Below are 50471 nucleotides of genomic sequence, written 5' to 3'. Positions count from 1 at the left end.
TACCCTCTGTGCCTTGGCAGTCTCAGGCGTCGTCATTGCAGACCCACCACCGTGTTCAGGAACTCCTTAATTAACGGCGTAATGGATTTAACGAGCTCCTCCTCCTCAATCGTCAACTTATCCAGGAAATCCCTTGAATCAGCGATACTCGGGTTAACGGCAAGGAGCATGAGTATCTTCCTAAGCCTCAACTGAGCCAACTCACGCAACTGCTGGGCAAACAACCTAACACTCCTCTGGTCACCACCAACCATGCTAAGCCTAGCCCTCACATAGAAATCCCTGGGCAACTCACGCAACTCACTCGGAGCCCTATTCTCAAGCCAAACCCTCTTAAGAATCTCCTCACTACCAACCTATCCTCATCAAGCAGCGAGGCAACCCCACGCTTAATGAGGACCTCAAGCACGCTGGGCGGCGCATTAATCACCGTACCAGCTTGGCAGGGGCAATACTGATTATGCCCAGGTCAACACCATCCACATCCCTCGTAAGCACAGCCCTGGCGCTGGACATTAGGTAGGAATAACCCATCAATAGTAATTACCACAGGCCAATTAAAAAGCCACTACAGAATGGAATAGGTATTACTAATGGAATAGGTGGATGGTAATATTCACGGCACAACCTTGATGCCCCTCTTAACAGCCCTCTTTGCCAAATCTCTATCAAAGGTGGCTAATGCAGCACCCTCATTTATTGCTGTTGATAAAATTATGTAATCATTCATCTCCGCAGCAGATGCGCCATCCTCAATCATCATTTTAAACGCCCTCTCGTAGATACCCAAGTCCTCAAGTAAGTATTTAACACGCGGATCTTCCAAGTATTCCCGAAGTTTCATTGATATAAGGTTAAGATTTACGCTAAACGCCTAGCCAATATCCACACATATTCATGAACCACTATTGAGGGTATCACTAACTCAGTCGCATTATCAATAATGGCGCTAGCATTACTGTGATACTCGCTATCCTCAATAGTATCGTACACCAACACGTTAGTATCAACGAGTACTCTCATCCATCACCTCTTCAATACTCTTCTCAATCTCCTCAACGGTTATCCTCCTACCAAGCCTAATCGTAATCCTACTCCTCTTAACCGGGACTATCTTAACGACACCTTCACTCTCATCATAAATAACTCTAACTAAATCACCAATCCTTATCCCAAGCCTCTCCCTGACGCTCGCGGGTATCGTGACCTGGTAATTCCTAGTAACCTTAACCAGTACCTCAACCACAATTATTAAAGTACAATCAACTATTTAAGCATTACTTACTAGATAATAATAAATTACTAACCCAGCAACTGGGACTTAGTCACGTCCATGTAATCAACCTCAACCACATCCCTAGGACTAACATTAAGGGCGTTACTAAGGTAACCAAGCACCTCCCTAGCATAGGCCGCACTAGCCCCATAATCACCAAAACTCAAAGCCTTAAGACCAGAATGTGCAATAATCCTAACCTCAGTCTCGGAACCACGCTCAATGACCAGGGTAACGCAGGAAATATACTGACCAACCCTAAAGAAGTACTTCTGGCCATACGCAACGGCAACCCTAGGGCTAGTATTCAAAACCGTGAAGTAGATGTTGGACGCCTCATCATAACCCCTAACGGCATTAGCAACGGCATCAAAGCTTGCTGAGAAGACAGCCTAATCCCATGAGCCAAAACCCTACCACTCATTGGGTAATGCAGGGATCCATTGCATTTTTAAATATGGTACTTATGTCATTACCGTGCTTATTAAGTGCGTCTTTAATGGCGCCTCTTAGGCCTTCTTCATCATTAATATGTCCATACCTAGAAAGGAAGTCCTCCAATGATGGTACCACAAATATTAAATTGAAGGTAAACCTCACCATCGCGGTATCTCAGAACGCATCTATAAAGCGTAAATGAACCAACAATAATCCTTTGCCCACAAGCCATTTGAGGTTCATGCTTAGGAAATCTATTTCTATTCTTAAGAAAATTCCTAATACCATGCCCTAACTCGTTAAACACCGCACCTACGTCATTAGAGTCAGAATCCCGAAGAATCAGCACCTTGATAAAGGATCTAGAGATAGAACGCAACTTACTGATGAAGACCTTAACATTACCATCAAGCACATCTTTACCACCCTCAACAATAACTGGTACGTAGGAAGGCAATATACCCTCATAAACACGCCTAATCAAAATGTCCTTATCATCAGGAAAATGCTCCCTAACCCGAACATTAGGGAATAACGTCATGAATGTCTCTCTGATAAATTCGTAATCATGCTTGCCCTCACAGAGGACTATCAATACACATTTAGGGACCCTGAGGTCTGACCTAAGCTTATATCTCTCGTCATACGCCTCATCACCGCTCAACTGCTCATAATCAATATCACCATCGGGTAATAAATAAAGCCTAATCAATCTAATCCTATTAAGCATATTACGTTCCTTGGCAGCATTAAGCAAATAATCAAGGAACTCAAGGGATTGAGTAGCCATGACAAACTGAACCTTATCAAGGAACCTAGGCTCAACCATGTACTTGGTAATTACCTCCATGAAGCCAGGATGAAGGTGGGTCTCAGGCTCATCAATAATCGCAACATCAACACCACCAACAATGAGACCGAGCATCCTAACCAATGCCCTAAATCCGTCGCCCATTAAGGCGTAGGGTACGGAAACCTTACCACTATCAAAATTAAGAATAACCTGCCCACCCCTATAATCATAGAAGTAACGAACCTCACCCCTCAATAAGTCAATCAATTCTGACTGCTTATCTGGGGTCAAATCATCTATTAAGAATGAGTGTAATGATGCATGCTGAACGTTCACCGGCTTTATATCTATCTTTTTGCTAATATGGATGACGCGACCCTCCGAAACCCTACTTACCTGAATATCTAGTAATCTCCTGGCCTCACCACGACTTAGGCCTAGCCTTACTAACTTACCTACTACGTAATCATCAATTACCACAGCACTCATAGGCAGCAATGCGATGTTAAGTGGCTCACCATCAACGTAGGTACTTAGGAAGACGGCATCCGCCAATAGATTATTCACATAATCGTTAAGCACAGTAATCACACCATCCACAAACTCCCTAAACGCCTCAGAGACATTCCCAGTACCCCCACGCTCCTTCTGAACCCTACGAAATGCGTCCATGAGTATTTCCTGAGATCTTGGCGCTAACTCAACAATCGAATTCGCAACCTCACGCATCACGTCATTACGGAAATCGCCCAATCCATTAATGCCCCTAACCACCCTAACCATGACACTACGCCTAACTCCCTGGTGAATAACGTCTCCTGAAATAACGGCAATATTACTATTGCTTCGTAAATTAATTAAGTAATTAGCCCTAGAACTCAGTCTTGAAAGCATGGCAACACTCGTCTTAGGCGCATAAAGCATAAAGCCGTTGATTGATGACAGAAGTAAGGCTACAGCCTCAAGCGCCGTGCTCTTCCCAGTATTATTTCTCCCAACGAATACGGTAATGTCACCAAGGTCAATGTCTAGCTTGGTGAATGGTCCGTAATTCTCGAGGGTTAAATGCCTAAGTATAATAACCACAGGATAAAACCACGGCATTAAACTATAAAGTTTTCGGAAAGGCCTCGACATGCTTATGAGCCCAATAACATGCCCATACCTTAAAACGTCGAGGAAGGGTTAAATAAGGAGAGAGCAACGGCTAAATTTGGATGAGCTCCTCCCGTCCCCACTGACCAGGTGATGTAAACTGGGCCGGCGGTGATTATCTAACAATCCTTAACTATCACCAAACCCCGGCTAGACGCTCACTCGGCCTAGGATACGCCAATCACCATTAACTTAGTTTACAAATGCATCATTAATCTTGCTCAGGAATTTTTCAAAATAACTACGGCGATATATATATATATTAGTTAAAATAAGATCCCTTGATGAAAAGGCAAATTATTATATGGAGCATGATACTCCTCATAATAGCCCTAGGCATGGTAATGGCGATACTCCCAGCATACCGCGCACCACCGCCAAACCTAGGAGGTGGCACGTGGAGTAGCTACCCAATGACATCTATAAATCCTCTCTGCGGTCCTTTGCTATGGAGCCCACCGTGCTGGGCTATGTAATTTAATTTACTAATTAAATTTAAAAATAAAAACATAACTTTTATATGATGAAACGCTTTCTTTATTTATTGATTGGATTTGCCATAATAATCATGGGCGTCATTATTGCACTACTATTTTATCCATTCTTCCTCTCAATAAGTAATGGCGCCATATTTATAGTGGCTCTTTTAATCCCGCTGTTGTTTGGTATTGTGGGCATTGGCTGGGTCCTCGGTGGTTGGGTCGGCGTTGGTGCAGCGCTTGGTGAGTTGTGGTTTAGGTTTAGGGTTTGGCTCCTCGCGCACCTCCTATACGGTGATAGGGAGTTCCTTATCGACCTAATGCTCATTCAGCACGTGCTAATGACCGTGTATAAAATTCCATATGAGCTCGTGATAAACGGTAAAGAGGTCATCATCAGGGCGCCGCTGGGCAGGGACGCGGGTATTAGCTGATGAATTACCTAAACCAATATATGAATAAGTTAATAATCATAGACATAGAGCAACTAAGCCACTAACTGAGCAGTGGGTTATTACCGTGATTTTCATCCTGGACCACCTTTTTAATAACACCTTAGTTAAAATAGCTTTTTAACCCAGGAACCAGTTTTACTACCGGTGGAGCTTAAGGACGAATTCCTACAGTTACTGGAGCGTGATAGGGAGTTTAGGTATGCTGTGATGGGTTTGTTAGGCATCACCGATGTTCAATCAAGCCTTAAGCAATTGATTGATGCACTGAGTAAGGTGCTTAATGTCGTTGAGGGTCTCGCCAGGAATCAGGCAGTCATGATGGATGCATTGAATAAGGTTCTCGAGATTACTAACCAGCTAGCAAAAACAGAGGAAAGCCACTTAGGGATAACGAGAAGCATCCTAGAGATTAACCAAAGACACCTTGAAATAAGCCAGAAAATCCTTAAGAGCCAGGAGAGACTATGGCAAGAGGTCAGTGACATTAAACGTAGGCTTAATGATCTCTCTAGGAACTATGGCGGACTCTCCAGGAGCATTGGTTTACTGATTGAACGTGACGCTAGGTACCACCTACCCACCTGGATCAGGAAGAGACTCAACCTCAGTATTGATAGGCTTGAAAGACGTGTAATCGAGAATATAGGCGAGTTCGACGGTTATGCTGAGGTCGATAATAAGGTGGTTGTGACTGAGGTTAAGACCACACTTAGGCTCAGGGACGTGAAGAACTTCGTGGAGAAGGTCAACAAACTAAGGCAGGCCGTGGCGGGTAGGGAGGTCATTGCCATAATCGCCTACGTATTCAAGACCAAGGACTTCAGCAAAGCCATGGAACTAGCCAAGACAAACGGCATAAAAATCATCAGGCACATCCACGAAGAAGACTTCGAGGAAATAACGTAGATTCGACGTTAATGCAGTTTCACCGAGGTTACTCATTGCCATGGGTTACGTAGTTAAGGGTATTAGATCAGCTCGTGATGCGAATACCAGTGCTTATGTGTTAGGAGGGTTGAGTCTTGCGTTCTTAAGATTAGTTTAGGCGAGTATGTAATCCGTGAAGAGAGGAGCAAAGATAACACGAATAGTGATGCCGAAGTATCTTCGGGTCAATTTCTGTCGGTTCATGAAGTCTATGAGGTTAGGTGATCGTGAGTTGTTGGTGGTCCATAAGAGTGTTGTTAATTTGCATTCTTTGGCGTATGTTGTGGAGAGTGGGATAAGTCATCATGTCCATGTGGATTTATTGAATATTGAGGATTTTGATTCATATTGCCATCATTACTACTTTAATGATGAGTATGTGTTGATGTACCTGGGTGATTTAGATGGCTGTGAATTGGATACGGCATTGTGGAATACCCGTGATGCTGGTGTGTATTACGTAAATGTTTTGGTGGCGCCCCACCATGGAAATGCCAGGACGTCCCGTGTAAATGCCGTGTCACATTTGCACATCACATACATCCCGAGGTGCGACGAGCATGTCAACTCTAGTTGGAAAAAGAACCTAAACATGGCATGGTTAATAGGGGCCATCCCCGTAATATCGAATCACAATGGTTTGTTGAGGGTCTGGGTGCATTAGTGATGGTTTGTGGCGGGTCTTTACGTTGTGCTGCTCTACCTGGTCCTCGCCTTGGTGTTATGTTAACTCCTGCGTGAGCTCTCCAGGACTCTCCTAATGGCTTCCCTATGTATTGGTGTTTGCCATGCCACGTACTTGCCGATGCCCAGCTCTGGGTCTCGTTCTGGCGGTGGTGCGTCGATCCAGAACCATTGGTCCCTCTCGGGTAGGAAGTACATTATGAGGTTCTTCTCAATAAGTTCATCAATCAACTCCTCCGGCGCATTGTACCATAGGTAGTCTGGGTCGCTCACGGCCTCCCTGAGGTGACTCAACCACTTTCTAACAAAGTCATGAGTTAGCTCCTTTCTATTAATCAACTCGTCTATTACCGCATTCAGTTTCCACCTACTCTCGTAGAGTCTCTCGAGCATCCTTGGGTTTCCGCCCGTGAGCCTCCAGACCTCCTCGAAGTCTGGTTTATTCCCTGGCAATTGATCATATAATTGCTTGAAGCCCTCCTTGCTCATGTTCCATATTGGCCTTATGTCAGCCACTCATGCCTACCAATCTCACGCCTAGAAACACTCTCACTGGTTGCTGCAATCGCAATAACCCTCTCGTAGGCTCCGGCGGGTGTTCTAGAATGCCCAGTAGCCCCTTGACATAGATTGCGGCATTGTCAAGGCCGATGACCTGGAATGCATCGTCAATTATTATGGCTATTTTCCCACGCCCAAGCCTTATGGCCTCCCTAACGATGTCAATCACGGACCAGGTAACCCTAACCCAGGCCAGTTGTGAGGTTACTTCACGAGCCAGGCTGGTTAGTTTATCCTTAAGCCTTTGAATGCCGAGCTCAGCCATGAACTCCTTCTCGATTGGATTAACGTAGATCACGTCAAAACCCAACTCCCTGAGTAACTCGGCGGACTGCCTAAGCCAAGCCGTCTTCCCACAACCCTCCGGCCCATAAACGACCTGGGGAAACGCCACACCCCTACTAACCCACTCCTCAATACGCTTGAGGGCTTGCTCCCTATCCACGAACTCTACCTGTTGGTTGGCGAGGCTTAGCTTGATTCTTTTCATTGTGTTTGCCTTTTGCTTCATTATTTTTCCTTAATTTCCTTTTTGTGTTGTGGGTATTACTTAATAATGGGTCTTGGTTTGGTAAGTAGGTATTGATGGTTGGTTTGGGGATTTCCTGGTGCGGTAGGTATTTGAGTTGGTTGTTTATTGGGTGGTTGATCGCCGTTTTGCCCTGGGTTATCTTTATTGGCTTGCTTTTTGCGTGGTTTCCGTAATTGGGCCTGGTGGGGTGGTGTTGTGGGTGGTGTTATTTTTAGTGGTGCTGATGGTTCTGGTAAGTCCACCGTTGCCAGTGCCTTACGTGGTTATCTATTGTTTAGGGGCGTTGGTGTTTGCCTGCATTGGTTTAGAGGTAGTCACTTGTTTGTTTCCGTCCTCCTCCGCTTCCTATCGCATTTCCGCTCCTTCCGTGGTTTATGTAATCCCTACTACCTGGTTTGTATTCCCCGTTCACTAAGGCATGCCTGGGCTTTCCTGGAGTTCCTCGGCTTTCTACCTCACCTCCTTATTAGGCGTTTACTTGGCTTGCTTTGTTTCGTTGTTGGTGATAGGGGTGTCCTGGATTTCGTTGTTTGGATTGCGGTGACCCTCGATTACCCCGGCTTCCTCAATTCCATCATTGGCCGGTTCCTCCTCTTCTTCGCCCTGCGTGAGTTCGTTGTTTACCTCCATGCCGATGTTGATGTCCTCATTAGGAGGTGTGATGTGCCTAGGCCCTTCCTCCTCAGGGAACTTGCCTATTACAGGGTCCTCTCCAGGTACTATGCCGATTACACCATTGACACGGGCGCCCTAAGCTCTGCCCAGGTTGTTGCCAGGGTTTTAAGGCTTATTAATGCCCATTAATGTGCACGCCGTATGGTCACAGCCTCACTTAGGTTATTAGGTGCCATTGAGGGTTGGTACAGGCCCAGTGGCTTGGGTGAAGTCCTCGAGTTGGGTGGCTTAGCCAGGTTGAATAAGCTCTACCTACCCTTCCTCAGGGCAGTTGGTGCTGGGCTTGACGGTGAGTTGAGGCTTGAGGAGGCCAGGTTCTCGTGTACGTCACTAATGCTATCGACGTCGCCAGGGCCCTAAGTGGCTTGGATTATGCATTCTTCAAGTTTAGGAGGCCGGTTGACCACGTCTCCGTGGACCTGGACATCCTCATTAATTCCCGTGATGTGTCTGCGGCAGTCACTAGGCTTAGGAGCCTTGGCTTCAGCGTAATTGTTGGCGAGCCTACACCGTGACACTGTCCAGGAGGGGCTTCATAGTTGACCTGTACACGCACCCATCCTTTGCCTGGGTCGTCTACATGAACGGTGAGGACGTCTTGAGGGATTTCACGGAGGATTTCGAGGTTGGTGGTCACTTGGTTAAGGGCTTGAGTAGGGAGGCTGAGTTAGTGGTTTATGCAGTCCACGCCATCTATAAGGAGCACATAATCCTACTCATCGACTGCCTAACGCTCTGGAGGTGGTTCAGCGGGAGGGTCATCGACATAGCCAATACACTCGGCGTCAAGCACTCCCTAGACATACTGGCAAGCACCTGCGGCGAGGTACTCTGCGGCACCGAGACGCCCATGAGGCTTGGCATAGCCACGCTAGCCAGGGCCTACGCCGATAAGGCGTTGAGCGATCCCATCTTCAGGGGGACGCCCATAAACATTCTCAGGTACCTCCTCACCAGGCGTGATGCCGGTCGTGCCGTGCTCTCAAGATTAACAAGGAGAAGTTATTAATGGAACCCCATAAGGGTGTGGCCAGGGGCACTGCAGAGTCTGCAGTTAAAGGATAGCATCGTGCAAAATACCATGTCCATAAGGCCCATATGGCATTTGTCATGCTTTTAAAACCTCATGCGGCTCTAGCTCTCTACGTCCGCTCTATCGAAATCCTTATCAAACGACACCAACTTAAGGCCTAGCTTCTTGGCGTAATAGTAATGGAGCCCATCATCGAAGTCAAGCCCCACCCTAGACGCCAACTCCGCAGCCATAACCTCATCATCAATCCGTGAATCAATAATTGTTAAACCACGCCAAGTACTCACCTCGGATAGGAACTTACTCACAAGGTCTGGCTTGCCAAGTATTGCTGAGACCGCATGTATCGTGAAGTGAAGGGTATACGCTCTAATGGCGCCCTCCTTAACCCTATTTAGGAATTCATAACTTTCAACCCATTTATCCCTCTTATAAAGCACCTCGAGAAATACATTCGCATCAACCAGGTACATGGGCCCTCCTCCTCAATGCCTCAATGATGTCTTCACCATCCCATTGGTAATCAGATTGGAGTCCAAGTCCAACAATCGCATCTACACCACCTTTACCCTCGCTATAAAGGGCAAGTTCCCTGGCTATTAAGTCGGCAATAGCCCTCGATAGGGCACCCCTCCTAAGCCCATACCTCTCAGCAACGTATTTACGGAACTTCTCGGCTAGATCTCTAGGTAACTCGACCTTGATAACCTCAACATCCTTATTCTCCCTTTTACCTATGTTAGTCACTAAAGAACTTAGGTACAAAAGCACTTAAGAACCTTTTTCCATTAATAATTCATAAACAGCACCCATACTGATGGGACATTATTTATGGCGTGAATCCACAACGGCACTAGGTATTTATACCCTAGCAATAAGGTAATTACTTAGGGAATTGCCTTGGTTGATGTTGCAACGATAATCGCAGTGGTCGTGAGCGTAGCCACATCAACAGCCAGCCTAGCCTACTGGCTCGGCAAGAAATTCACTGAGATCGAGATAAGATTTAACGCGATTGAGAATAGGCTTGAGAAATTGGAAGAGAGGGTCGGTAGGCTTGAGAATGTGTTTGTCCAGTTCTCCGAGGTTCTCATAACGATGCTCGAGATGAAGAATTTACTCACGCAGACTGAGGCAATGACCTTGAGGAGCTTGGTTAGGACGATACTCCCCATCCCCAAGACTAAGTACTACACGTGGGAGGTTTATGAGAGGCTTAAGCAACTCCTCGACAAGGACCCAAACGACTACACGATGGCCGACATCGAGGAGATGAACCAGATAGCCGACCTCATCGAGAAGGAGGGCACGGAAACAAATAGGAAGGACCTAATTGACTACGCATGGAAATTAAGGTTCTACGCCATGATCGCTAAGGTCGTGTTCATATACCCGAAGCTGATTAAGCAACAGCAGCAACAACAGAAGTAACCCATACAGCCCTGCCGAATGCTTCATGCGATTATCTCATTCAACGTCTTCCTCAGGCCTACATCTAGCGGTGTTGGGTTCATGATAATCCTCGACCTCAACCTACCCACATAAGCATAACTATGCCTTACGTCCCCAGGTCTCTCCCTCTCGTGAATCACCTTGAGATTCTTCTTGCCAAGGACCTCCATTACTATCCTCGCCAACTCATTTATAGTCGTCGGCCTCCCAGTCCCTACGTTATAGGTGTTGTTGTCGAATAGTCCTCCCTCGATTATCCTTAGTACGATCTCCGCCACGTCACCCACGTATATGAAGTCCCTCGTCTGCTCACCATCACCGTAAATAACCAACGGCTCATTCCTCAGAGCCCTCTCAATGAAGCTTGCTATGACGCCGGCGTAGGCAGGGTTTTGCCCAGGTCCGTAGACGTTGAATAGCCTTAGTATTACGTACCTCAGTCCATACACCTCGCCGAAGTGCCTAATCACGAGCTCACCCAGGTACTTACTCAACCCATAGGGTGACTGTGGGTTTATTGGGTGGTCCTCGGGTATTGGTAGCTTCACTGGGTTCCCGTAGACGGCCGCCGAACTCAGGTAGATTAGCCCCGCGCCAACCTTACCACATTCATGGGCAATCCTTGCTGTGCTGATCACATTATTCTCCAGGTAATCAAGCGGTTTACTCATTGACTCGGGAACGCTTACGTATGCTGCCGCGTGGATCATCACGTCGAAGCCTTCACAGTCATTGAGCGTCTTAGCGTACCCTTGACGATGTGTATTCCATACCGCTTGAGCCTATTTACTGCGAATTCCGTGGACCTCTCAAGCTGTCCAGGGTAACTACGTCGAAGCCTTCTCGGCTAGGTTTATGGCTAGGTTGTGCCCTATGAAGCCCGCGCCGCCGGTTATTAAAACCCTCGTTCTCGGTCACCTCGGTCAATCCTTACGTAATTCCTCAATGGCCTTCCTGAGCCTGTACTCCATCCTCTTCATGTATATGGACATGGCCGCCATACCTAGGAATTGAAGTCCAATGAGTGTGAGCATTATGGCGATTAGGCCCTTCAGGTAGTACTTAATGCCGTAGAATATGTACCAATAACCAACGTAGCGCCAAGTGCCAGCCCTGGAATGAGGAGTAGCGAACCCAGTAGGAATAGGATGAGCATTGGGTTATACCTAGTGGTTAGTATCGCCATGTCCATGAATATCTTAGCTCCATCAAAGACGCTAAGCTTCTTCCTACCAACCCTGGGCCTATACTCGATGGGAACCTCCCTAACCGTCTTCCCAGTACTAACCATGTGGGCGACTATCTGGGCCTCAATACTGAAGTCCCCAACCTCCATTACGGCATCCCTAAGGGACTCAGTCCTTATAATGTACATGCCACTGAGTACATCGTGAAGCCTCGTACTGAATAGTAGGTTGAAGGCCCAGGTAAGTAGCCTATTCCCAAGCCTATAAACAAAGCCCTGACTACCCGGCTGCGGAACCCTAATGCCAATGACCTCATCAGCGCCCGTGGAGGTTATCTCCTCGATGAGAACCGGCACGTACTTGGCAGGGTATGAATAGTCCCCATCCATGACAAGCATGTAGGGCGTGTTAACATGCTTAAGCGCAGTCCAAATGGCGTCAGCCTTACCCCTACCCTCCTGCCTAACCACCCTAACACCATACCTCCTAACAACATCCACAGTACCATCAGTACTACCACCATCAACAACGAGAATCCTCTCCCTAGGCACACCAATCCCAAGCAACTCATCAAGAACGAGCCCAATGCCTTCAACTTCATTCAAGGTCGGAACGACCACAGTCACGCTATCTAACAACGTACTATCAACACCACATATTATGACCCAATAATTAAATAACATACAATTAAGCATTACCCAACAACACAGGCAGCGGAGATAGCTACCTAACTAACCATACGGTGAAGAAAGACTTAAAAAGCACGTAGGAATAATGACCACAGCGGGGTAGGGTAGCCTGGTAGCCTGCGGGGCTCATAACCCCGAGAACCCAGTCGGGTCGGGAAGTCCCCGGTTCAAATCCGGGCCCCGCTACCAATATATCTTTCAATACTTACCAATTATTTTGCAAAAGATTTCTAAATTAAGAAATACATCCATTGGTGATTATATGGTCTCATGACATAAGCATTATCAATACATGCGTCCATTAACTAAATCCTCAATGGCAAGCCTTACTTCGGCTGATGATCATGTTATCCCTCGGTAATTCATGATCGTTAAGTATCACCAACTTTACATATCATTCTACCCCCTCCTTAATCGGCAATCTCAAAAATCGCTAATGCGGAGGTTAGGCTTAGGTTTGATAAGCCTCGGCTGTGGTTTGTGATGAGACATTTTATCGCCTCTGTGGAAAATACTAGGTGGTTAGGGATGATGACAAGAGGATGAAGTAATTATGGCGTTTAATAAGCCGTGCATGCCGGGGAACCTATCCGTGCTTGTCCAGGTAGTACTTCACGACCTTCCTGAGCGCCTTACGTAATACTTCATCAAGTGTTGGTGTTGAAACGCCCAGCTTCTCAGCTAGTTGTGTTAGGGTTATTTTCCTATCATCGTCGAAGTAACCAAGCTTGTAGGCGAGCTTCAGTATTTCTATCTGCCTATCCGTCAACACTGCGTCAGTTACCTCGGATATGTTCAGTACCGTAACCTTAACACCACTCTTCACCAGGTTGGACAGGAGTTCCCTTAGTGATGTGCTATTGGGCACGAGCATCGTGTAGAGTATGGCGTTGTTGCCCACAACCTTCATGTTCTCGACAACGACATCGGAGGTGTAGAGGACCCTGCACACCGCGCAGCCGTTTGTCCTAACCCAAACCCTATTACTGGATATCTTCAGCACCTTCACAGCAACCTGCCTAAGCCTCTGCACATCATCCCTACTGACCTCCCCGTCAAAAAGCACGATATGGTCCGTACTCTGCTCCCTAAGCCTAACATTCTCGACATGAGCCCTCATCCCACTGCTCGAAATAACCCTCATGACATCGCATGGGTGGTTCTCCACGAGTATCGTGACCTCAAAAGGCGCCTTACGCATGCGATACTAATCCCCACCGCTAGTTAATAATTTCTCCAGGTACTCCCTCAATGCGACCGCATTGTTATAGGGTGACTTGGCTGCGTAGAGTAGGGTTATGTTACTGCCCTTCTTGATTAATTGCAGTAGCACCTGCACCTTGGGGTTGTTCTTCAATTCCTCGAAATACCTCCTCTTAAACTCATCCCACTTCGCCGGGTCATGGTTAAACCACCTCCTCAACTCATCACTGGGTGCCACATCCCTAAGCCACATGTCGACCTTATCCTTACTAACGCCCCTAGCCATAGCCTATCCACGAGTATCCTAACACCATCATCCCCCTCAACCGGCTCATAGATCCGCTTAACCTTTATCATAAGTTAGAATTCCAGCGCTTGACATTAATAAATACCTTAAACCTAATCTTTTAGGTAAAGGCAGGGTGTGTAAGGCTTGCCCAGGTAGGCTAACGTATTAGGTTTATGGTATTTATGACCCATTAAACCGATAATTACATTGGTGGGTGCCATGGGTAGTAACTCCAGGAGTGGGTGGCCTAAGGCTGTCGCCATCGCGGCGATAATCGCTTACGTGGTTTGGGCAGGCGCTCCATATACACGTTCACCCACCTACCGCCAATACCCAATGAGATAGTGACGACCAACGGTAAGGTACTCTTCACCAAGGAGCAGATCATACAGGGTAAATACCTATTTCAAAAGTATGGACTTATGGATTATGGCTCAGTACTCGGCTTTGGAGGCTACTTCGGCATCGACTTCACCTCATACACAATAACGCTTTGGGAGAAATACATAGCATCAACCCTCGGCATAGACCCATTCATACCAGGCGACGCAAATGAGACCCAACTCATCCTGCCATACCTAAAGGTTACTTATAATAGGACGGATAATGTGATGATTGTAAACCCAATCCTATACAACGCCACGCAGTACGCAATCAACTACTACGCAAACTACCTAGGTCCCGAGTCCGAGGAAAATAGGTTCCTGCCGCACTACATAACCAATACCACGGTGATAACGGACCTAACGGCCTACTGGACCTGGACAGCCCTAATAGCCTACTGGGGTATACACATGGTTACCCATACATACCGGGGATAACGAGGCCAACATCCAATATATACTTCGCCTCGGACCTGATGATCTATGCCTTCATGATAGGGGTCTTTGCGGTAGGCTCCTACATAGTGCTGACACTGATTAGGTATTGGAATGACCCAGTAACGCCGATACAGCTACCCATGCCCAACGACGTACAGAGGATCGCCCTGTGGGGGATACCCATTGTGGTTATTGGTGCGGCGATCCAGGGATTACTGGGCACGTACTTAATGCACCTATACGCAAGCCCAACACTCTATGGGCTTAACCTACTGAACATCCTGCCATTCAACGCGGCCAGAGCCCTGCACTACACACTGGCCATCCTGTGGATTGCAGATACCTGGGTCATATTCTCGCTATTCGCCCTGCCGTACCTCGGCGTTCAATTATCCAGGAGGCAGACTTTGGGTATTATGGCTGGTGCAATCATCGTGTCCATAGCCACGTTGTTGGGTATATGGCTTAACTACCTACAGATAATCCCATACTCAGGCGGTACTGTTCAGCTGTGGTTCATGTTTGGTGGTCAGGGTAGGGACGTGGTCACCCAAGGAACTATCTACCTACTGCTACTAGCCGCACTACTGTTCTACCTCGCCTACCTATTCTACCGTGCTCCACCATCACCACTACAGTCACTCAGTAGGGTGCTCGGCATTAGCATTGCCGGTAATGCCTTTGGGATTGTGCTCGGCGCCCTACCAGTCATCCACCCCTGGACCAACTTCACCGTTGATGAGTACTTCAGGTGGATAACTATTCACGCATTCGTTGAGTCCTTCTGGCCCGCCATCATCGTCTCAATAATCGCCATACTGCTCGTCATTGCAGGCCTAGCACCGGTTAGGCTCGCTACGGCCATCGTGGGGTTCGACGCCATTCTAGACATAGCCACCGGATTAATCGGTACCGGGCACCACTACTACTGGGGTGGTCAGCCAGTCATCTGGCTTTACATTGGCTCCATAGTATCTATTCTCGAGGTCATAACGCTGGGCTTCGCGATAATATACGCATTACTACTGTGGTGGAGGGGTGGCGTGAAGACCGAGTTCCAGAAAACCCTACTATACGTGACAGTGCTAGCCGGCGTTGGCGGTGGCATTGGCGCGGCAGCCTTCGGAGGCGGTGTACTAAATGCGCCAATCCTGAATTACTACCTACACGATTCCCAAGCCACCATGGCCCACGCCCACGTAGCCTTCCCACTGGCCTTTGGGCTGCCAACCATATTGCTGTGGGTCGTGATGCTTTACCTAACAGGTGCCGTGAGGGATTCATACCTAAGGTTCGTTAGGATTGGCGCCACGCTTTACACGGTTGGCTTCTACCTACAGGCCCTAATAACACTGCTGCCGCTGGGCTTTCTGCAGTACATGTACGAGTTGAAGTACGGCTTCTGGTACATAAAGTCCCTAGAGCCATTGTTCCCAGGACTAACACCCTTCTGGCAATTACCCCTTGCCCAGGACTTGATATGGCTCAGGATGATTGGCGACCTAACAGCAGCGGCTGGATTCGCGATCATAGGCCTACTGGTGCTATTCGCATTCATGAGGTGGGTAAGTACTAGGAAAGCAATTGTCCAGGTTATTACCTGAGGCTGGTTTTCTCAAATCACATAAACTATCACATCATTAAATATCCCAGGAAATAGCATAGGGCCCCCTCACGCATAGACGTAATACCCATGGCATGGAATGCCCTGAAACCCTGGAGCACTCTTCATAATTCCCTTAGGATCGGCAATTCCCAATCCCATCTCTACCTTAACTAATCTAGGTTCCGTGGCACTTGCCCTGGCACTTCTTGCCCTGAGCATCGAGATTCAGCCCTATACTCGCCATTACTTATTTGCCGGGTAGAGAATATCTCATGGTGAGGATCATGGCAATAATTAATGGGCAGTAAAGACCTGGTTAATGAGATCCTAGCCCTAAAGCGTGAGAGGAACGCAGTGATACTAGCCCATAACTACATGGACTACGACATACAGGTTGTTGCCGACTTCGTTGGGGACTCATACGACCTGGCGCTCAGGGCCATGGAGACCAATGCCGAGGTAATCGTATTCGCTGGGGTTAGGTTCATGGCTGAGCAGGCCAAGGCCCTCAACTACGACAGGGTCGTCCTGGCGCCAGAGCCCAATGCAGGTTGCACAATCGCCGACGCCCTCGATGCCGAAACACTGAGGCGCGTTAGGGAGGAGTACCCAGGCGTTCCCGTGGTACTTTACGTCAATAGCAATGCCAATGTTAAGGCACTGGCCGACTACATAGTCACCTCATCCACCGCGGTTAAGGTTGTTAAGAAATTGAAGAGTGACGTGGTCATATTTGGCCCGGACAGTAATCTCGCCGACTACGTAGCCCGCATGACGGGTAAGAAGATAATCAAGGTTCCACCAAATGGTAGGTGCATCGTGCATGGCAACTACACCACCGACATGGTTAGGGAAGCCAGGAGGCTACACCCCAATGCCAGGGTCATGATCCACCCAGAGTCGCCATTTGAGGTTCTCCAGTTGGCTGATTTCGTGGGTTCAACAAATCAAATGATCGATTACGCGAGTAGGGATTCATCGGTAGAGTTTGTTGTTGGTACGGAGATTGGGATGCTGAACGCACTTAGGCTTAAGGTCCCCAACAAGGTCTTCCACCCACTCACCACTGGGCCCTACGCCAGGTGTCCATTCATGGCGATGGTAACGCTCGAGAAGGTGCGCAGGTCCCTTAGGGACCTGGTTCATAGGGTTGAGATACCCAGGTCAATTGCGGACGCGATTAAGGACGCATTCGAAAGGACGAGAAGGTTGCTCGAGGGGTGATGGCATGATCTACGTGGTTGGTGACGGCATTGCGGGCCTGTCAGCGGCAATATCGCTTAGGGAGTCTGGCCGCGAGGTCACGGTCATAACGAAGGAGTTACGTGGAGGCTCAAGCTACATATCTAAGGGAGGCGTTGCAGCAGCGACCTCGTCTGACGATACGCCGCAACTCCATGCGCAGGACACGATTATGGTCGGTGATGGGTTATGTGATGAGGAGGCCGTTAGATATTTCACGAGTGAGGGTCCTGCGGTTATTGAGGAATTGACTAGGTGGGGCTTTGAGTTTGATGGTGACTTAAGGCTTGAGGGTGGTCATTCCAGGAGGAGGGTTCATCATAAGCCGATGAGACTGGCAGGGCATTGACGGAATTCCTACTCAGGAGGGCCCTAAGCTCGGCATAAATATTGTTGAGGATGAATTACTGGCGCTATACGTCAAGGATAGTGAGGTCAGGGGCTTAATCACCAGGGATAGGGGCTCGATCAGCAATGTTGATTACGTGGTCCTCGCCACCGGTGGTTACGCATACCTATGGCAGTACACCTCAAACCCACCCACAAACACCGGCGATGGCATCGCCATAGCCTTCAGGGCTGGGGCTGTGGTTTCGGATGTGGAATTCATTCAATTCCACCCAACAATAACCACGCTTGGCGATGAGACAATGCTCCTAACCGAGACGCTGAGGGGTGAGGGCGCCAAGATAATCAATGAGCAAGGCGAGAGATTCGCCTTTAAGTACCACGAGAGGGGCGAGTTGGCTCCGAGAGACGTGCTGTCCAGGGCAATCTACATGGAATTGATGAGCGGGCATAGGGTATACATGGACCTGAGCGGTATTGATGATTTTGAGGGGAAGTTCCCTGGCGTTAATGACTTCCTGAGAAGGCATGGATTAAGTAAGGCGGATAGGGTGCCCATTTACCCAGGGGCTCACTTCACCATTGGCGGGGTTAGGGTTAATGTTAGGAGTGAGACGAGTATAAGGAGGCTTTACGCAATCGGCGAGGTGGCTGACACGGGGCTGCACGGCGCAAATAGGCTCGCCAGTAACTCACTGCTTGAGGCTTAGTAATGGGATTGAACCTGCCGAGGTACCTGGACGAGCCCTGGGAGGGTCCGAGGCTCGATGATGGCATTATGGTGCAAGTAGGGCTGAGAGATGAGGGGCCATCACTAAGTATTGACGAGATTAGGAGGATTAATTGGGAGTACCTGGGAATCCTGAGGAGTGAGGCTGGGCTTAGGAAGGCCGTGGAGATTTACGCTCAGTAAACACCGCCCAATGGACTAGGGAGTCTAACGCGGCTTTAGTATCGTATCTAGCATCCTATGCCGCGCTATTGAGGACTGAATCCAGGGGAGTTCATTATAGGGTTGATTACCCAGGTAAGGACGATAATTGGCGTAGAAGGATTTATTTCAGGGTGATTAAATGATCGAGGAATTATACATAGGCAGGCTCCTCAATTATCTGGAGGAGGATGCGTATCCGGAGGACGTTACCAGCAAGTTCCTGGAGGGAATTAGGGCCAGGGGCATTGTTAAGTCGAGGGATGAGGGCATTATCGCGGGGCTCAGGTTTATCGTTCCATTCCTTAAATACCTGGGTTTCGACGTTACCGTCCATAAGCGCGATGGTGAAGCCATACATAGGGGCGACGTGATACTCGAGGTTGTTGGTGATGCAGGTAGGCTATTGACCGTTGAACGATTAACGCTGAACTTCCTATCACGGCTCTCGGGAATCGCCACGGCGACGAATACCATGGTTAGGCTGGCGAGGAGTGTCAACCCGACAGTCAGGATCGCGGGCACTAGGAAGACAACGCCTGGGTTCAGGGTCTTTGAGAAGTACGCCATCGAGGTTGGAGGTGGGGATCCGCATAGGTTTAACTTGGCCGACGCAGTCTCATTAAGGATAATCACATAGCGATTTATGGGGATCTCGAGAAACTCATTAGGATGGTTAAGGAGAGGACTAGCTTCATGAGGAAGGTGGAGGTTGAGGTATCGACCTACGAGGACGCAATTAGGGCATACAGGGCTGGGGCCGACGCAATACTCCTCGATAACATGAAGCCCAGCGACATAGTGCCAATAGTGGAGGAATTGAAGGGCAAGGTAATACTCGAGGCCAGCGGCGGCATAACACCGGGCAACGTCATTGAGTATGCAAGGACGGGTGTCGACGTAATATCCAGCGGCTACATAACGCATAGCGCTCGCTCGCTCGACCTAACAATGGACGCTGAAAGGCTATAATCATTAAATCATTGAACATTAAACTTAGAACTTACATACATAATTATTTTGGCATTATGAATACGGATCAACGCAGTAATGCCTAATGGTTTTATCCTTAGTTGTAGGTATTATAGTGATTACCCTAACCGCTTCACTGTCATACCTGACACGTACGTAGATTATTATTACCGTGACATTTACACACTTACTTAATTACATACATAGGACGTATTGGTTGGACTGATTATGGCGAACCTTCGTATACTCACCATTACAGGCGCGCTCTATCGCCTTCAATATTTCCTGCTCAAAGTCATCATCGCAAACCCCGCTTGACCTGAGCTCACTTACTCTCAAACGCAGTCTTTGCTCCGCATGAAACGTTAATTCACATAGCACATAATCACCAGAAAACGGCCCAGTTTAGTATTACACATGGGGCGCCAAATTGATCGCGGTAGTCTGGGTATAGGGATAGTTCGTGGGCTTTATCACTATTTCCTTCTCACTACCATCACTTAACCTAAGCCTTAAAGCGCCATCACTAACTATCTCTATCTTCCCAGCTTTAGCCGGCCTGCTCGTTATGACGACTGGACTGCATTGCGGGCCTGGTCTTGGCTTGTTCGTCTTCGTTGAGACTAATACGTTAACCCATATTGAGTAGTTGTTCCCGTATTTAAGGACCTTGAGCACAACCGGTAATGCGGTTATTGTCAACTCCTCATCATCGGCCACGGCCTTAATCACCATGGGCTTCATCGAGATTATCTCGAAGTCCAAATCAACATAATCATACATCCAGGGTCACTCACGCCCTAACACTACCTATGAACCTCGCCAATTCCCTATCCTCGGGCTCAATACTTATGTACACTATCCTGCCCTCATCATCGACGCCCACGGTCACGAACGCCAAACCCTCCTCAGACCTAACTGGCGACTTATTGCTTAGTATTATCAATACATTGCCAAACTCACTATCAATACTAACCTGGACAGGCATGGCACCAGCCTGTAGGCACGGTCATGGGATAGTTTAATCCCTGAGCTACACCACCAGGGTTTCCAAGGCTAATAGACATTGATTATATTTGCTGCGCGGTAAGAAATAAATGTTTTTGCGTGAGCACTACTATAGGTAACTTTTATTGCTCCGTTAGACTATGTTTGCTTAAGTGTTGCCATAATACATCTGCTGCATCGATTACGTATGTGACATAGCCCACGGTACCCATTGATGCGTACTGCATCCCTCCTGGCCATGTATGCCTCCATTATGTACTACATAGGCTATTACCTCGTATTCCCAGCACACCTGCGCCATTCATACTTAGTAACGCTAGTTGGGTAATTCGTCGCTATTGTTAGTGCGTCTCGTCGAGATACCCAGTAGGGTAATTCATCAAGGTCTAAGTGCGTTGGAGGGAAGTACGTGGTCTCGGGTCCCGAACCACACCCATAATGCTGCGCAAGGAGTTTTGCACTCTCTACCATTTCTGACGCGAAGTCCTGCCAAGGCGGTCCAGTTATTGATTCCCTGGTACCTGCAATCATCACGACTGTCCTAGGCTTTGGTGGGTATTTTCCCTGCCTTAAACGTGCATTTAATGGTTCAATCCCTGGGGAAATTCGCCTTAAGTATTCCTGCGGAATTGTCGCGCTCACTATCCCAACGCCAGCTATTTTATCGGGCATGTCATATAGCAAGTACGTGGACAACACCCCACCTCCCGATACACCCCAGGCATAGACTCGCCCAGTATCAATGTTATAATGCGCTCTCATCCAATCTATTATGGCATCAATAAAGGCTTCATCATCCTCAAGCCGCAGCGTCTCAAATAGATTCGGTGCAACACTAATGAAGTAGTACTTCTCGGCATACCTATCGGATCTCGTACCAACACTGAGCCAAGCCACTACTCCAGCCTCCATGTAAATCAAACACCAATGGTATGGGTTTACTCGGGTCGTAAGTACTCGGTACATAATAATAAAATGTACGCTTAACACCATTAACAACAATTGACTCTTCCTGTACGTTCCAGGTTGATTAAAGCCCTCCCACTGTAGGCTCATGGGCTTACCAAACCATCCAGGTCCATAATCAACCCTCACTATAGTGACTACCCTCTGTGGTATTGGAGGATCAAGCTGACGAACATCACCTGGCAGGTCAAATGTTCCTATAAATACATGATCACCAAATGAGTATGGGAAGTAGTGATATAGGGGTTCCCAATGCAAGTTAACGGTCCTTTTCGAACCATCACTCAGGAGTATTGTGGTCGTTTTGGGTAGGAGCTCCAGGACCTTATCAAGGGGCGTCATGAATGGCACCTTAAATAATGGCTGGACAGGCTCAACACCGACTAGGTAAATTGGGCGTGGATAAGTATAGGTAGTTTGCTCATTATTTATTGTCTTTTTAGGAGCCTCCTTTATCATCAATTAAACTTTCTGTAAAGTTATTTTAAGTATTATATTATTTAAGAAATACATAATTACATATACTGCACAAATAAATCTATATAATAACTATATATTTAAAAGACACACAAAGCACTAGGTCTCCTTCTTCTTGGCTATTCCCCTCCAGGTTACGAGGACGCGGCCATTATTTAGGATTGACTTAGCTATGCTCGTTAATCTCTCCATTTTATCCTCAGGTATTAAATCGGCATTTTTAAGGGGCCAATCAATACCTAGGCGTTCATATTTAATGCTGCAGTACTTATTAAATGCCAGTAGTTCATATCTCTCCGCCGTTGGTAAGTTATCTCTTATGAATTCGGCAATGCGCCTTATGTTCTCTTCATAGTCGGTATAGCCAGGTATTATTGGTATGTGAACCCATATAGGCTTACCCAACCTTGATATGTTGATTGCATTAGTTAAAACCCTCTCCAGAGGAACGCCAACGTACTTAAGGTGCTTCTCTGGATCCATTATCTTTATGTCCAATATTACGAGATCCACCAAATCAATAACCGGTTTTGTGTGTTCCCAGGGAAATGGTAATGCCGTTTCAATCGCCGTGTGTATGCCCAGCTCCCTCAACCTCCTCAGTAGGGCAATGACGAATCTAGGTTGCATCGTAGGCTCACCACCACTAATCGTTACACCCCCACCGGACACATCGTAAAACACCTTGTCCCTCATGATTATATCCACAACCTCCTTCACGGTATAGCGTTTACCAACAACATCAAGTGCTCCAGTAGGACATACCTCAACGCATTTACCGCATAGGTCACACCTTGCCCTGTTTATGATTATCCTCCTGTTGGGCATGGGTATGTAGGTTAATGCCTTCTGTGGGCAAATCTCGACGCATTTCAACTCGAAAATGCACCTATTCTCATACCATATTAACTCCGGGTGTGGCTTTATGCCTCGGGATTCTGGCACCAGGGGCAATGAAGTGGACAACCCTTTAGGAATACTACAGTCCTTATGCCTGGCCCATCATGTATGGCTTCACGTTCAATGTTAAAGACGAGACCGGTAACCTCATCATCATTTTTAAATGATTCATTACTCGACATAGCCTACGTCACTTCATACTCAAGCCTGGCGATTATTTCGTCCTGTAGCTTCTTGGGTAGGTCTATGAAGCGCCAGGAGTAGCCCGTGACCTTAACAACTAGGTCTGGGTACTTCTCTGGGTGCTTCTGGGCATCTAGAAGTATTTCCTTGCTTATTGGGTTAAATTGCACATGCCTACCGCCAAGCATGAAGTAGGCGAGTATCAATGATGCGAATTTTTCGAGACCCTCCTCATCCTTGATATTCGCTGGGTTAATGTTTAGCGTTAGTGATGTACCGCTACTCACCGTGGGTATGCCTATACGGCTGCTGACCTTAAGACCGCCGTGAGACCATTCATCTGCGTACCCTCAACAGGCGCAATGCCGTTAGAGACGGGCTCACCTGCCTTCCTCCCATCAGGCGTGGCGCCTAGGTACTTACCCTCAAAGAGCTGTGAACCTGATACAGATACGAAGAGAACCCTCCACGTACCTCCCATCCAGAACTTCCTCTTCCTGCCCTCCTGAACCATGACATCCGCAACCCACTGGGCAATCTCATCAACGTATGGGTCGTCATTACCGTACTTCGGAGCCTTCCTCCACAACATCTGCCTAATCTCCTCGGCACCCTCGAAATTACTCTTTAGAAGTTCCAGTAATTGCTCCATAGTCAATAACTTATTATCGAAGACAGCCCACTTAATTGCGGCGAGGGAGTTGGCTACCGTGCTAATGCCTGCGCGCTTACTGTGGCATGGTTATAACGCGCACCTCCCAGGTAACGTCCTTACCAGACTCTATACACCCCTCAATAGTCGCACTAAACAGTGGCAGCGGGTAGTTCTCCACAATTACCTTATCCTTTAGCTCCGTCCTCCTTATCATGAGGTCTATTGCGTAGGACAACTGCTCAACAAATGCCCTCTTCACATCCTCAAAGGATTTAAACTCAGTCGCTGAAGGTGTTGGCACACCCACGAATCTCCAATCAGCAGCGCTTAAACGCCCACCAAATAACGTGGCCTCAAGTACCTGGGGTAACCTAACGGCCTGTCCCGAGGTATACCCAATACTATTACCTGCGCCAGTAAGCTCAACACAACCAACCACCGCGTAATCCCTGGCATCCTCCAGCGAATAGCCATCAGCCATTAAATCCTTAATTATGGTCTTATCATTGTAGAACGCCAGTCCAGCCGTAGTCCTCAGGACCTCGGCAGCCTTAAGGACGAATTCCCTCGCGTCTTCTCCGGGTGTATCCTAACTGCCAGTCCATCACGTCCACAACCCTTCAACCTCTTAAAGGCCTCGAGGAACAAGTAACTAACGTCATTTACCGCATCCTCACCATTCCTATCAACACCCCCAATCGTAACCACGTTCGGACCGGCGTCAAGGAATGTCGCCAGTTTGCATAAGTACTCCATTATGAGTTCAAGGGCTTGGTCAGGAGTGAGACGCCCAGTCTCAATGTCTTGCTTGTAGTATGGGTAGAGTAATTGATCAACTACCAGGGCCTATGATCAATTGATTACCGGCATGAGCTATTGCAATAGCCACTTGGGTGAACCATACTGCCTGTAATGCCTCAATGAAATTACGCGGTGGATTGGCAGGGACGCGCCTCATCCTCTCGGCTATCTCAAGTAGAACCTTTCTCCTCTCACCATCAGCCTTGCTCGCCATCTCCTCAGCTAACTTGGCATAACGCTCCGCAAATTCAATAACTGCCTGTGCAGAGACCTCAACAGCCCTTAGAAAGTCCTCAGCCTTTTCATATGCTTCCTTACTAATCCTGCCTTCCTCGAAATCCCTCTTGAACTTCTCCAACTGCCTTCTTGCCTGCTCTATAATTCCATTGAAACCTAATTGAAGCACCTTCTTAAGGCCAATTATTGTATGCCCCTGCATAGGAACAACAGGCGCAAGTAGGTCATACGTTGTCTGCATAGCCGCGAGGAAGGTCTCCCTCTTCTCCTTCAATGGCTCCCCGAGCAATCCAGCCTTCTCCCACTCCTTACGCATCAGGGCGCTATCGTCCTATCCTTCCAATAGGGCACAATCTCCTCCTTAAGTAATTTGTACTCCTCCTCAGGTATCCTAGTATACCATTTCAATGCCTCAGGTGATAAGCTACCAATACCCTCAGGAAACGCTTCCTTCAACTTCTCCTCACTCCTATAGAAGTAATATGGTATGAGGATTTCATTCAAATAAATAGACATCTCAACATAAACAGGCTGGCCCAAGACCCCCTTCTTTGAGGATATATGCCCAACAAGCACCTCATCCTCATCAATCCAAATCGGGTAATTACGAAAGGTCTCCTGAATAGCGAGAGCGGCACGCATAGCAGGGCCTATCGGCTTACCCTCAGTCTCCTTATACACCTTCGTAACCCACTTAGCCCTCTCAAGGTCAGGCATAATAGGGCTTGAGAGTATTCTCTCCTTCATTTTCTGAATTCGTAAAGGCACGGAACCTCCTAATAATTTAGATGCATCCATAGCCATTCTCAATTTAATATTATGAATTAAGCAATGTAAATAACTTTTCCTTATATCTCATAAATAAACTATGTAATATTCCCATGCATATAAATAAAATAATAATTAACGTAATGGTCGATAATCTTTCATTATGTAAATTAAAATAGTTATATAGGATAAATAACAAATGACCGTTAACAAATACCTAATAATGTCCCCTATGATGATGCCCCACGTGATTTATGATATTATGATAAAATATAATCTATATATTTTTTTAGGTATACTATATTTACTTAGTTAGGGTTATCCTTAGATTTGGATCAATAAAGGATAATAAATTTAATGGTACCGGAATCTAGTGATAAGGAAGTAATTAACCGTGCTGTGAGAAAGGCGTGGGTTAGCTGATTCCCTTTTGCTTATTGCATTAATACTTTATAATTTTGATAAGGCTAGTTTCACGTTTGCAATACCTGACATGGAGACTTCCCTGAGATCAACGCCGTTTATTGCTGGGTTAGCTGCGGGTATTTTCTTCTTTGGTTACTTAACATTCTCTATACCCGGGACGTACCTAACCCAGAAACGTGGTGTTAAGTTATTATTACCAGTATGGATAGTTGGGTTTGGAGTTTTCGCAACGCTGACTGGTTATGTCCAGAATGCGGTGGAGCTCCTAGTGATTAGGTACTTGGTTGGTTTCTTCGAGGGTCCATTTGCCCCAAGTATTACGTATTTTATCTCCACGTGTTCCCAAGGGAGCAGAGGCATTAGCCATGTCGCTTTATCTGCTTGGTATACCAATCTCAGGCATTATTGGGTCTCCAATACAGGGGTGGCTCGTTGAGTTTTACGGTTGGAGGTTCATGTTCATAGCCCTTGGGGTACCCACGATAATCCTTGGGCTACTAGCCTTCTTCTACCTAACGGAGAGGCCCAACGATGCTAAGTGGTTAAGTGATGATGAAAAGAGGGCGTTCTTGAATAGGTTGTTGGAGGAACGTAAAAGCATTGAGATGGTTACAGGAGGGTATAGTATAGGTAGGGCTGTGAGGGATTGGAGGACGATTACCCTCGCCATATATTACTTCTTCGCAGCCCTTAATTTCGCCGGTATTTTTGTTTGGATGCCCACGATCCTATACCTAGCCAGTAAGCTTGGTCTTTACTACATTGGGTGGATCCTGGGTGGTGTTTGGTTTGTCGTACTCGTGGTAATGGTGGTTTGGGGCAGGCACTCGGATAAGACTGGTGAGAGATTTAATCATGTTGGGGTCGGCGTAATTATTTCCCTTATTGGGGCATTAATGACCTATTTATTCCCCACCAACGTGTTAATACTTGCTATTGGGTTATCCCTCATAATAATAGGTACGATGATGGGCATAAGCATTCTGGGCGCTTATAACTCAATTATTCACCGGGGCGGCTTCAGCCACGGTGATAACCCTCATAGATTGGGTTGGTAATGTTGGTTCCTTTACAGGACCAACAATATTTGGTTATTTTGAGGGTTTAACAGGTAATTTCATATTGGTCTATTTAACGACATTTGTATTTTACATAATTGCCCTAACATTACTGTATACCGTTAAGTACATGGCTGAGAAGAGGAGGTAAGCAACGAGTCATTTCATTTTGATTTGCGTTAGTTTTAAATATGACTTGGTTTTGATAACGGTTTTGATCGTTAATGGAGTATAAGTGGGTTGTGCTGACTAATACGACGCTTGGAGTGATCATGTCCTCAATCAACATGTATATAGTCCTAATCTCATTACCCACTATATTTAGGGGATTGAATGTTAACCCATTCCTACCTGGAGAGTTTGATTACCTGCTTTGGGTTCTCATGGGCTATAGCATCGTGCTCGCCAGCGTCCTCGTTACCTTTGGTAGGATCTCTGACCTGTACGGCAGGACCAGGCTCTACACCCTCGGATTCATAATATTTGCAATAGCCTCAGTACTGCTATCACTAATACCGAGCAATTCGGGCAATTTTGGCGCATTGCTCCTGATAGTGTTTAGGGTTATTCAGGCAATTGGTGGTGGTTTCATCATGGTTAATAGTACGGCATTACTTACCGACGCCTTCCCACCAGGCGAGAGGGGCAGGGCACTCGGCCTTAACCAAGCCTCATTCATAATCGGCTCCTTCCTCGGAATAATACTGGGCGGTCTACTCTCGAACTACGACTGGCACTTACTCTTCCTAGTTAATGTGCCCTTCGCAGTGGCTGGCGCCCTGTGGTCCATATTCAAGTTGAGGAGGGTTGATAGGGGGAGCGTGAGGGTGAAGATTGATTATTGGGGTAACCTAACGCTGGCCCTCGGCCTCGTCCTAATAACCCTAGGCTTCACCTACGCCCTAATGCCCTATGGAGGCTCGGAAATGGGTTGGACAAACCCATTGGTTATTGCCTCCTTCGTAGCCGGTACGGCATTAATCATCGCATTCATACCGATTGAGCTTAGGCAGGAGGAGCCTTTGTTTAAGTTGTCGCTGTTTAGGGTTAGGCCCTTCACATATGGTGTAATGGCCCTCTTCCTATCATCACTCGCAAGGGGTGCGATAATGTTCCTAATAACAATATGGCTTCAGGGCATATACCTGCCACTCCATGGCTTTAGCTACACGGAGACACCGTTTTGGGCGGGCATATACATGCTACCGATGCTCGTGGGTACCGTGATAATGGCGCCAATAGGCGGCTCACTCACTGATAGGTATGGCGCTAGGATTGTTGCGACCGTGGGCATGGCCATAATAGCCGTATCACTCTACCTACTCACACTCCTACCCTATAACTTCAACCTGGTTGAGTTTGAGTCAATACTATTCCTCAACGGCATTGGTAATGGACTATTCGCCTCACCAAACACGACATCAATCATGAATGCATTACCACCGAGAGACAGAGGGGCCGGTAATGGCATGAGGCAGACCTTGAGTAATGTTGGTTCCACGATAAGTATGGCTATGTTCTTCACAATAGCCATGAGCGTATTCTCCCAATACGTGCCGATTAGGATTCACGATATCGCCCTAAGCTACGGACTACCGACCGACGTAGCCAACGCCCTAGCCAATATACCAGCATCAAGCCTACTCTTCGCGACATTCCTCGGAATGGACCCCGCATCAGTACTTCCGAGCTCCGCAATTAATAACCTACCGACAAACGTGGTGAAGCTACTTGATAGCAATACATTCCTGCCAAGCGTTCTAGGCCCACCATTCATGATAGGGCTCAGGTTCTCACTATACATATCCATAGCCTTCGTTCTCATAGGAGCCGTGCTATCATACATGAGGGGCGGTAGGTACGTGTATGAAGAGAGTGTGAGTAAGGGTGCGCATGTCCCATAATACGCGTACTTCCTAATTGTTAATGCGTATGACCAATTGATAATAAACCAATATATAGTGTTATATAGTCACTATCAAAAGTACGCTAATTAACCAGTTAATTACTACTTAACAATGCCATTTGCAGTGTCTAGGGACGGCACTAGGATTTACTATGAGGTTGTCGGTAGTGGTGAACCGCTCGTATTGATACAGGGCTTCAGCTGGGACCTAACCACCTGGCACTTCCAGTGGGAGCTGGCATACAGGTTTAGGCTCGTGCTAATTGATAATAGGGGTGTCGGCTTATCCGATAAGCCCACCAACTCCTACTCCATGGATAGAATAATTGATGACGTATACAGCGTTGTTAGTGCACTAAACCTGAGGAGCTTCCACCTTCTCGGCTTCTCAATGGGTGGTATGATAACCCAGGGCTTCGTGCTTAAGTACGGAGACTTAGTTAAGTCATTAATACTCGTATCAACAATGCCCAGGCCCATAATATCCGCGAGCATAGGCACTGAATTCCTATCACTACTTAAGAATCAATATGATGATTACGGCTTCTTCAAGTCACAGATAGAGCTGGCATTTAGTGAGCAGTGGGTTAAGAGGAACCCAGACGCCTTCGAGAACTTCGTAAGGCTTAGGTACAACCTGAGGATGCCACTACATGCATACCTTGGTCAGTTATCCGTTATACTGGTGACGAATTACGTCGATAAGCTGGGTAGTATTAATGTACCAACAACGATAATGCACGGCAACGCGGATAGGCTGGTCTCCATTAAAGGTAGTGAGGAATTATTTAATGGTATTAGGTTGTCCAGGTACATAATCTTTAACAACACTGGCCATGCAATCTACATTGAGAGGCCGCACGATTTTAACAGGCGTGTTGAGGAGCATGTAAGGCTCGTTAATGAGAATAGGTTCAGTAGGGAGGGCCCAATAACGATTTAGTAGGGCATAGTGCCACGCATGAATGATCAAAAGGTTCGATGAGTCTTCTTCTCCATTTTTAATTGTTCTCGTGTAGTATGTTTTAAATGGACTCCTTATTAGTTTGGTTGCGGTATGGGCATCATTGATAAGCGGAGCAATAGGTGGGTATTGTCGTTACTTCCATATAGTGTCGCCATTGGTCCCCTAAGTACCTTAATTACTCTTGAGATTGCCTCGCTAAGGGGTAGCGCCGTGGATGTTAGCTACGCCATTGGCGCCGGTTCAGCAGTCGGCATAATCGCCCCATTACTGTGGGGATTCCTCCTCGATAGGTATGGAAGCAGGGAAGTCCTTTCCCTGGGCTTCCTCGGAACGGCACTCTTCATCCTGGCATTGTCATACGCACCCGGCATACCGCAGATAGTCCTTTACTACGCCGCCGCTTCCCTATTCTCATCCGCCATCGGTGTCTCCACAAGCTTCATACTCGTCAAGTCCTCCGATAAGCATGACTTGAACGAGTCATACTCGGTACTTAACTTCGCCAGCTCACTAGGTTACTTAATAGGCGATGTCTCAGCCGCCGTATTATCCAGCTTCATGAGCACTGAGCACATATTATTCATTATGGGCTTACTGCCAATAATCTCCTTTGCCTGGTCCTTATTCTCTATTCCACGGGTAACCAACGGCAATGGCTCAACAACGGTTAAGAGACTGATCGGTAAGCGAGCCCGTGGTGTTGGTACTAATGTCGGTGAGTTAGTCACCCTTTACTCAGCACTCATCATCTTCTACGTATCATCAGGTATATTCAACACGCTCTACCCCTATGGCCTGAGGGTTGGTGGTTTATCGAGGACCTGGGTCATGACCATAATATCCGTGGGCATGGGTGTTCAAATAATCGGCTTCATGATAACCCCACGCATGATAAGGGTACTCGGCGGCAATGCTAGGGCCTCATCACGCACATTAGTGCTGAGGGGATTGTCTTACTTCCTGATCGGCTTATCATCAATAACTCCCGAGGCCATGATTATTACCGGGTTAACGCTATACCCACTGGCCGCAGGCATTGCCTTCTCGACGTTCTACACCGCATCAAGCGTTATGGTCTTTGAGAGACTTGGTAAGGGTGAGGAGGGTAGGGGCCTTGGCGCGTATAACTTCATTACCGGCTCTGCGTATTTGACGGGGTCGCTAGCGTCGGGTTACCTGGCGAGTGCGGTGGGTATTGGCGGTAGTTACATGATCGCCGGCGCAATGCTGTGGGTGTCATCATACCTATTTGAGCAATTACACAAGAGTGAGGGCGTGCAGAGGATTACCAATACTCCTTAGTATAACGTAACCACGTCTTAATGTCTATAAACCTCCGGGTTTAACTTTAAAGAATGCATAACCAATGCTCCTACTGTGACAATTAAGGGTGTTAATGGAGTTATAGGCTTCGTCAACCTCTCAACAGGTGAAATCAGGAAAATACAGGTCCCAGATGAGGTTTATAGAAACTTCCTTGGCGGTTATGGTCTCGGCGTCTGGTTCCTCTATACGCATATAAAGCCTAAGGCTGATCCACTGGCCCTGACAACATCCTTGGCATAATATCGGGTCTATTAAACGCCAGTGGTATTCCAATGACTGGTAGGTCCATGGCCGTGGGCAAGTCACCACTGACTGGCGGTTGGGGTGATAGTAATGCGGGTGGTAGGTTTGGGCCCAAGTTGTTGGAGGCTGGCTTAGACGCCATATTCGTCACCGGCGTTGCGAGAAGCCTGTCTACATACTCATTGATAATGGTGACATACACATCGAGAGCGCCACAGACCTATGGGGTAAGACCACGAGGGAGACCGAGGATGAGTTAAGGCGTAGGTATAAGGTGCCCAGGTTGTCAGTATTGGACCGGCTGGCGAGAGACTTCAGTTGATTGCGGCGATCATTAATGAGTACGGTAGGGCCTATGGTAGGTCCGGACTTGGCGCTGTCATGGGTAGTAAAAAGTTGAAAGCAATAGTAGCCGTTGGCGATAAGAAACCCGAGATACATGACAGGGACCTACTCAGGCAGAAGATTAAGGAGATGCTCGATGCCCTGAGGACAACGAGGCTAGGGCCTACGAGATTTGGCATAAGTACGGGACAATATCCACGCTAGACACGAGCGTACTCTCCGGCGACACACCAATTAAGAATTGGGCTGGTATCGGCGTTAGGGACTACGGCACAAAGAACCTGGAGAAGTTCGGCACAAACACGGTTATTAAGGACAACGTCAAGCCCTACGGCTGCGCCAGCTGCCCAGTGTCCTGCGGCGCCTGGATTAGGAGAAACACCAGGTATGGCCTCGTTGACATAGGGCATAGGCTTGAGTATGAGACCGCCTCACTCTTCGGGCCAGCCCTATTAAATGCGGATCAGGACTCCGTCGTATACGCAGGTGAGTTATGTAATTTATATGGGTTGGACACAATATCCACAGCCAATGCGGTTGGCTTCGCCTTTGAACTCTATGAGAAGGGAATACTCACAGAGAAGGACGTAGGATTCCCGCTGAAGTGGGGCGACCCAGACGCTGTTGTTAAGCTCGTTGAGTTAATCGGTAAGGCAGAGGGCATTGGTAAGGTGCTCGGCCAGGGAGTTAAGAAGGCCGCCGAGATAATTGGCAGGGGCACCGAGCAGTACGCAATGCACGTTGGCGGTCAGGAATTACCTGCGCACCACCCGCAGTTCCTGCCTGGCCTCGCCATTACATACACGGCAGACCCAACGCCTGGTAGACACACCGCAGGTGGCGTCCACTGGTGGGGTGAGGGCGGTAAGAGACTTTGGACGCCCTTCGACATAGGCATGGACCTTGGGGCATCGCCTAAGTATGACTATGGTGATAAGGGTCGTAAGGCAGCCATAATAGCCATGACGACGCAGGTGGAGAACTCCATAGGCTTCTGCCAATTCGCCTCGCAGGTCATCTATAGGACCCTGCCGTACATAGACCTGATCTACGCCGTAACGGGCATGAAGTACACACAGCAGGAGCTGCTCAAGGTTGGTCATAGGATCCACACGCTTAGGCAATTATTCAATGTTAGGGAAGGCATAAACCCAAAGAAGGACTGGAAACTACCTAAGAGAGTTCTCGAACCATTCCCAGAGGGACCATTGGCAGGTGTTAAGTTGACCGAGGAGGATGTGGAGAGGATGAGGGAGCAGTACTGGGAAACCCTTGGTTGGGACCCAAGCACTGGCTACCCGAGGAGGAAAACGGTCGAGGAGCTTGGGCTTACCGAGATAGCCAGCGACATCATTAGCATCCTGCCCCCATGACAATTTTACCTAATTAATACGATAGATTTAAAAGCAGTATTAAGCCATCAGCCACCGTGCTACGTGGAAGCATTGTGACCGTATTATCAACTAATGAACAGGAAGCCCTAAAAATAGCATCAATGCTTGGCAAGAAGGACAGGGGTGAGGAGCGAGTTTACTACAGGAAGATTGGTGAGCTAGTTCGCAGCATATTAATCCCAGACTCAAATAGTGTGCTTGACGAGGCTATAGCCATATCAATATCGAGCTCATTCTACTTCAAGGTCAATAATGAAGTTACCTGGCTTGACGGCGAGAAGGCGTTAATGCTCGAGGCCGCTGGGATACCCGGCATAGTGCTTGCCGATGATGCCAACACGTTTAGGAAGTACTTCGGCGAGTTGGGTATTTCGAAGTTCGTTGATGAGTTTAGGGAGTTTGACGTGGACGTCAGCGATAGGGGCCTTGTCTATGTTGACAGGGCGTTTAATGTCAGGGGAGTCGGCGTGGTGGTTCTCGGTTACGCATTGACCCAGGTCTCCGTGCATGATAAGTTCATTGCCTACCCAATGAACCTGGAGGTTGAGGTCAGGAGTATTCAAGTCCTTGATGAGGACCAGGACTCGGTAATGCCAGGCACAAGGTTGGGCTTGCACTTAGGAATGTTAGGCTTGAGGACATCGAGGGCATCCAAACCCTTGTTAAGCCAGGAACCAAATTCACGGGCTCAATCAATGGGTTCACAAGGTTTAAGTGGAGTGATGATGCCAGGGAGGTCCACGTGATTTTCAATGGCATCAAGGTCATGGGCAAAATCGAGGACAATTACATTGTCCTAACCAGGGAGCTACCGGTCGTCAATGGCAGGGCATTGATAATAAATGTGAACGCCAAGCCCAGGAAACCAAGGATAATGGGCTACGCCACAATCAACGCCTAACAGCCTTCTCAACAATACCAAGCAAACCCATAGGCCCATCCCTAAACACTACATCATCCATCGGCTGTAGATGCCTTGAAATTACTGGCTTAAACTCCATCTTAGCCAATATGTCCTTCTCAATGTCAACTCCAGGTGCGTATTCCTCAAAGACAAGGCCTTCACTCGTTAACCTAAACACGGCCCTCTCAGTTATGTAGAGAACCTCCTTACCCATCTTAAGGCCGAGCTCCGCATTGAAGCCAACCTTGTAGGGCTTCCTCACGAACTTAATTATTGGCCCATCCCTAATTATGGCGAGTTTACCATTAATCACCGCAATGTCCCTCTTACCTGCCGTAAAAGCTCCTGCGAAGTAAAGCCTCGGTGACCCATGAGCGATTACTGGGAATCCGCCTGGCCCCGTAACCCTTTCAGGCAGGAAGCTTGGGTTAACATCACCACTAGGCCCAATCTGCATGAAGCCAAGTGATGCTGCATCTATTGCGCCACCCTCATACATTATGAATTGATCAGGCATTGGCACTATAGCCTTTGGTGATATTGCAACACCAAAATCGTCATCGCTAAGTGCAATACCACCCCAAGGACCCGACTCGACGGTCGTAACTATGTAATCCTCAACTCCCTCACTCCTTATTATCCTAGCGGCCAGGGCGGGTATCCCGATGCGAGGTTCACGGCTATTGGCTACCCAACCTCTCTATGAGCCTCGCGAATTCAAGTACAACCCTCCTAGCAATCACATACTCAAAGCCGGGCTTATCATCATTGGGCAGGCATGCATTACTCAGTACTACGCGACCGCAGACACTAGGGTCATAGTCAATACTAGCTGATTGCGTGTGGTGCTCAGGTGGTGAGGTTACCACGTAATCAATTAGTGGACCCGGCACATGGACGTCCCTAGGATTAACAAACCTACTCACGTAAAGCACCTGGCAATCACAATGCCGGGGTTCGGCTGAGCCTTAACGGCCTGGGTTATTGCCAATACAGACCCGTAAATTGCCTCATCAGTCATTGTCAGGTTTCCAAACTCATCAGCCGTACTACCCCTGATAAAGCCGACACGCGGCTTTGGGCAGTCATAGAGCAGGTACTCCTCGCCACCAATACTGACCAACTCAACCCTACAAGTCCTCCTCTCCCTCGCCAACTCATTCATGTAAATACCGTCCTGCCTAGGGTCAAGGAACGTCCCAAGGCCCACCTTTGTGATTGCCGGTGTTCCTGAAGCCACACCCCTAAACCACCTAGTCGCAACACCGATTGGGAATGAGTAGGCCTCAACCCTATTCTCAATAACAAGCCTCTGCAGTGACGGGGCGACACCAAAGAATGTAATCATGAAGCCCCTGATAAAGTCGAAATCATTATCCTTAATCATACGCTCGGCGATTAAGTCGAGTGCGCGTTCCCTAGCGGCAGGTAATGAGTCAGTGACTATGAATAAATTACGTGGGTGACCCGTATCCCTATATCTCTCATAGAGCTTGAGCAGTAGGTACTCAGGGGTTGTGGCCATGTTGAATCCAGAAACTGCGATGACATCGCCATCCTTAATAACGTCCAATGCCTTGTTAACGTCCACAACCTTATTCATAGCCAAGCAGGTATGAAGCCTCGAAAATTTATACCTTTATAAAAATGCATTTTTGCCTAATCCCTTGACAAACTATACTTGAACAAGAACATATGGAAATAAATAAATGAGAATATCCACGAAAACGCAGTAAAAAGCAGTGAGGATCGAAACGAAAAAGTTAAAAGACCGTGAAAAATAATTAATCCTGCGGGGGTGCCCGAGCCTGGTCAAAGGGGGCGGACTTAAGATCGCGAGATAAGACATCCGCTGGCGAAGGCCTGCGTGGGTTCAAATCCCACCCCCCGCACCAAATTAGCTTTACTATATTCATGAATCAATGTTGAATGACTTAGTTCATAGGAGCATTGCAGCTCTTCGTAATACTGGGTCGGATATGACGTACGTATCATCCCTCTTCTCAACTATGGAGAGTTCAATCAACCTCCTTAGGTGTTCATAGAGTGTTCTATCATTTATGGTCCTACCCTCATCCATCTCAAGCATCCTCTTTATCTCACTCCACCTCCTCTCCGTGGTCAGTATCCTCAACAACGACCTATACCTACTACTCCTGCTCATGGATAGGAACCTCTCAAGCTCCTCCCTACCAATCCTAACCGCCTGCTCAAGGACCTTATCAATATTCTCCGTACAGGCATTTGGGTTTAGGTAGCACGTGTAACCAAAGAGCGTTAACCAACCAATAACCCCGTCCAACTCCTCCACGGCAGTCTCGATAATACTCCTCGGAACCCTAATCCCAAGCTCGGAGAAGCCCCTCTCGAGGAAGTCCACGGACTCCTCCCTAGTCAACCTCCTGGCCCTAACCACATGCACGTACCTCCCATAGAGCGGTGAATCCGGGTTCTCCAGTCCCAGGAATTTGAATAAAACACCGACTTCAGACCCAGTCAGGACTATCCTAAGGTTCCTTAGATTATCGTATGCGAAGGCGAATATTCTCGTAAAGGATATCCAGGTTATTTTGGATAGTTCCTGGGCCTCATCAACTGCTATGACAATGGGCTTACCGAGATCCCGCCCAGACTATTCAACGCCACCAACAACTCTCCAAGCTCCAACCTCTCACTACCTCTCCAACTAACCTCCACCGAGAAGCCCGGCGTACTTATCGAAACACCCCTAACACTTCTCAGGAACTTAATAATCCTCTCACGTAAATCACCATACCTACCCAGGAAGTCCTCGAGCGAATCCCTGAGAATGTATGCGAAGTCCCTATACGTGGGTGCCTCTGAGAACCTGGGATCCACGTAAATGTAGGGATAGCCAATTTCGTTCAGGGCGACCCTTAATAGTGACGTTTTCCCGGACCTCCTAATGCCTATCACGATGGTCAATGGGTTAAGCTTAATGCCCTTAGTGAGCTCCTCAAGCTCCCTATCGAAATCATACAACTCCTCCCTCCTCGTCTTTGGCCTTATGTCGAATAGCATTACTTGGGGCACCCCAAGTGAACTTGTAGTGCCCCAGGTTTAAATACCTACCAGCGCAATTAGCGCCGTGTCGTTAAATAATGCTTAAAAGTCGAGGGGCTCTACTCACGTGATGAGCTTGAAAGGATGAGTAAGGAGGGTACGTGGTTCATCGAGTTTAATACGCCATTTAGTTACCACGTTAGGGGTATTAGGAGGGTTCTTTACAGTGGCGTTACTAAGTACCAGCGTGTCGCCATTGTCGAGTTTGAGGACTTGGGTAAGGCGTTGGTGCTCGATGGCAAGATACAGAGCTCGTTGTATGATGAGTTTGTTTACCACGAATCACTGGTTCACCCAGCAATGATCACGCACCCAAACCCGAGGAGGGTGTTGATCCTAGGCGGTGGTGAGGGTGCAACGGCTAGGGAGGTGCTTAGGCATAAGAGTGTTGAGGAGGTGGTGATGGTTGATATTGATGATGAGGTGATTAGGCTCGTTAAGGAGTACCTCCCTGAAATGAGCCAGGGCGCATTCAACAACCCAAGGCTTAGGCTCGTGCTTCAGGATGGTAGGAAGTTCCTTGAGGAGTCGAGGGATAAGTACGACGTAATAATACTAGACCTGACCGACCCACTCGAGGGCGGTCCATCATACCTACTGTACACTGTTGAGTTCTACAGCATTGTTAGGGATAGGCTTAGTGATGATGGTATAATGGTGACCCAGGCAACATCAACATCATACTCCCTCAGGACATTCGCAACGATTTACAGAACCATTGCCTCAGTATTCCCAATAACCAGGGCCTACCAGGTATACATGCACTCCTTTGATAGTACCTGGGGCTTCGTGATCGGGTCCAAGAGGTACGACCCAACGGCTTTAACGCCTGACGAGGTTAATAGCAGGATTAGGGAGAGGATAGGCGGTGGGCTTAGGTTCTACGAGGCGACATGCACAGGGCTATGTTCATACTGCCAAAGCACATAAGGGCCGTACTGAGTGACGAATCGATAAAGCCCGCAACCGATAAGAACCCAACATTCCTACCTGCATGATTGATTACATACCTTATTATTATTTCAAACTGAAGCTATTCACATGCATTATTAACTAAGGTGGTGTGGTTGGGAGGTCCAGTATGGTAGGTGTTAATTCAACTTCCTACTAATGATTAGGAATGTGGTGGCTACGTACTTAAACGGTATATGCCTGCCCAACACATCATCGAACACGTACAATAACGACGCCATCCTCGCAATCTTACCACCACCCCATTGGTGAATCCTGGATGGGATTATATTCGACAACACGTGAATACCCCTAAGATCCACAACCTCAAATCCATAACTACTCAACATACCCAATATTTCCCTAATTGTGAAGAACCTAAGCGGGACAGCCTCACTACCTTGATTATACCAATAACCCACGTGCCCCCTACCACTAATCAACCCCCTGAGGAAACCCCTCACAGACACAGCGCCGAGTAACGCCTCATAAGCCATGTCAGGACAGACCAGGTTATCAACATCAAACAATAAATAACCACCACTCCCCAAAACCCTGGAAACCTCCCTAAACGCCTCCTCAGACTTCACTATATGATTAAAAACACTGCCATAGGCAACAACCGCATCGAAGTAACCATCCTTAAACGGCAACCTAACCGCATCACCCTGAACAGGATCACTACACCTCCTCGACCTAACGCACTTAGCAAGCGATGCGCGGGAAATGTCGAGACTAACCACGTGATACCCACGCCTCCTGAGGAGCATCGTCCAAACACCAGTACCACTGCCCAAATCGAGAACCTTACTATGTATTTTAAACCCATCAAAATAGTCCTTAAAGACCTCATACAACTCATTATACACATGCCTATAATACTGGGAGAACTTGAGGAAAACCCTTTCATAGACAGGGGCCAATTCGTCATATACCGTGCTCACTATTGATTCGTAACTAGATGACTGATCGTCACCCTCCACCCTAACCTCCCAATTCATGAATAAATACCCCCGGCTTAATAAAGCTTCTACCGCATAAATATAGTATATATTTCATAATTCTCATGGTTTCTTTGTAAAACATAACGATAGCAGGAACCGCACTGCTGGTATTTCGGGGAAATAAAAATTTTATAAATCAACGATTCAGTAGGGATGCAATGTCACAGGGCGTTATTGAGGATAAAGTCAAGAGAGGTTTATTGCTCGTCAACGCCTGCGACAACAATAAGGTAACATGCAGACTACTCGGTGGCGTGGCAATAGCCTACCTGGTACGCGACGTGTACGCCGAGGCCCCAACACTCTCACGCGAGCCCAAGGACATTGACGTGGCAGCCCATAGGAAGGACTCAGGAAGGATATCGAGGATCTTCGAGGGACTCGGCCTAAAGGCCGATGTAAGGTTCAACGCACTCCACGGTGCCGAGAGGCTTAGGTTCTTCGATACTCAAGCAAACACGAGGATCGATGTCTTCCTGGACATCTTCAGGGAGAGCCACGTAATCGAGCTCAAGGACAGGCTCGAGAAATTCAGCCCAACAATACCACCAAGCGACCTACTAATGACCAAGCTCCAAATCTGGGAAATCAACGAGAAGGACCTAAAGGACATAGTGGCCATGCTCTACAAATTCGAGCTTGGGGATAAGGACGACATGAACACCATAGACCTAGGCAGGATAGTGGAGTTAACGTCAGACGACTGGGGACTCTACAAGACGACTACCGTGAACATAGAGAGGACAATGAACTACCTAAACACAATAGACCTGCCAGGAAAGGTCAAGGAAAAGGTCACCAACAACCTAAACAGGATCAGGGAAGCCATGAACAAGGCACCAAAGAGCATGAAGTGGAAAATGAGGGCAGCAATCGGCGAAAGAGTCAGGTGGTACGAAACACCAGAGGAAGCATGACTAAACGCCACGCATCACCCGGCACCCCTCACGACCTCGTTAATCACGTCACCAGGGTCCACGTCGATCCTGGACCGATTAACCATGGCCCTCAAGACCCAGTAATAGGCAGGTAATTGATACGCATAGTCACCACCAACCCAGGGCTCCCTGGGCAGCTCCGACAGTGTGGTACCGTAAATATCAATTAAAACATTCATACGAAGCAGGTAATCACCACCAAGATTCAGGTACGCACTCAACGGGTCAGGATCAGCCACCTTACCCAGTAATGAATCAACGCCAACACCCCTAACCGTAGCCTCATGAATGATCACGTCCCTAACCCTCCTAATCACCGTACCAGACAACCAACCATTGACATTCCACCCATACTTAAGCACAAGCACCGCCAACTCCCTAACATTACCACCCAACAACTCCCAAAGAACCACAGGATCAACAGGCCTAGGCATCGGCACCCTACCCACCACATCATTGACCAAACCCACGAACTCCTCCCTGGGCAAGTACCAAAGCAGGAAGCTACTGAGTCCGCCCTTCGGCCCGTTCCTCTTAACGATGTCGACGGCAGCCCTATCACTAAACCCAAAGAGCACAGTAAGCCCACGGACATTATCGTAGATAACGCTTGAATGCTCCTCAATAGCGCCCGCATAAGCCAACACCTCACCCTCAATAACACCATAACTAACCTGCACATCCCAATCAACACCAAGCATAGTCCTAAAACGCTTATCAAGCTCATCAAACGCAAGCACGACGTACCTATCCCTCAACTCCCTCCCAACCCTCAACTCATTAACCAGGTCATAAAAGAACCTACCAATACCAACCAGCAACCCAGGCTCGGTACCACTCAGTATCGGCATGATATCATTATTAAACGCCCTGGTCAGGCACTCATGACACCACCCCCCAGGTTAATTGCGTAGGCCCTCAACGAATCGGCCAGTGCCCTCTCCTCGAGGTTCACGTAAATAGCCACAACATCATCCCTAACACTACCGAGCGCCCTAAGGAAATTCCTAAGGAATGTCGACTTACCACAACCCAGTGGGCCATACACAACACCAACACCACCCAATTCCCTAAGGAGAACCTCAACCTCACGCCCACGATCCCTAAACATTATTGGAAAACCACCAAGCTCCTCAACACCAAAGTAAGCACCACCCTCCCTAACCCTACCAACCAAATCCCCAACATCAACACCAACACCAAGCCTACTAGGCATTACAAAGAGCAACTCACCTAAGGGCTATTTAACCCATGCAACCCAAGAGCCACAAAGACAAGCCACTCAAGCATCAACGCCATTACCAACGACATAATCATAAAGCCCAACGGCAATCCAAAGCAAATCCCTATAGAGACCCCTAGACAGTACACTACGGAGGACATCCAGGGAGACCTGGGAATAATTATGAACGAGGACCAAACACACCACGAACCAAGGAACCAAAGAGCACGGCAAAGTAAATAAAATCCTTATAATAATTAGTAATAACATCCCTAACAACACCCAAAACCCCCTGGCAATACCCACCACACCCAACCATCAAACCAATAACCAACACCACACTTAAAAGGAGTAATAAACATAAAAGGAATTAACTAAAATGACCACGCAAATCAACACCAAGTCACTAATACTAATAGTTATCGCAGCGTTAATAATCATCGACGCTACTCAATATACACATACCTACTGGCACCACCACTACCCTATGTAAGGGTACTCGGCTATTACGGGGATTACGGCATAGCCAACGTGAATAAAGACGTGACAGTGCTCTACAAAACATCGCTAATTCCACTAGGCCTTGAGGGGGTAAATACAACCAACGGCAGGCGTATTTGGAAGGCAACTATTTACATACCAGGCCTCATCACCCTTGCACGCTTTACACGAATAAACGATGAACTACTCATCATGACGTATAGCCTCTATGGAGGTATATACGGCGGTCAGGAGGAACCATTCGTGGCTAACCTAACCGTGATCAACGCACTCACAGGAAGAATCATCAACCATACAGTGCTAGTGGCGGTGTCATCTGCCAAGTATTACATGGCCGCAAATGCCATAGGCAACAATGTCTACGTGGTGATAATACCATTAATAAGCAAGTCATTAAAGCCGGTAAACACCACGATAATTGACCTCAGGTTGTTGGGCAAGGAACCATATGGTGTTGAGGTTTGGCGCACCGAAGTCATTAACTCCTGCATATCATTCTCAATCGTCGTGACTGGGATTAAGAGGTTCAGTAATTACGTCTTAATAACATTATCGTGCAGCGATAAACCATTAACATACGTGTTAAATGCAAGCAATGGTAAGTTAATGCTAAGGGCTAACGTAAGTTCGAACGTATACGGCATCGCCGGAAACACCCTGATTTACCAGTGCGGAGGCAGGATTTGCGGGTTAAACCTCATTAACAATAGAACCTGGGCGCTACCAATAATTGGCGACGTAGCATCAGTAACAATTAGTGAGGACGAGGCCCTGGTACTAACAACCACGGGATACACAATATGGGCCTACGGCATCACAGGCAATGGCACACTACTATTCCGCAGGGAACTATGGACATACACAGCACCACTAACACTATGCTCAATAGGGCTCAGGTACACGTTCACGGCTGAGTCATACCCAATTGGTGACTACGCATTAGTAATCATACTACCCGAGGGAACCTGGTACATAAGCGGTGGCGGATTCGGCTGCATGCCCCAATCAATAATCATCCTAAACCCAAACAACGGCCACGTGGTAGTAAGCGTCACAAAGTCCGCCTGGATCGCGTACCTAAACGCATACCCATACTCATTCAACAACCTCTGGCAGGCGCTAGACATTAACTACGTAAGTAACGACTACGTAATATACTCAGTAAACAACGCCCTAAACTCACGCACATTCACCCACCAATACACGTACTACTTAACAACACCCAAGGCCATAACCAACGAATGGTGGTATTACACAATAAACGATACGCCATACCCAGCACTCACAACAACTGCATTACTAATTGCATTAGCAATACTTTATAGGAAACTACATCAGAAGGGTAATTACTAATGGGTAGGCGATTAACCCGTAATGCACTACTAATCGCCATAATAGCACTGGCAATACTCGACGGCTATCTAACGTACACGTACATACTCGGCAGCCCACTCCCATACACGGGAACACTGAGTATAGGCCCATACCAGTTAGTCGCCGTGAGAAATAATGAGGCAATCCTATATAGGGAGTACGTACTACCATCACTCCACGTATTAATTACTAGGATAACCATTAAGGGCGTCAATACGATCAATGGTAAGGTATTATGGACGGTAAACGTAGATAACCTTGGACAGCCATTAATCGCCTTCTCCCTGGTTAATAATGATCTATTCCTCATAACATATAATCAATACAACTACTACTCCAACTCGATTAAACGTTTCGTATTATCAACGATCGTGAATGCGACCATGATAAACGTATTAACTGGCGATATAATAAACTCCACAATAATCACCACCACACCATACTATAGCGTCATAGTCAACGCACTTAATGACCACATGTACGTACTGATATTCCCACCATCAACCAACAACATGACCGTGATTCACTACAAACTAAGCAACTCACCACCATACGTCACTTTAGTCTGGAACCAAACACTGACCAAAATATGCGGCCCATACAACACCACGGGAAATGTGGGAATCAACGAAGGCACTAAGTACGTACTAATGACCATACCATGCAACAAGGCAATACACATATACCTACTAAACAGAACAAACGGCGAGACGTTAAGGAGCGCATTCATTACGTCAATACCAAGCATCGCCAGGGTTTACGGCATGATAAACAACACCGTGATCTATCTATGCGGATCTCGCATATGTGGCACGAACATAGTGACCAACGAGACCTGGTCAATACCAATAACGGGCTACCTAACCTCGGTAACAACCTACGGAGACAAAGCCATAATACTAATGATGAGCAATAACACGCTCATCATGGACACGGTGGTCCCAAACGGCACGGTACTCGTGAGGAAGGCCATATGGAGCTACAAACCACCCTGGTGCGCGCCGGGCTATGCCGTGGAGATTCACTCCTTCAGCGCCGGCGCAATACACCTACTGGGCAATTACTTCCTAATCCTGGCAAGCCCCTTCGCACTAACCTATACGGCGAGTGGTTACGTATGCTACCCGAGGTAATAATAATAGTTAATGCAGTTAACGGCGAGGTAATAACCAGGACCACAAGGTTCACGTGGTCAGAGATAAGCGGGGACCTAGGACCAAGCCTATACATGGACTACACAGGCAACAACACAATCATCTACACACAGTGCGCACTAAGCCACTGCACCACCTACAAAACAACACCACAAACCTTTACGGGCTAATCACACGACATAATCACTCACCAAAACTAAAACAACAAAGCACCAAGGCTAAATAACGACACCGCATAGAGCCCTACCGAACAGATACCTTGCTACTGACGGCGATATGAAGGCCTCTACGAACGCAGCAACCACAATCGCGGCAATCCCAAGGACGAGAAGCCTCAAATAACCCACGTCACCGCTGTGGTACTTAACACCAGCCAACGCAAACAACGAGTAACCGAGTAACTCAATAACTCCGTGTGGAAGCAGGAGTATTAAGGCCATGAGACTCCTCACAGTGAAGGACACGGAGAACCCAACATACAAACCCTCAACAAACAACACGAAATAGGCAATGAACAACGAATAACTAACTAGGAAGACCACCAACGCAAAAGACGCATTCCTAATAATAATTATTAAGAGTAAGCCCAGCGGCGACACGTCATACACGGCATGTAAACACACGCATGAGAAAAGACGTAACCCAGCAAAACACCACCCACAACACCAACCCACATAATAGCTTCACCGCCCAAAACAGCGTAAACGCCCCTAATACGAACCACCCCTAAACAACACATGCACATAAAGGGCATGGGCAAGGGACAGCATTGAATATAGCAGGAAATTCAGGGCAATAAATACCACCGTGAGGACAACGGCAACCACAAAGGCACGACCAACACTACGCAGGACAAGCCAAGAAACCAACGACAAAAGCAAAAACGAAACTAATGCGGCCGTAATATTTGAGTAAAGCCACACATGATAAACTAAGTATAGGGCGGGAGATGCAGCAAAAACCGCTGTAAATACCGATGCACCCATCATGGAGAGATTCACGACAGATTCATCACCCAAGTCCCCACTAAACAACCTAACAACAGGCCTAAAAACGACACCGAGCAATATGGTTAGTAAGAATGAACCAATGACGACCCCCACGTAAATAAGCAACGCCAACCTAAGATAAGCACCAGGCAAATCATACGCAGGGACAACCACGAGGAAACCAGCAAACAAGGACGCAAGTAGCGGGAACTCCCAGGGCGCATAGGCACCAATCACATCACCCCTCAACAACACCAAATCCCTCCTACCCGGGTGCGTAACCCTCGACCTAATCGGCGCCCTCCTAGCATCATCAACACCAAAAAGCGACCCAAGCACCATCCTGAAGTAATCCAGGGACCTAGGACCCAACCTATCGTAGGCAGCCCTATCAGCATGCAACTCAAGGGACCTAGCCAACACAAGAAGCAACACAGCCAAAAGAGGCACCCCAGTCCAAACCATCGAATAACCACGCACACCAAAGTAAACCAACAACGAAACCCCAAGGAACAGGACGGCACCGAGAACCAGGGCATGCTTATACATGGCATGGCAGCCCTCATGGGCATTAATAAGGTCAACAACACCTCCATCGTACCGCTCGGGATGCATGACAATTATGAAGTCATGGTATAACGTACTCATCGTAAAACCATTATACTTACCGTCACTTATCAATCGAACAACAATGTATCTACCAACACGAGAACCAAAGCCCCTGACGTATACGTAGATCAGGGCATCATTCACCAACATCGACAACACGAAATAGGCAGCAACAACACCAAGGAAGAAACCCAACGAAAGACCACGTAAGTAATAAAGGCTAAGGAATATTAGTGTTGATAACTCAGCAGTAAGTAAAACCGAGAATAACATGATGGTATTAACCGCCCTACTCCTCAGCAACGCGTCCCTTACCGAACTAAACTCCCTATGATACACCTCATGCTCAATGTATGCAATAAACAAGAGACTAAGTGTAGTACCTATGATGAAGTTTATGATGGGCGGAAACTTCATGCTAGATAAATAAGGAGTTGAATAAATAAGCGAGAGGAATACGATCACGAATATCAAGATACCAAGAAATAAGCGATAAATTATTTTTAACCGACCCAATCGAGGCATTAATTCACCATTAAGCAATTCCTACAGTAACAGCACCACAGACCCAAGGTGCTGGATTATTAAACGCATTCCAACCATAGTGGTATATTAAGTATCCTGCGTAGGCGCAAGTTCCAAAATACGACCAGATAGCAATCCCAGTTGAAAGACCAGCGAGAAAGTCGCTGCAGCAGCTATCGCCCCCAAAGTTATACCACCAGTAAGTATGCCTACTGCTGGCGCCGCGAAAACATAAAGCAGCATTATTGACATTGCAACCACAGCCTCAACAACCTCCTTCCCACGCACCTTACCAAAGCCTGTAGACCTCATACATAATTCACTTATTTCAACTGATATATATATATTACGCCCCAAACCGAATAAAATAACAAAGAAAACAAGGAAGGAAGAAGAAAACGATTTTAAACAAGCAAATCACGAAACCTGCTGACCCTGACCAAGCCTAAACAACAAACGCCTATAATTACGACTATTCCTCCTCCTAGGAATAAGATTCCTCCTAGCTTAGGCGGAATCCTAGGCGTCTGACTCCTCACCTTGCCCGCTTTCGTAAGGCTGCCGTGGCTTGGCGTAACCTATCCCCAAGAGACATGATACAATGATTCAATTTAAATTTTACTCATCATTCTACCTCAATGCTGAAAGTAACTTATAAACCAAAAAGATAATTTAACCATATGGATGTGAGATGCTCCAAGACAACCCACTTAACTTGGGTAATAACGGCACAGTCACAGTTGAAGAACTAGTTAATGCACTGACGAAAATCAAAGAGGAAATACTAAGTAACTGGGATAAGATTAAGAACGAAAACAACGTCGAACCCAAGAAATCCGCTTTAGGTACAAGGATGCATTACCTACGTGGATTTTCACTGCACGCCTTTGTCACGACTAACGTTACGATTAATAATGCCGACCAAATACTTGCCGGACTCCTTATCAGTGACGTATCCCCCGTAAAGTTCGGTAGTACGTATGCCATAGCACTAAATTCACCAGACCCTCGACTAGCCGCCACACTACTGATAACCCTAATCAATTACCTCAATATAGATAGGGTTAAGGATTACATATACATAACCGTCAGCGAAGGTAAGACCAAAGTAAACATATCATTTAAGCACATTATAGAAATAACTGGGAAGTTAAGAGACAAAATAGGCAAGTTCATCGTAGATAAAGAAAAGGCACAAGCGCTCCTTAACAATCCTAAGGTACCTGATTACCTAATTAACTGGCTTAAGGACGCCCTAAATAATTGGGATAGCATCAAGGTGAGGAAACAGGTCAGATTTATCTACTATGCCATTAATGGGTTGTTGGGTAAGGCTTCGTTGTTTGGTTGGTTTGCGGGTGACGGGGTTTTGGGCCATGTTGGTAGGGGTTCTTTTGATATTGGTTTTTCGTTTGTTGTTGATGAGCCTGTTAGGAGGTTTATGGATGAGTTCCTGTGCGGTGTTTATGGTTGTTCTGGTCGTTTCTTCGGCGGTTCCTCGGCTAGAGACAGCGAGCACTACGTGACGTGCCCCGTGAAGGCCTTGGTGATTGGCGACATCGTTGGTTTGGCCAATGCATGGCCTGCCTATGGGCTCACTGAGCGAGTAACCAAGTTGGTCGAGGCAGCTAGATACTCCACACCGTGCCTCACCTATGCCAAGTACCCGATCATCAACGTGCTTGGTCATGAGTTGATCCTTAGGAAGCACAACATGGGCCGTGGGTGGTACCTAGCCAAGTCCACGAGTGACGAGGGCTTGGCCATGGCAATCTTCAACGACCTTAGGGCCGCCGGGTTCGGCGTTACCCTGAGTAGGCGTGATGGTGAGTTCGAGATCTACGTACCAATCGAGGACACGAAGCGAATCCTGAGGATGCTCGGGCTTTACGAGAGGTTTTACGGCGAGCCGAGGAGACTGCCCAGCATCGACGAGGTCATTAACGTACTAAGGAGGTACAGCATCAGGAGGTGGCACGTGTACACGGCCAGGGCCCGTAATGGTAGGGGCTATGAGTACACGGAGACCTGCCTACTAATTTCCCTAGGCAACTCGGAGGCAGCTAAGGGCCTCAGGGACGAGCTCACCAAGCTCGGTATCAAGGTCCGCAAGGTCGTGTGGGGCACAGTGATCATCTGCAACCCCGAGGACAGGGAACTACTCATCAAAGCCCTTAACTCCCTGGGCTTAAGTAACTAGTTTCTTGACCTGCCCTCTGTGCCTCGTCAAACATAAAGACCCACCGCAAACCTCACCTAACAAAATCAACCACACTAAGCACGGCGCAGAAAACCAAAACCTGCCTCTTATGAATTAACCAACCCTGCAGGTATATAGCATTGAACCTCTTTAGTGTGAAGTCCCTAAGTACTTCCCGTGGTGCTTCTACTAGTGGTTCTTTGGTTAGTACTGTTACTTCGTGGCCCATTTTGGTGAGTCTTTCTGCTATGCTTTTTACGACATATTTTACGCCGCCGATGTGTAGGTGGTGTCTTGGTGCGACGTGGATTATTCTCGTAGTTCTAGTCTGGTCTTTTCCCTGGGTCTGGGAATACTGTGACTATTGTTAGGCATTTGATGGTTTTGACTATTACGACTTTTAATGTCTTGCACCTGTACTTGACGATTGCCCTCCTCCTCTCGATTTCGATGCCTTTAGGTCTGTCTGGTACTTCGTCTGGTGTGCCGTGTTCGTATATTGCGTGTGCTTTGCTTGCTATGGTGTTGAGTGTTTCTGGCCCGGTGTACCTTGTCACGTCTGTTCTGTGCTTGATTATGGCGTGTGTTGAGTATGTTATTTGGCAGTCCAGCCTATTGCCGTGTGTATGGCTACGCATGGCTCGCCCGTGGTTGTTATGAAGCCGTCAGCAACCGCTACTGCTATGGGTTCGGCATAGACCTCGAACACCCTCCCGTCGACCTTAACCACTGCGTGGGCTAATTCAACCAGCCTAAATGGGGTGGGTCTGTATGGTGCGTTGGCGCTGCATGGGCCGATTACCTGTTGTGGCTGTTTGTTAAATCTGGCCTCTATGTCGATGGTGGCTGTTATTCCGTATCCCTCGCCGACCTTGGCGGCTTTGACGCTGATTATCCTGTATTTAATGGTTATGTGATCCTCGACCTCGATTATGCCTGGTTGGCTGCTTAGGATTTCTACGTTAAGTGGTGTTACCATAAACATCCACTTTGATTCTCCTGAACACGTCAATGACCTCTCCCTGGTTGTTTACCCACCTCTTGACTTCTAGGTCGATGCCCCATATGCCGTGTTCGTCGGCGAATATTGCGAAGTTCCCAGTGCCCTCGATGACGTACTTAACCTCGCTGTCCCTGAACCTGATGGATACTACTTCGACGGAGGCATCGTAGTATGCCCTACTTATTACCAGCGTGGGCGCTTGCGGCCCGGAGTTGGTTGCGATGCTAAACGGCGCGTTACTTGCCCATGCATCCCCGGTGCTTACTGTCACTACCTGAGCCATCACGGTGTCGTTAAAATCTCCTTCCAGGTTTGATAAGCCTTATCCGCCGTATTCCTGGCGAGGTCATCGTTAAGGGTATAACGGCTGGGAAGGTCTCAAGTAGCCTGGCGTTAATGCGTTTCTTCATTGTCAGCTTTGGCATTGACTTCTTGATGGTTTTTGTGTTCATGTCAATTCCTGTAGTGCCTTCCTCACGGCTTCCCTGTGTATTGGTGTTTGCCATGCTACCCTGGTCCCAATGCCCAGTTCTGGGTCTTTCCTTGGTGGTGGTTGGTCTATCCAGAATTCTGGGTCTCTCATTGGTATTGCGTCCACGACCAGG

Annotated in this window: 62 protein-coding genes, 2 tRNA genes and 11 pseudogenes; 32 read left to right on the top strand and 43 right to left on the bottom strand. The window is 47.5% G+C overall.

The window, feature by feature from the left end:
- Positions 1 to 32: 32 nt before the first annotated feature.
- From JCM14467_RS19035 to JCM14467_RS13605, 7 genes are all read right to left on the bottom strand, one after another.
- Positions 33 to 290, bottom strand: coding sequence for a hypothetical protein (locus JCM14467_RS19035; RefSeq protein ID WP_252901742.1), 258 nt, complete (start codon positions 288 to 290; stop codon positions 33 to 35).
- Positions 269 to 430, bottom strand: a complete 162-nt coding sequence (locus tag JCM14467_RS19030) for a hypothetical protein (protein WP_252901741.1) — start codon at positions 428 to 430, stop codon at positions 269 to 271. Before JCM14467_RS19030 ends, JCM14467_RS19035 begins: the two co-directional genes overlap by 22 nt.
- A gap of 186 nt (positions 431 to 616) precedes the next feature.
- Positions 617 to 826 carry a PIN domain-containing protein gene (locus JCM14467_RS19025; RefSeq protein ID WP_252901740.1) on the bottom strand — a complete coding sequence of 70 codons (210 nt, stop codon included), beginning with the start codon at positions 824 to 826 and terminating at the stop codon, positions 617 to 619.
- 35 nt (positions 827 to 861) lie between these two features.
- Positions 862 to 999: a hypothetical protein gene (locus tag JCM14467_RS19020; RefSeq protein ID WP_252901739.1), complete on the bottom strand. Its 138-nt coding sequence runs from the start codon at positions 997 to 999 to the stop codon at positions 862 to 864.
- 7 nt (positions 1000 to 1006) lie between these two features.
- Positions 1007 to 1246, bottom strand: coding sequence for an AbrB/MazE/SpoVT family DNA-binding domain-containing protein (locus tag JCM14467_RS13615; protein WP_054850531.1), 240 nt, complete (start codon positions 1244 to 1246; stop codon positions 1007 to 1009).
- Positions 1247 to 1302: 56 nt separating this feature from the next.
- The gene (locus tag JCM14467_RS13610) at positions 1303 to 1587 is read right to left on the bottom strand and encodes a hypothetical protein (protein WP_252901738.1); all 285 of its coding nucleotides are present in this window, start codon (positions 1585 to 1587) and stop codon (positions 1303 to 1305) included.
- Between the two features lie 230 nt (positions 1588 to 1817).
- Positions 1818 to 3593, bottom strand: coding sequence for an AAA family ATPase (locus tag JCM14467_RS13605; protein WP_054850530.1), 1776 nt, complete (start codon positions 3591 to 3593; stop codon positions 1818 to 1820).
- Between the two features lie 380 nt (positions 3594 to 3973).
- Here JCM14467_RS13605 and JCM14467_RS19015 point away from each other — a divergent pair, with 380 nt between their 5' ends.
- The 4 genes from JCM14467_RS19015 (at position 3974) to JCM14467_RS13590 (ending at position 6187) form a co-directional block, all read left to right on the top strand.
- Positions 3974 to 4138: a hypothetical protein gene (locus JCM14467_RS19015; protein WP_252901737.1), complete on the top strand. Its 165-nt coding sequence runs from the start codon at positions 3974 to 3976 to the stop codon at positions 4136 to 4138.
- Positions 4139 to 4206: 68 nt separating this feature from the next.
- On the top strand, positions 4207 to 4575 hold the full coding sequence (locus JCM14467_RS13600; protein ID WP_054850529.1) for a hypothetical protein: 369 nt from the start codon (positions 4207 to 4209) through the stop codon (positions 4573 to 4575).
- Positions 4576 to 4740: 165 nt separating this feature from the next.
- Positions 4741 to 5502 carry a hypothetical protein gene (locus JCM14467_RS13595; RefSeq protein ID WP_054850528.1) on the top strand — a complete coding sequence of 254 codons (762 nt, stop codon included), beginning with the start codon at positions 4741 to 4743 and terminating at the stop codon, positions 5500 to 5502.
- Between the two features lie 223 nt (positions 5503 to 5725).
- Positions 5726 to 6187 (top strand): hypothetical protein, encoded by a 462-nt coding sequence (locus JCM14467_RS13590; protein WP_252901736.1) that lies wholly within the window; start codon positions 5726 to 5728, stop codon positions 6185 to 6187.
- A 62-nt stretch (positions 6188 to 6249) separates the two neighbouring features.
- Here JCM14467_RS13590 and JCM14467_RS13585 read toward each other — a convergent pair.
- A pseudogene (locus tag JCM14467_RS13585) lies at positions 6250 to 7258 on the bottom strand (ATP-binding protein).
- A gap of 237 nt (positions 7259 to 7495) precedes the next feature.
- Between JCM14467_RS13585 and JCM14467_RS13580 the strand changes: the two are divergent.
- From JCM14467_RS13580 to JCM14467_RS13570, 4 genes are read left to right on the top strand one after another with little or no spacing between them, the layout of a single operon-like run.
- Complete coding sequence (locus tag JCM14467_RS13580; protein WP_054850533.1) at positions 7496 to 8104, top strand: hypothetical protein; 609 nt, start codon at positions 7496 to 7498, stop codon at positions 8102 to 8104.
- Positions 8105 to 8116: 12 nt separating this feature from the next.
- Complete coding sequence (locus JCM14467_RS13575) at positions 8117 to 8335, top strand: hypothetical protein (protein WP_054850526.1); 219 nt, start codon at positions 8117 to 8119, stop codon at positions 8333 to 8335.
- Positions 8296 to 8490, top strand: coding sequence for a hypothetical protein (locus JCM14467_RS19010; protein ID WP_252901735.1), 195 nt, complete (start codon positions 8296 to 8298; stop codon positions 8488 to 8490). The genes JCM14467_RS13575 and JCM14467_RS19010 overlap by 40 nt, the downstream gene beginning before the upstream one ends.
- The gene (locus JCM14467_RS13570) at positions 8487 to 8984 is read left to right on the top strand and encodes a hypothetical protein (RefSeq protein ID WP_054850525.1); all 498 of its coding nucleotides are present in this window, start codon (positions 8487 to 8489) and stop codon (positions 8982 to 8984) included. The genes JCM14467_RS19010 and JCM14467_RS13570 overlap by 4 nt, the downstream gene beginning before the upstream one ends.
- 125 nt (positions 8985 to 9109) lie before the next feature.
- Here JCM14467_RS13570 and JCM14467_RS13565 read toward each other — a convergent pair whose 3' ends face one another.
- Both JCM14467_RS13565 and JCM14467_RS13560 read right to left on the bottom strand, forming a co-directional pair.
- Positions 9110 to 9481: a type II toxin-antitoxin system VapC family toxin gene (locus JCM14467_RS13565; protein WP_252901734.1), complete on the bottom strand. Its 372-nt coding sequence runs from the start codon at positions 9479 to 9481 to the stop codon at positions 9110 to 9112.
- Positions 9468 to 9755, bottom strand: coding sequence for a hypothetical protein (locus JCM14467_RS13560; protein WP_252901733.1), 288 nt, complete (start codon positions 9753 to 9755; stop codon positions 9468 to 9470). The genes JCM14467_RS13565 and JCM14467_RS13560 overlap by 14 nt, the downstream gene beginning before the upstream one ends.
- Before the next feature lie 153 nt (positions 9756 to 9908).
- On the opposite strand from JCM14467_RS13560, the gene JCM14467_RS13555 reads away from it, so the two are divergent.
- Positions 9909 to 10439: a hypothetical protein gene (locus JCM14467_RS13555; RefSeq protein ID WP_054850524.1), complete on the top strand. Its 531-nt coding sequence runs from the start codon at positions 9909 to 9911 to the stop codon at positions 10437 to 10439.
- A gap of 23 nt (positions 10440 to 10462) precedes the next feature.
- On the opposite strand, the pseudogene JCM14467_RS13550 reads toward JCM14467_RS13555, so the two are convergent.
- Both JCM14467_RS13550 and JCM14467_RS13545 read right to left on the bottom strand, forming a co-directional pair.
- A pseudogene (locus JCM14467_RS13550) lies at positions 10463 to 11185 on the bottom strand (NAD-dependent epimerase/dehydratase family protein); the annotation flags it as partial.
- 326 nt (positions 11186 to 11511) lie between these two features.
- Positions 11512 to 12330, bottom strand: coding sequence for a glycosyltransferase family 2 protein (locus JCM14467_RS13545; RefSeq protein WP_252901732.1), 819 nt, complete (start codon positions 12328 to 12330; stop codon positions 11512 to 11514).
- 99 nt (positions 12331 to 12429) lie between these two features.
- Between JCM14467_RS13545 and JCM14467_RS13540 the strand changes: the two genes are divergently transcribed.
- Positions 12430 to 12525: transfer RNA gene (locus tag JCM14467_RS13540), tRNA-Met, on the top strand.
- A 397-nt stretch (positions 12526 to 12922) separates the two neighbouring features.
- On the opposite strand, the gene JCM14467_RS13535 is transcribed toward JCM14467_RS13540, so the two are convergent.
- Both JCM14467_RS13535 and JCM14467_RS13530 read right to left on the bottom strand, forming a co-directional pair.
- Complete coding sequence (locus JCM14467_RS13535) at positions 12923 to 13537, bottom strand: helix-turn-helix domain-containing protein (protein ID WP_054850522.1); 615 nt, start codon at positions 13535 to 13537, stop codon at positions 12923 to 12925.
- 6 nt (positions 13538 to 13543) lie between these two features.
- Positions 13544 to 13896 (bottom strand): annotated as a pseudogene (locus JCM14467_RS13530) (DUF488 domain-containing protein).
- Between the two features lie 219 nt (positions 13897 to 14115).
- Between JCM14467_RS13530 and JCM14467_RS19005 the strand changes: the two are divergent.
- Complete coding sequence (locus JCM14467_RS19005; RefSeq protein WP_252901730.1) at positions 14116 to 14649, top strand: hypothetical protein; 534 nt, start codon at positions 14116 to 14118, stop codon at positions 14647 to 14649.
- Positions 14650 to 14687: 38 nt separating this feature from the next.
- Entirely contained in the window at positions 14688 to 16253 is a 1566-nt protein-coding gene (locus JCM14467_RS13525; RefSeq protein WP_252901729.1) for a cbb3-type cytochrome c oxidase subunit I, read from the top strand.
- 68 nt (positions 16254 to 16321) lie between these two features.
- On the opposite strand, the gene JCM14467_RS19000 is transcribed toward JCM14467_RS13525, so the two are convergent.
- A complete protein-coding gene (locus tag JCM14467_RS19000) occupies positions 16322 to 16474 on the bottom strand; it encodes a hypothetical protein (protein WP_252901728.1) in 153 nt (50 codons plus the stop codon).
- Positions 16475 to 16552: 78 nt separating this feature from the next.
- On the opposite strand from JCM14467_RS19000, the gene nadA reads away from it, so the two are divergent.
- The 3 genes and pseudogenes from nadA (at position 16553) to nadC (ending at position 19748) form a co-directional block, all read left to right on the top strand.
- Positions 16553 to 17479 (top strand): quinolinate synthase NadA, encoded by a 927-nt coding sequence (nadA, locus tag JCM14467_RS13520; protein ID WP_054850521.1) that lies wholly within the window; start codon positions 16553 to 16555, stop codon positions 17477 to 17479.
- Between the two features lie 4 nt (positions 17480 to 17483).
- Positions 17484 to 18922 (top strand): annotated as a pseudogene (locus JCM14467_RS20270) (L-aspartate oxidase).
- Positions 18919 to 19748 (top strand): annotated as a pseudogene (gene nadC, locus JCM14467_RS20265) (carboxylating nicotinate-nucleotide diphosphorylase). The pseudogenes JCM14467_RS20270 and nadC overlap by 4 nt, the downstream one beginning before the upstream one ends.
- A gap of 411 nt (positions 19749 to 20159) precedes the next feature.
- Here the strand turns inward: nadC and JCM14467_RS13505 are convergent.
- The 11 genes from JCM14467_RS13505 to JCM14467_RS13460 all read right to left on the bottom strand — a co-directional run bounded on the left by JCM14467_RS13505 (position 20160) and on the right by JCM14467_RS13460 (position 25779).
- On the bottom strand, positions 20160 to 20531 hold the full coding sequence (locus JCM14467_RS13505) for a hypothetical protein (RefSeq protein ID WP_252901722.1): 372 nt from the start codon (positions 20529 to 20531) through the stop codon (positions 20160 to 20162).
- 10 nt (positions 20532 to 20541) lie between these two features.
- Complete coding sequence (locus JCM14467_RS13500) at positions 20542 to 20736, bottom strand: hypothetical protein (RefSeq protein ID WP_054850520.1); 195 nt, start codon at positions 20734 to 20736, stop codon at positions 20542 to 20544.
- Between the two features lie 290 nt (positions 20737 to 21026).
- Positions 21027 to 22181, bottom strand: a complete 1155-nt coding sequence (locus tag JCM14467_RS13495) for a hypothetical protein (RefSeq protein ID WP_054850519.1) — start codon at positions 22179 to 22181, stop codon at positions 21027 to 21029.
- A gap of 117 nt (positions 22182 to 22298) precedes the next feature.
- The gene (locus JCM14467_RS13490) at positions 22299 to 23144 is read right to left on the bottom strand and encodes a glycyl-radical enzyme activating protein (protein ID WP_054850518.1); all 846 of its coding nucleotides are present in this window, start codon (positions 23142 to 23144) and stop codon (positions 22299 to 22301) included.
- Positions 23123 to 23281: a 4Fe-4S cluster-binding domain-containing protein gene (locus JCM14467_RS18965; RefSeq protein WP_252901721.1), complete on the bottom strand. Its 159-nt coding sequence runs from the start codon at positions 23279 to 23281 to the stop codon at positions 23123 to 23125. The genes JCM14467_RS13490 and JCM14467_RS18965 overlap by 22 nt, the downstream gene beginning before the upstream one ends.
- Positions 23282 to 23284: 3 nt before the next feature.
- Entirely contained in the window at positions 23285 to 23569 is a 285-nt protein-coding gene (locus tag JCM14467_RS13485) for a glycine radical domain-containing protein (protein ID WP_054850517.1), read from the bottom strand.
- A gap of 11 nt (positions 23570 to 23580) precedes the next feature.
- Entirely contained in the window at positions 23581 to 24000 is a 420-nt protein-coding gene (locus JCM14467_RS13480) for a pyruvate formate lyase family protein (RefSeq protein ID WP_256359265.1), read from the bottom strand.
- Positions 24001 to 24010: 10 nt separating this feature from the next.
- Complete coding sequence (locus JCM14467_RS13475; RefSeq protein ID WP_252901747.1) at positions 24011 to 24457, bottom strand: pyruvate formate lyase family protein; 447 nt, start codon at positions 24455 to 24457, stop codon at positions 24011 to 24013.
- 14 nt (positions 24458 to 24471) lie between these two features.
- Positions 24472 to 24738 (bottom strand): pyruvate formate lyase family protein, encoded by a 267-nt coding sequence (locus JCM14467_RS13470; RefSeq protein ID WP_252901746.1) that lies wholly within the window; start codon positions 24736 to 24738, stop codon positions 24472 to 24474.
- A gap of 31 nt (positions 24739 to 24769) precedes the next feature.
- On the bottom strand, positions 24770 to 25291 hold the full coding sequence (locus JCM14467_RS13465; protein ID WP_054850513.1) for a pyruvate formate lyase family protein: 522 nt from the start codon (positions 25289 to 25291) through the stop codon (positions 24770 to 24772).
- The gene (locus JCM14467_RS13460; protein WP_252901745.1) at positions 25291 to 25779 is read right to left on the bottom strand and encodes a pyruvate formate lyase family protein; all 489 of its coding nucleotides are present in this window, start codon (positions 25777 to 25779) and stop codon (positions 25291 to 25293) included. Before JCM14467_RS13460 ends, JCM14467_RS13465 begins: the two co-directional genes overlap by 1 nt.
- Before the next feature lie 394 nt (positions 25780 to 26173).
- On the opposite strand from JCM14467_RS13460, the pseudogene JCM14467_RS13455 reads away from it, so the two are divergent.
- The 10 genes and pseudogenes from JCM14467_RS13455 (at position 26174) to JCM14467_RS18930 (ending at position 34309) form a co-directional block, all read left to right on the top strand.
- Positions 26174 to 27227: pseudogene (locus JCM14467_RS13455) on the top strand (MFS transporter).
- Positions 27199 to 27378: a hypothetical protein gene (locus JCM14467_RS13450; protein ID WP_054850510.1), complete on the top strand. Its 180-nt coding sequence runs from the start codon at positions 27199 to 27201 to the stop codon at positions 27376 to 27378. Before JCM14467_RS13455 ends, JCM14467_RS13450 begins: the two are co-directional and overlap by 29 nt.
- Positions 27379 to 27451: 73 nt before the next feature.
- Positions 27452 to 29131, top strand: a complete 1680-nt coding sequence (locus JCM14467_RS13445; protein ID WP_054850509.1) for an MFS transporter — start codon at positions 27452 to 27454, stop codon at positions 29129 to 29131.
- A gap of 126 nt (positions 29132 to 29257) precedes the next feature.
- On the top strand, positions 29258 to 30076 hold the full coding sequence (locus JCM14467_RS13440) for an alpha/beta fold hydrolase (RefSeq protein ID WP_054850508.1): 819 nt from the start codon (positions 29258 to 29260) through the stop codon (positions 30074 to 30076).
- 114 nt (positions 30077 to 30190) lie between these two features.
- A complete protein-coding gene (locus JCM14467_RS13435; RefSeq protein ID WP_054850507.1) occupies positions 30191 to 31402 on the top strand; it encodes an MFS transporter in 1212 nt (403 codons plus the stop codon).
- Positions 31403 to 31477: 75 nt separating this feature from the next.
- Positions 31478 to 31991, top strand: a pseudogene (locus tag JCM14467_RS20570) (aldehyde ferredoxin oxidoreductase N-terminal domain-containing protein).
- The gene (locus tag JCM14467_RS18940; protein ID WP_252901718.1) at positions 31988 to 32218 is read left to right on the top strand and encodes an aldehyde ferredoxin oxidoreductase N-terminal domain-containing protein; all 231 of its coding nucleotides are present in this window, start codon (positions 31988 to 31990) and stop codon (positions 32216 to 32218) included. The pseudogene JCM14467_RS20570 and the gene JCM14467_RS18940 overlap by 4 nt, the downstream one beginning before the upstream one ends.
- Complete coding sequence (locus JCM14467_RS18935; RefSeq protein WP_342765557.1) at positions 32185 to 33387, top strand: aldehyde ferredoxin oxidoreductase C-terminal domain-containing protein; 1203 nt, start codon at positions 32185 to 32187, stop codon at positions 33385 to 33387. The genes JCM14467_RS18940 and JCM14467_RS18935 overlap by 34 nt, the downstream gene beginning before the upstream one ends.
- 56 nt (positions 33388 to 33443) lie before the next feature.
- A complete protein-coding gene (locus tag JCM14467_RS13425) occupies positions 33444 to 34154 on the top strand; it encodes a translation elongation factor (protein WP_252901717.1) in 711 nt (236 codons plus the stop codon).
- On the top strand, positions 34151 to 34309 hold the full coding sequence (locus JCM14467_RS18930) for a hypothetical protein (protein ID WP_252901716.1): 159 nt from the start codon (positions 34151 to 34153) through the stop codon (positions 34307 to 34309). Before JCM14467_RS13425 ends, JCM14467_RS18930 begins: the two co-directional genes overlap by 4 nt.
- On the opposite strand, the pseudogene JCM14467_RS20565 reads toward JCM14467_RS18930, so the two are convergent.
- Positions 34299 to 35915 (bottom strand): annotated as a pseudogene (locus tag JCM14467_RS20565) (acyl CoA:acetate/3-ketoacid CoA transferase). The gene JCM14467_RS18930 and the pseudogene JCM14467_RS20565 sit on opposite strands and share 11 nt — an antisense overlap.
- A 189-nt stretch (positions 35916 to 36104) precedes the next feature.
- Between JCM14467_RS20565 and JCM14467_RS13415 the strand changes: the two are divergent.
- Positions 36105 to 36207 (top strand) — tRNA-Leu (locus JCM14467_RS13415).
- Between the two features lie 44 nt (positions 36208 to 36251).
- Here the strand turns inward: JCM14467_RS13415 and JCM14467_RS18910 are convergent.
- Positions 36252 to 36734, bottom strand: a complete 483-nt coding sequence (locus JCM14467_RS18910) for a hypothetical protein (protein WP_252901712.1) — start codon at positions 36732 to 36734, stop codon at positions 36252 to 36254.
- A 176-nt stretch (positions 36735 to 36910) separates the two neighbouring features.
- Complete coding sequence (locus tag JCM14467_RS18905) at positions 36911 to 37354, bottom strand: ATP-binding protein (RefSeq protein WP_252901711.1); 444 nt, start codon at positions 37352 to 37354, stop codon at positions 36911 to 36913.
- Between the two features lie 126 nt (positions 37355 to 37480).
- On the opposite strand from JCM14467_RS18905, the pseudogene speE reads away from it, so the two are divergent.
- Positions 37481 to 38394, top strand: a pseudogene (gene speE / locus JCM14467_RS13405) (polyamine aminopropyltransferase).
- Between the two features lie 93 nt (positions 38395 to 38487).
- On the opposite strand, the gene JCM14467_RS13400 reads toward speE, so the two are convergent.
- Positions 38488 to 39348 (bottom strand): class I SAM-dependent methyltransferase, encoded by an 861-nt coding sequence (locus JCM14467_RS13400; RefSeq protein ID WP_054850506.1) that lies wholly within the window; start codon positions 39346 to 39348, stop codon positions 38488 to 38490.
- A gap of 161 nt (positions 39349 to 39509) precedes the next feature.
- On the opposite strand from JCM14467_RS13400, the gene JCM14467_RS13395 reads away from it, so the two are divergent.
- Positions 39510 to 40268, top strand: a complete 759-nt coding sequence (locus tag JCM14467_RS13395) for a hypothetical protein (RefSeq protein WP_054850505.1) — start codon at positions 39510 to 39512, stop codon at positions 40266 to 40268.
- Positions 40269 to 40282: 14 nt separating this feature from the next.
- Here JCM14467_RS13395 and JCM14467_RS13390 read toward each other — a convergent pair whose 3' ends face one another.
- From JCM14467_RS13390 to JCM14467_RS18895, 4 genes are all read right to left on the bottom strand, one after another.
- The gene (locus JCM14467_RS13390; RefSeq protein WP_054850504.1) at positions 40283 to 41140 is read right to left on the bottom strand and encodes a hypothetical protein; all 858 of its coding nucleotides are present in this window, start codon (positions 41138 to 41140) and stop codon (positions 40283 to 40285) included.
- A gap of 23 nt (positions 41141 to 41163) precedes the next feature.
- Positions 41164 to 41505, bottom strand: coding sequence for an ATP-binding protein (locus JCM14467_RS13385; protein WP_054850503.1), 342 nt, complete (start codon positions 41503 to 41505; stop codon positions 41164 to 41166).
- Positions 41506 to 41571: 66 nt separating this feature from the next.
- The gene (locus tag JCM14467_RS18900) at positions 41572 to 41709 is read right to left on the bottom strand and encodes a hypothetical protein (RefSeq protein ID WP_252901709.1); all 138 of its coding nucleotides are present in this window, start codon (positions 41707 to 41709) and stop codon (positions 41572 to 41574) included.
- Positions 41693 to 41848, bottom strand: coding sequence for a hypothetical protein (locus tag JCM14467_RS18895; RefSeq protein WP_252901708.1), 156 nt, complete (start codon positions 41846 to 41848; stop codon positions 41693 to 41695). Before JCM14467_RS18895 ends, JCM14467_RS18900 begins: the two co-directional genes overlap by 17 nt.
- A gap of 194 nt (positions 41849 to 42042) precedes the next feature.
- Here JCM14467_RS18895 and JCM14467_RS13375 point away from each other — a divergent pair, with 194 nt between their 5' ends.
- Genes JCM14467_RS13375 through JCM14467_RS13365 form a run of 3 tightly spaced genes read left to right on the top strand, consistent with a single transcriptional unit; the run spans position 42043 to position 44710 of the window.
- Entirely contained in the window at positions 42043 to 43365 is a 1323-nt protein-coding gene (locus JCM14467_RS13375) for a hypothetical protein (protein ID WP_252901707.1), read from the top strand.
- Complete coding sequence (locus JCM14467_RS13370; protein ID WP_054850500.1) at positions 43365 to 44519, top strand: hypothetical protein; 1155 nt, start codon at positions 43365 to 43367, stop codon at positions 44517 to 44519. Before JCM14467_RS13375 ends, JCM14467_RS13370 begins: the two co-directional genes overlap by 1 nt.
- Positions 44504 to 44710 (top strand): hypothetical protein, encoded by a 207-nt coding sequence (locus JCM14467_RS13365; protein ID WP_054850499.1) that lies wholly within the window; start codon positions 44504 to 44506, stop codon positions 44708 to 44710. The genes JCM14467_RS13370 and JCM14467_RS13365 overlap by 16 nt, the downstream gene beginning before the upstream one ends.
- Before the next feature lie 48 nt (positions 44711 to 44758).
- Here the strand turns inward: JCM14467_RS13365 and JCM14467_RS13360 are convergent, their stop codons facing one another.
- From JCM14467_RS13360 to JCM14467_RS18890, 4 genes and pseudogenes are all read right to left on the bottom strand, one after another.
- Positions 44759 to 45139 carry a stage II sporulation protein M gene (locus tag JCM14467_RS13360; protein WP_444823197.1) on the bottom strand — a complete coding sequence of 127 codons (381 nt, stop codon included), beginning with the start codon at positions 45137 to 45139 and terminating at the stop codon, positions 44759 to 44761.
- 111 nt (positions 45140 to 45250) lie between these two features.
- A complete protein-coding gene (locus JCM14467_RS13355) occupies positions 45251 to 46555 on the bottom strand; it encodes a hypothetical protein (RefSeq protein ID WP_054850497.1) in 1305 nt (434 codons plus the stop codon).
- A gap of 195 nt (positions 46556 to 46750) precedes the next feature.
- Positions 46751 to 46975, bottom strand: coding sequence for a hypothetical protein (locus tag JCM14467_RS13350; RefSeq protein ID WP_252901705.1), 225 nt, complete (start codon positions 46973 to 46975; stop codon positions 46751 to 46753).
- 105 nt (positions 46976 to 47080) lie between these two features.
- Positions 47081 to 47235, bottom strand: a pseudogene (locus JCM14467_RS18890) (30S ribosomal protein S30e); the annotation flags it as partial.
- 119 nt (positions 47236 to 47354) lie between these two features.
- On the opposite strand from JCM14467_RS18890, the gene JCM14467_RS13345 reads away from it, so the two are divergent.
- Positions 47355 to 48863: a hypothetical protein gene (locus JCM14467_RS13345; protein ID WP_054850495.1), complete on the top strand. Its 1509-nt coding sequence runs from the start codon at positions 47355 to 47357 to the stop codon at positions 48861 to 48863.
- Positions 48864 to 48915: 52 nt separating this feature from the next.
- Here the strand turns inward: JCM14467_RS13345 and JCM14467_RS18885 are convergent, their stop codons facing one another.
- From JCM14467_RS18885 to JCM14467_RS18875, 5 genes and pseudogenes are all read right to left on the bottom strand, one after another.
- Positions 48916 to 49092 (bottom strand): hypothetical protein, encoded by a 177-nt coding sequence (locus JCM14467_RS18885; RefSeq protein ID WP_252901704.1) that lies wholly within the window; start codon positions 49090 to 49092, stop codon positions 48916 to 48918.
- 94 nt (positions 49093 to 49186) lie between these two features.
- The gene (locus JCM14467_RS18880; RefSeq protein ID WP_252901703.1) at positions 49187 to 49420 is read right to left on the bottom strand and encodes a hypothetical protein; all 234 of its coding nucleotides are present in this window, start codon (positions 49418 to 49420) and stop codon (positions 49187 to 49189) included.
- A 38-nt stretch (positions 49421 to 49458) separates the two neighbouring features.
- Complete coding sequence (locus JCM14467_RS13340; RefSeq protein ID WP_252901702.1) at positions 49459 to 49848, bottom strand: hypothetical protein; 390 nt, start codon at positions 49846 to 49848, stop codon at positions 49459 to 49461.
- A complete protein-coding gene (locus tag JCM14467_RS13335) occupies positions 49826 to 50149 on the bottom strand; it encodes a hypothetical protein (protein ID WP_054850493.1) in 324 nt (107 codons plus the stop codon). The genes JCM14467_RS13340 and JCM14467_RS13335 overlap by 23 nt, the downstream gene beginning before the upstream one ends.
- Positions 50150 to 50314: 165 nt before the next feature.
- A pseudogene (locus JCM14467_RS18875) lies at positions 50315 to 50471 on the bottom strand (ATP-binding protein); the annotation flags it as partial.

The organism is Vulcanisaeta sp. JCM 14467 (genome assembly GCF_001316245.1).
GTDB lineage: Archaea > Thermoproteota > Thermoprotei > Thermoproteales > Thermocladiaceae > Vulcanisaeta.
Note: the sequence above shows the minus strand (reverse complement) of the source record. Positions and strands in the feature narration are given on the sequence as shown.

Coding starts and splice junctions, on each gene's coding strand:
- JCM14467_RS19015 (WP_252901737.1), top strand. CDS start 3,974: ATGATACTCCTCATAATAGCCCTAGGCATGGTAATGGCGATACTCCCA.
- JCM14467_RS13590 (WP_252901736.1), top strand. CDS start 5,726: ATGAAGTCTATGAGGTTAGGTGATCGTGAGTTGTTGGTGGTCCATAAG.
- JCM14467_RS13575 (WP_054850526.1), top strand. CDS start 8,117: ATGGTCACAGCCTCACTTAGGTTATTAGGTGCCATTGAGGGTTGGTAC.
- JCM14467_RS13565 (WP_252901734.1), bottom strand. CDS start 9,481: ATGTACCTGGTTGATGCGAATGTATTTCTCGAGGTGCTTTATAAGAGG.
- JCM14467_RS13545 (WP_252901732.1), bottom strand. CDS start 12,330: ATGTTATTTAATTATTGGGTCATAATATGTGGTGTTGATAGTACGTTG.
- JCM14467_RS13535 (WP_054850522.1), bottom strand. CDS start 13,537: ATGCGTAAGGCGCCTTTTGAGGTCACGATACTCGTGGAGAACCACCCA.
- JCM14467_RS13525 (WP_252901729.1), top strand. CDS start 14,688: ATGATCTATGCCTTCATGATAGGGGTCTTTGCGGTAGGCTCCTACATA.
- JCM14467_RS19000 (WP_252901728.1), bottom strand. CDS start 16,474: ATGCTCAGGGCAAGAAGTGCCAGGGCAAGTGCCACGGAACCTAGATTA.
- nadA (WP_054850521.1), top strand. CDS start 16,553: ATGGGCAGTAAAGACCTGGTTAATGAGATCCTAGCCCTAAAGCGTGAG.
- JCM14467_RS13505 (WP_252901722.1), bottom strand. CDS start 20,531: ATGTATGATTATGTTGATTTGGACTTCGAGATAATCTCGATGAAGCCC.
- JCM14467_RS13500 (WP_054850520.1), bottom strand. CDS start 20,736: ATGCCTGTCCAGGTTAGTATTGATAGTGAGTTTGGCAATGTATTGATA.
- JCM14467_RS13495 (WP_054850519.1), bottom strand. CDS start 22,181: ATGATAAAGGAGGCTCCTAAAAAGACAATAAATAATGAGCAAACTACC.
- JCM14467_RS18965 (WP_252901721.1), bottom strand. CDS start 23,281: ATGTCGAGTAATGAATCATTTAAAAATGATGATGAGGTTACCGGTCTC.
- JCM14467_RS13465 (WP_054850513.1), bottom strand. CDS start 25,291: ATGCGTAAGGAGTGGGAGAAGGCTGGATTGCTCGGGGAGCCATTGAAG.
- JCM14467_RS13460 (WP_252901745.1), bottom strand. CDS start 25,779: ATGGCTATGGATGCATCTAAATTATTAGGAGGTTCCGTGCCTTTACGA.
- JCM14467_RS13445 (WP_054850509.1), top strand. CDS start 27,452: ATGGAGTATAAGTGGGTTGTGCTGACTAATACGACGCTTGGAGTGATC.
- JCM14467_RS13435 (WP_054850507.1), top strand. CDS start 30,191: ATGGGCATCATTGATAAGCGGAGCAATAGGTGGGTATTGTCGTTACTT.
- JCM14467_RS18905 (WP_252901711.1), bottom strand. CDS start 37,354: ATGCTATTCGACATAAGGCCAAAGACGAGGAGGGAGGAGTTGTATGAT.
- JCM14467_RS13400 (WP_054850506.1), bottom strand. CDS start 39,348: ATGAATTGGGAGGTTAGGGTGGAGGGTGACGATCAGTCATCTAGTTAC.
- JCM14467_RS13395 (WP_054850505.1), top strand. CDS start 39,510: ATGTCACAGGGCGTTATTGAGGATAAAGTCAAGAGAGGTTTATTGCTC.
- JCM14467_RS13390 (WP_054850504.1), bottom strand. CDS start 41,140: ATGCCGATACTGAGTGGTACCGAGCCTGGGTTGCTGGTTGGTATTGGT.
- JCM14467_RS13385 (WP_054850503.1), bottom strand. CDS start 41,505: ATGCCTAGTAGGCTTGGTGTTGGTGTTGATGTTGGGGATTTGGTTGGT.
- JCM14467_RS13370 (WP_054850500.1), top strand. CDS start 43,365: ATGGGTAGGCGATTAACCCGTAATGCACTACTAATCGCCATAATAGCA.
- JCM14467_RS13365 (WP_054850499.1), top strand. CDS start 44,504: ATGCTACCCGAGGTAATAATAATAGTTAATGCAGTTAACGGCGAGGTA.
- JCM14467_RS13355 (WP_054850497.1), bottom strand. CDS start 46,555: ATGAAGTTTCCGCCCATCATAAACTTCATCATAGGTACTACACTTAGT.
- JCM14467_RS13350 (WP_252901705.1), bottom strand. CDS start 46,975: ATGAGGTCTACAGGCTTTGGTAAGGTGCGTGGGAAGGAGGTTGTTGAG.
- JCM14467_RS13345 (WP_054850495.1), top strand. CDS start 47,355: ATGCTCCAAGACAACCCACTTAACTTGGGTAATAACGGCACAGTCACA.
- JCM14467_RS18885 (WP_252901704.1), bottom strand. CDS start 49,092: ATGGGCCACGAAGTAACAGTACTAACCAAAGAACCACTAGTAGAAGCA.
- JCM14467_RS13340 (WP_252901702.1), bottom strand. CDS start 49,848: ATGTTTATGGTAACACCACTTAACGTAGAAATCCTAAGCAGCCAACCA.
- JCM14467_RS13335 (WP_054850493.1), bottom strand. CDS start 50,149: ATGGCTCAGGTAGTGACAGTAAGCACCGGGGATGCATGGGCAAGTAAC.